Here is a 56,607-nt window from a genome sequence, read left to right as displayed (position 1 = left end):
CTGCTGACCAAATCGGCTTCCATCATTCTGTAAGGAACGCCGCCCATGCAGACCATTCATTTTTTACCCGATCGCCTTAACGTGGAGCCGGCCGTGTTCCGGGGCTTCACCACGCCGGAACTTGGACTGGCCGCACTGACCGGTGCCGGTCTCGGCCTGCTCTGGCCGTTACCGCTGCTTCCGCTGACCGGCTGGGTGATTATCCCGACCGGGATGATGGTCACGCCGCTGCTGCTGATCTGGTTCGGTGGAAGCTGGATCACCCGGATGAAGCGTGGCAAGCCGGATAACTGGCTCTGGCAGCGGCTGGAGGAGAAAAAGTGTCGTGCCGGTATGGGCCGTTCATCGCTGATTATGGCGGCGCAGGGCTGGTCCCTGCGCCGTACCCGGCCGGTAAGGAGAGTATCATGAGTCGTTTTCGTCACGCCCTTCAGGACAGGGACCAGCATATCCGCAGCCTGCGCATTATCAGTACCGTGCTGGCAGGATTTCTGTTACTGGCCTGTATTGGCTGGATGACAGCCCCCAGTCGCCTGACCATTCATAACCCGCCTGATTTGCGTTCCGGCAGTACCCGTCCGTGGTGGGAAGTGCCCCCGTCGACGGTCTACTCTTTCGCCTTTTATATCTTCCAGCAGTTAAATGCCTGGCCGAAGAACGGTGAGGTGGATTACCCGGCTAAAATTCATGCCCTGTCGGCCTATCTGACGCCGTCATGCCGTGAACTGATGGAGAACGATGCCCGCCGCCGTAAGGATGCAGGGGAACTGCTTGACCGTGTGCGCGTGGTGTATGAAATCCCTGAGCACGGGTACGGAGGGCGCTACAACAAAAATCCGGTCACCGTACAGGGCCGGGATAACTGGCTGGTACGTCTGGACCTGGTGGCGGATGAGTATTTTCATGCCGAGCCGGTCAAACGTGCGCTGGTGCGTTATCCCCTGAAAGTGGTGCGTTGGGAGGGGGACCCGGAGCATAACCCCTTCGGGCTGGCGCTTGACTGCTACAGCAGCACACCACAACGGCTGGAAGCCGCGCCGGTGGCTTCAGGCCCGGGAGGTGCGCAGTGATGGCAGTCACCGTCCGTCATTTCCTCCGGAATAGCCTGATGGCGCTTCCGTTACTGATACCCCCGTTTGTGCTGCATGCTGACGAACTGATGAAGTGGGAGCGTATTCCGTTATCCGTACCTCTGAAGGTGGGGCAGGAGCGGGTGATTTTTGCGGACAAAAATGTGCGGGTGGGATTCCCGCCGGCACTGAACGGTAAGCTGCGGGTGCAGAGTACCGGTGGTGCCGTGTACCTGAAGGCGGACAGTGCCTTTCCACAGACACGGCTGCAGTTGCAGGATGTGGAGACCGGGGAAATGATTCTGCTCGATGTCACCGCCGGTGAACAGGGACCTTCTGAGCCGGTACGTATTGTGTATGACGGTGAGGTCAGCACGGTCAGTCAGGCGACTGACCTGATGAAACCGGCGTCCTCATCCGGTAAAACCTCCGCCGGTCAGTCGCGGGCACCGGGACAGGATGACGGTACGCAGGCCCGTCGTCAGCCGGTTCGTTACAGCGCGCCCCTGCCGGTGTTACTGACCCGTTACGCTGCCCAGTCCCTGTATGCCCCGCTCAGGACTCTGGAGGCGATGCCTGGTATTCACCCGGTCAGTCATCACCTGCCCGGACGCATCACCACCCTGTATCCGTCAGAGCCCCTGACCGTCACGCCACTGGCGGCATGGGGCGCTGGCGGACGCACTGTGGTGGCGCTGAAGCTCATCAACACGGTCAGCCGTAAGGTGGTGCTGGACCCCAGGGCACTGCAGGGAAACTTTGTGACCGCCACGTTCCAGCATCGCTGGCTGGGACCTGCCGGTACACCGGAGGACACCACAACACTGTATCTGGTGACAGAGGGCAGACCGGACAGGGCGTTTATCGCAGAGCCAGTCCGCCGTAAAGTCACCACAGCCCGTAAGACAGGGGGCAGCGCCCGCGGGGAGGTGAATCGTGCAGATTAAATCCAACACGCTGGTCAAATTTGTGGTGCCCGTTGTGGTTGTGGGCGGGGTATTCATCGGGCTTAAAAGCTGTGGTGATCCCGCGTCGTCATCAGATCCGTCAGCACAGCAGACACAGGTCCTGGGGACTCTGTCTCAGGAGGAACTGAAGGCGCTGGGTGTTGAGGGTGACACGCCGGAAGATACCCTGCGCACGCTTATCGGGCGTCTCAATCAGGTACGTGAACGTCAGCAGACGCTGGACGAACAGAACAGCAGACTGCTGAAGGAGAATGAACAACTGCGCAAACGCGGAACGGATGTGTCCGGTCAGCTGAACGATGCCGTGGCAGGACTGCAGAAAAGTTATGAGGAGAAGCAGCGCCAGTTACAGAACGAGCAGAACGCCCTGATGGCAAAGGTGCAGTCCCTGACGGAGCAGCTGGCGCAGCAGGGTGGCAGCAGTAAGGCAAATACTGACAGCGATATTCCCCTCGGGCTGGGGCTTGACGGACTGAGTAGTTCTCCGGGAAGCGCGGTGTCACAGGGGGCCGATGGCCTGATGTGGGTGACGCCGGCTGACCAGTCACAGCCTGACCCACGGGATGTGGCAGGGGGCAAAAGTGGTCCCCGTTTCCCCACCTCCTTTCTGGATGATAACCCGCTGACCCGTCAGAAGGCGGCGTATGAACAGCAGGTGAAGGGATACAGTAACGAAAAACAACAGGCCACCACACAGGCCGTCTACACCCTGCCGGAGAATGCCACCCTGGTCGGGAGCCGGGCAATGACGGCCCTGCTGGGGCGGGTGCCGGTCAACGGCACGGTGACAGACCCTTATCCGTTCAAGGTGCTTATCGGTAAGGACAACCTGACCGCCAACGGCATTGAACTGCCGGATGTGGAAGGGGCCGTGGTGTCCGGTACCGCCAGTGGTGACTGGACGCTTTCCTGTGTGCGGGGCCAGGTGAACAGTATCACCTTTGTGTTTGCTGACGGGCGGGTTCGCACGCTGCCGGCACCGGATGTGAACGGCACCACCAACAGCAATCAGCAGACGAAGAACGGGAATAACACCGGCGGCATTGGCTGGATTTCGGATGAGGATGGCATTCCGTGTATCAGTGGCACCCGTAAGTCCAATGCTGCCACATACCTGCCCACCATTTTCGGTCTGTCTGCCGCGGGGGCGGCCGGTGAGGCCCTGAGCCAGGGGCAGTACACCACGCAGAATAACGTCAACGGCCTTTCTTCTGCGCTGACCGGCAGTGCCGGGGAGGCGGCACTGGGTAAGGCGATTTCCGGCGGAATGAATGAGACAGCAGAGTGGGTGAAGCAGCGTTACGGGCAGACGTTTGATGCCATTTATGTGCCACCGGGAAAAAGGCTGGCCGTTCACATCACCCGCCAGCTGGCGATTGATTACGAAGACCTGGGCCGTAAGGTGCGTTATGACTTCACCCTGCCGGGAGAGGCGGACACACAGGGTGGTCTGGACTGAAGGAGAATGAGATGAAACCAGATTGTTCACGCCTGCGTGTTTCAGGCAGAACGCTGTTACCGTTACTGGTACTGACAGGGGCTGTGCTGGCCAGCGGTTGTTCCACGTCAAAAGAGGAACTGCTGCCCGCCGGGGAGCAGACGATGCTGGAAATCTGGCAGGGGCAGGCGGGCGGCGGAAGCGCCCGTTCTGCTGCGACAGCCCGTGACACACTGCGGCGTCCGCTGACAGAAACGGAACAGCAGGACGCTGCGCAGACGGACCGCAGTTACAGCCGGACACAGGAGAGTGAAATCAGCCAGCAGTTTCCACGACTGCCCAACCCGGACATGGTGATGTATGTCTTTCCGCACCTTGCAGAGGGGAACTCACCGGTACCGGGCTACAGCACGGTGTTTTCATTTTACAGCCAGACGCAGTATGCGATGCCCGGTGAACGCACGGCAGCGTTCTGACGAGGCGGATGAGCTGAGTGATGGTGCCGGCATGATGCCGGCGGTTTATCAACGCATTTTCGGGAGGAACGCTGAAAGGCTGTTGTATCAGGCAGACGGGATGCGTTCATGTCAGTCAGATGGTTTTTCCTTTGTTTAAAAAGAAAGTAAAGACGGAGGTGCCTGCACAGGCAGTGGCATCAGCAGCGTGTGCGCATGAAACCGGTGCCGGTGACGCCGGTATTCCCCGTAACCTGACCCGCCCCGGGCGAATGACCCGCCAGGAGGAGGCGAAAATTTACCATGCGGGCCCGTCCATTATTGATTTTCTGCCCTGGGTGGAATACCTGGATGAAGAGCAGTGCCTGCTGCTGGATGACGGGGTGTCGGTCGGGGCTGTGTATGAGGTGACACCGGCAGCCACGGAAGGGCGCACGGCAGAGCGTCTTGAGCAAATCCGCGACACGGTGGAGGATGCCCTGCAGGACAGCTTTGATGAATACGACACTCACCCCTGGGTGGTGCAGTTCTTCTGTCAGGATGAAAATGATGTGGATGCATATCTTGACCATCTGAGGGGGTATGTGAAGCCCCATGCGCAGCGCACCGCTTTTACAGAGGCCTGGCTGGGCGAGATGGAACGGCATCTGCGGGGAATTGCCCGTCCGGAAGGGCTTTTCACGGACACACTGGTGACCGGGCAGCCCTGGCGTGGTCAGCAGCGACGGACCCGGATGGTGGTGTACCGCCGTATCGGGAAAAACAGCCATGACCCGATGCCGCCGGTGGCGATGCTGAACCAGGTTTGTGAACGCGTGGTGGGGGCGCTGGGCGGGGCGGGGGTGCGCTGTACCCGTATGAACGGTCTGCAGGTACATGGCTGGCTGCTCAGGCTGTTCAATCCCCGGCCGGCGTGGGTGGACAGGGACACTCTGTATCGTCTGGCCACTCGCGCGGCACCGCAGGAGACCCCGGAGGGCATGATGCCTGTGATGACCGACTTTGCGGAAAGTCTCTGGTTCACGCCGCCGGTGTCGGATCCGGAAAACGGCGTGTGGTGGCTGGACAGGCTTCCGCATGCCGCCGTGGTGGTGGAGAAATTGCGTACACCCCCGGAGGCAGGGACGCTGACCGGTGAGAAGGCCCGGGGCGAAAAGACGGTGAATGCCCTGATGGATACGTTCCCTGAAGGCACCATGCTGTGCATGACCATTGTGGTACAGCCGCAGGACACACTCGAGGAGCGTTTCACCCGGCTGTCAAAAAATGCAGTCGGGGAGAACACAGAGTCCATCCGTGCCCGTCAGGATGTGGCCACCGTGAAGGAATATCTGGGGAACCGCCATAAACTTTACCGGGCGGGGATCAGTTTTCTGTTACGGGCAGAGGATATGGACAGCCTGAAGCGTAAGCGGGTGGCCCTGACTACAGCACTACTGGGCGCCGGTCTGCAGCCGGTACGTCCGGAGTTTGATGTGGGGCCACTGAACAGCTGGCTGCGTGCGCTGCCCATGTGTTTTGATCCGGATACGGACAGGAAGCAGTGGTACACGCGTCTGATGTGGGTGCAGCATCTGGCTGGGCTCCTGCCGGTGACCGGGCGGGAGACGGGCACCGGTCATCCCGGATTCAGTTTCTTTAACCGGGGTGGGGATGTGCTGACCTTTGATCCGCTGAATAAACTGGATCGCACCCAGAATGCGCACCTGCTGCTGTTTGGTCCGACCGGCGCCGGGAAATCCGCCACACTGTGCTCCTCGCTGTCGCAGATCATGGCCGTACATCGCCCCCGTCTTTTTATTGCTGAGGCTGGTAACTCGTTCGGACTGCTGGCCGATTATTTTGAGAGCCTCGGGCTGAGCGTCAACAAAATCAGCGTGAAACCGGGCACCGGTGTCAGCCTGCCACCGTTTGCGGATGCACATCACCTGGTGGCACAGGGACAGACCCTGCAGGATGTGGATGAACAGACACTGCCGGATATTGATGATGACACGCAGGACGAGAGCGAGGAGCAGCGCGATATCCTGGGAGAAATGGAGATCTCTGCCCGCATGATGATCACCGGGGGGGATCCGAAGGAAGAGGCGGCACTCAAACGGGCGGACAGGGCGGTGATCCGTGAAGCCCTGCTGATGGCCACGCACACCACATACCGGGAGGAACGCCAGATGCTGCCGGCGGATTTGCAGTCGGCACTGTGGGAAATCTCCCGGGACAGTCAGCGAAATGAACTCCGGCGGACGAAAGCGGCAGAGATGGCGGAAGCGCTGGGGATGTTCACTCAGCCGGGCAGTTTTGAGGCGGAGCTGTTTAACCGGGAGGGGGCGCTGTGGCCGGAGGCGGATGTGACGCTGATTGACCTGGGGCATCTGGCCCGTGAGGGGTATGAAGCCCAGATGGCGCTGACCATGGTGTCGATGACCAACATGATTAACAACATCGCGGAGCGTGACCAGTATCTGGGGCGGGATATTCTGTTTGCGGTGGATGAGGCACACATTGTGACGGTGAATCCGTTGCTGTCCCCGTACATGACCAAGGTGGTGAAAATGTGGCGCAAGCTGGGCGCCTGGCTGTGGCTGGCCACGCAGAACCTGAAGGACTACCCGGATGCTGCCGAGAAGATGCTGAATATGGCTGAGTGGTGGGTGTGTCTGACCATGCCGCCGGAGGAGGTGAACAACATTGCCCGCTTTAAGGCGCTGACAGAGGAGCAGAAGGCGGTGCTGCTGTCAGCCGGCAAACTGTCGGGGTGTTACACGGAAGGGGTGGTACTGGCGAAGAAGGTGGAGGCACTGTTCCGCGTGGTGCCCCCGAGTATTTACCTCGCGCTGGGGATGACGGAGAAGGAGGAGAAGGCGGAGCGCCGGGCGTTAATGAAAGCGCATCAGTGCAGCGAACTGGAAGCCGCATTTCATGTGGCCCGGAAGCTGGACAGACTGCGTGGGCTGACTGACGGGGAGTAAGACGATGCTGTGTCTGAAATATCCGGAGCCGGAAGAGGTTTCACAGGGGCATCCTGCCGGAAGTGTGTTTGTGCTGCCGCCACAGGGACAGCCCGGTGCCAGTAGTGCCACCCGGGATAATCTTGAGCGTCTGCGCGGGCATCTGCAGAAGCAGCTGGGGCCGGTGACGCGTATCTGTTGCCAGCCTCAGCGTGTGGGGGTGAACAGCAGCGTGGCGGTGGCACTGGAAGGGCGGTCGGGTCAGCAGGTGAATCTCCTGCTGACGGTGAGTGGCCATGAGGGCTGGCCGTCGGAGGAGGAATATGCGCATCCCCGCTGGTATATCCCGGTGACCGATGCTGCTGATTTGTGTTATCTGCTGCTGTGGCTGGCAGAGCTAAAGTGAGGGGGAGGTGTACCATTTCCGGGCATCCGCTGAGGTGCGGGGGATGAAAAAGTCTGAAAAATAAATCAGGCTATTACAAAAGGTGGCATGTTTTTATTACTATTGTCGGGCAGACACTTTTATTTTGTATGCAGCCTTATAATACACTTTCCAGCATTTTCCATTTGCCGCACTCCGGTGCGGTTTTTTATTTCTGACGCTGGCAGAGAAAGGAAAAATCTCAAAATATCATTCAGGGGTTGAAACCAGCGGAAGCCAACGGGCAGAATTTACGGGATTGTGTTGTTTCATTGTTTATCATTACTCACAGGACGATTTGCCCGCAGGAGAGGCGGGCTTTTTTTAGTATATCTTCGCATGAGCCATTGCCATACTGCTGACTTTTTTTCGCGCTTACGTCACAGGTGATGGCTCAGTCGAAGATATACTGATTGCAGAGATGAGGTATGGCGGCTCGTTATAAAATCACGGCAACGATAATGAAGCCTGGCAATCCGCCGGTACTCTGGACCCGTTACTCCGGAAATAAAATGACCCGGGCAGAGTGTGAGAATATGTTTTCCATTCCAAAAGAGCCCGGTCGCTCTTTTGGCGATAAGGTCAAAGTGCAGGATTTTCGGTGTGTGGCGGTTGAGCACGAAAAAGTCTGAAAATATCACGCTGTAATAAAAATGAATGTTATATGGTGATAACATTCTGCCCGGTCGGTTAGCCGGCTCGTTATGATATGAAACATGAATGATAACCTCCTTGTATTGAGACGTAATTTTTCCGGGCCTGGTTGCCCGGTTTTTTTATACATCAGCAGAGCGAATGTGTAAGAATATTCCACTGATCTACTACTTGCCGTTGACATAAAAAGATACCGTTCCGGGAAGATCAGATTCTTCAGCGGGCTTTCGACTTTATTCATTACTTGGACTGATGTTTATTGATAAACTGGTCTGGTATCGACTTTCTGGTGCGATGTTATTGCGTTTCGTCCTCCGCCCCAAAAGCGATTGAGCGCGAAATCTTTGGCCTGCATTATCAACACAGAAGGAGCAGTGATGAAACAAAAACATTTATCGGATTTTCTCAGTAAGCTTGAGTTACTTCAGGACGATACGGCATTACGCTGGGTCGCTGAACAAAATAACATTACTATGACGAAGTTTGCCCGAAGTGGACGTTTTCAGGATATGCAGCAGACCATTCTGAGATCATTAAATGATCAGGAAAATATTCCTTGGGGTGAGCATTATCATGATATGGTTTATAACTTTTGGCAGGATGATAATCATCCTCGTGGTATTTGGCGACGAACTCATCAAACATCATATATGACAGCAGACCCTCAATGGGAAATTGTGCTGGATATTGATTACATTAATGAAGAGGAAGGTGCAAACTGGAGTTTCTGCGGTGCAGAACTGCTCTATCCTGATTTTGTTCGTGCTTTAATTTTTTTATCGAGAGGAGGGGATGCCTGCGAAATTCGTGAATTCGATCTGATCAATAAAACTTTTATCAGAGATGGTTTTTTTCTGCCAGAAAGTAAAAGTTCAGTTGCCTGGTTTGATGAAAATACCCTGTTGCTGGCACTTGATGATGGCGAGGATACTGTCACGACATCAGGTTATCCGCGTTGTGTCAGTCGCTGGCAGCGAGGCACTTTACCACAAGAGGCTACCTTGATTTATGCCGGGGAAACAACAGATATGATGGTTTCCGCCTGGCATGACTTTACTCAGGGATTTGAGAAAACGTTGGTGCAATGCGAGCGGGATTTTTTCCACAGGCAGACATATCTACTCACTGCGCAGGGGAAGTTGCTCTCCATAGATATTCCGGATGATGCATCCTGTGGTTTTTTTAATGCCTGGTTGCTTGTCTTGCTTACCACATCTTGGCGAATAGCGGATAAAACCTATCCGGCAGGGGCTTTGCTGACAATGGATTTTACATCTTTTCAGCAGGGTGAACGTAATTTCACTATACTGTTCACGCCGGATGAACATACTGTGCTACAGAATTATTGTTCGACCCGTGATTATTTAATCCTCAATTTGAACCGGGACATGGTCGGGAGAGTTGAAATATTAAAAGAAGAGAATGGGATGTGGTGCAATGTTGAAACGTTAATATTACCAGATTTTGTGACGGTTTCGGCCTCAGGTGTTGATACAAAGAGTAACCGCTATCAGGTGGTGAGCGAGGGTTTTTTGCAGCCTTGTAGCATAAGTTATGGCGATCTGGATAACAAAACCCTTCATCAGTTGAAGCATGAACCTGCATGTTTTGATAAGGCTGATTTTGAGGTCACTCAGCATTTTGTCCAGTCATTGGACGGTACATATATCCCGTATTTTCAGATAGCGACCAAAGGTCTGGAGCTCACCGGTAATCACCCTACTCTGCTGTATGGCTATGGAGGTTTCGGGGTCTCTTTAATTCCCGAATACATGGGGGCTAAAGGTGCAACATGGTTGCAAAAAGGTGGTGTCTATGTCGTGGCAAATATTCGTGGTGGCGGCGAATATGGCCCTGAATGGCATCAGGCAGCGTTGCAACAACACCGGCACCGCGCTTATGAAGATTTTGCTGCTGTGGCAAGGGATCTGGTAACCCGCGGTGTGACCTGTGCAGCCCGACTTGCGGCACAAGGAGGAAGCAATGGCGGTCTGCTGATTGGTAATATGCTGACAGACTATCCAGCCCTGTTTGGCGCACTGTTATGCGAAGTACCTCTTCTGGATATGGCTAACTATCATCGCTGGCTGGCCGGTGCTTCATGGATTGCCGAATACGGAGACCCGGACATCGCAGAAGAATGGCAATGGCTGCAAACATATTCACCATTCGATAAAGTCTCTTCAGATGTAATCTATCCGCCGGTACTGTTTACCACTGGTACGCATGACGATCGTGTCAGTCCGGCACATGCACGTAAAATGGTGGCCCGGATGAAACAGCAGGGCCATAACAATGTCTGGCTGTATGAAGAAACCAATGCAGGTCACGGTGGTGCTCAGGATAATAGTCAGTTGGCATTTTATCATGCCATGACAGAAGAGTTTCTGTGGCAAATGCTGACAGAATGGCAACAAGGATAATTGTGTTGTTTCATTGTTTATCATTATCTGGAATAGTTCTTCTGCAGGAGCGGCGGAATTTTCGTATGAATCATTGCTATACTGTTCACTTTTTTCGCGTTTTTGTCATGGGGATGGTTCAGATGAAGTTATTAATGAGGGAGAGGCATCTTTCTGATGGCGAGCGGATATAAAATCACAGCAATGATAATTAAACCAGGGGAGGTGCCGATTACCCGAACACGTTTTACCAGAGGAAAAATGACGAAATCTCAATGCGAAAAGATGTTTTCTCTTCCTGATATACCGGGTAGAGCCGCCAGGAAACGAGATATTGTTCTTGTGGAGGATTTCTGTTGCGAGCCTGTGGATTATTTTAAGCAGAAAGCTGAATGACGTTGTGTGCGTAAGTGACCAATGAAAAGTCTGAAAATGCCACTCTGCAATAACAAGGTGCGTTATATGGTGATAATATATCCTTCGTCAGTTGACTGGCTCATTATGACATGAAACACAAATGATGGCCTCCTTACATTGAAACGTTAGATTTCCGGGCATGACTGCCCGGTTTTTTTATTACGGAATACAAAAATCCGAAAATTTCATCTGGCGCGGAGAGCGCGGGCACACGGGTATAGTGTTACGATATCATCAGATGCATAATTACACCTTCCTGCATTTGTTGAGTTTTTGGCTTTAGTGCATTTGTACCCCACCTCTGTATGAGGTGGTTTTTTTATTCCAGTAAACACTGGTCGCCGGATGAGTCTGCTATTACGATACAGGAACGGGACGTACGGGCAGTAAAATTCGGTGAGTTTTAGGATAAGGCGTTATCACAGGGGATGTCAGCTTCATAATTAAGGTTAATCAGAAACGTGATAACGCCTTATCCGAAAAGAAGAGAGTGTTCCCTCAGGTGTCAGATTTCCAGGTCGTCAAGAAGAGGGAACACTCTCAGTTTTCCAGATGGCATACCTATGCTATGAGCATCTTATTTTGATGCCTTATGGCCTGACAGGCAATAAAAATATAGTGTGAAAAATTCCTAATTTCAGTGTGCCGTGATTCTTCCGGGTAACATACTATTGAATTATTTTCTGAAAGCTTTTCTGAGCAGAGCGCCCGCGGTTAATAAGCCACTGCATATCAGTATGAGCAGAATTGAGATGCCAAAAGCGGGAGGTGGGCATTCCCATTCATTCGGGCATTCCCCGTTCAGATAAACAATGTATGTGCTGGTCGCGATATAACCCGCAATCAGTATTATCAGCACCAGTATGGTGTTAAATATTTTATACATCGACATACTCCGTGATTGTCCTGTGTCCTCTCCGGAATTCTGACAGCGCTTTGAGCTGATTGTTCATGAATTTTACCTGTTGCTCTTCCCGTTAATTTTCAGTATCCGGTTTTGAATTAATTGATGACCCTGCTTCCGGTTCTGCGCACGCTGTCAGGTATGTATTGTCTGACGGAGTCATTCCATGTACCGGAAGCTGTTGTATTCCTTTCTTGCCCTGCCGGTGATATCAGTTGCCGGCACTACTGTTTATACCGACTCGGCACATCTGCCGGTTAATCCGCCCCCTGATGTACAGGTTGTGTTGCTCGACGGGCCACAGCAACTGCAGGATGCTTTTTTTGGCCCGTTGCCGGCTGACCCTGAAGCCGCTGAGGTGGCCGTTCGTGAGCACATGCAGTCTCCTGAATGGCAGTCTGCACAGGCTGACCTTGCAGAACGTTACCGCCAGGTGACCCACGCCTGGTCGCTGGGGCTTAAAAAATACCCTGCGGTGGTGTTCGATGACCGGGAAGCGGTGTACGGCACCACCGATGTGGCACAGGCTGAACGACTCAGGAGTCAGGGAGGCCAGCCATGACGGGTCTGCGAACACGACGTTATGCTGGCGCATTTTTGTTGTGGACAGCGACTGTTTCTGTGGCCGGTGCTTCCCTGAATACGGCACAGATAGCGGCCGGTGCTATTTCTCAGAGCTGCATCAGCTGGCGGGTCAGCGGTATCTGTTACTGGCTGCACTGCTCCTGGTCGGGGTGTCGGGTCAGAACGTCCGTGAAGGTCTCACATTTTATCCCTGAAGCAGTGGTGTCCACCTATACCGCACCGGGCGGTAATCCCTGGCGGGAAATTGCTCTGGTCAGTCAGACATCCGGCGGTGTGGAGAACGCCATCAGCAGCGGGATTGCCGGGCTGTCTGCTGGCGGGGGAAACCCGGCAGATATGAAATCGCCGGGGCGGCGTAAATCTGCCATCCGTTTCAAATACGCGGATGCGCTGGGGCATCCGGCCACGTTGCTTATCGGGGGCAGCATTCCCGGGTATTCGTGTGAGTCTGCTGCCACACCACTGAGGCCTTATTTTCTCAGCACGCTGGACAGTCTTGCCTGGCGCACCGGCATGCCTGAATCCCTGTATCCCGAAGCCATGATACCCGGCAGACGGGAACTGGGGAGTCAACGTAATGCAGACATGTGGGGAAATATCTACCCCCGTTCCGGTTTTGTCAGCCAGACCGATGATGACAAAGCGGCAGCCCTGGTGGCCCAGCGGGTGGCGGATATTATCACCCGCACCGGTGAGCCCCACGTCTATCAGTCGCTGAAAGGCCGAAAAAAGGATGGCTACTGGCCACCGGATGCGGTGGAAGAAAACACCGGCACCCGTAATCACAAGTGGCAGCGACTGACCCCTTCCGTTTCTTCATCCTGCGCCGTGTTTCCGGATGGCAGTCATGCCGCGCCGGAGGACGGTAATGCCGCGTTTGCCCTGTGGCGTCCCTACAGTTGCTGCAAAAAGCGGGGCCAGAAATTCTTGGGCAGTACGAATTTTTAGAGGAAAGCAAATCATGAAGCATAAACCTAAACCACAACTGATAAATGTCGTGGCACTGGCCGTCATGCTGGCCTGCAGCACAATGGCCGACGCGGCGGAGAATGAACGCAGTACGTTCGGTCTCTCCCTGCCACAGGTGAATGACAGTGCCATCGGGTACGGGAAATCCATTGATGGTGCCATTTCGGACAAACTGTTTTACACCCTGGGAGGCGGGTCAGTGATATCGCAGCCGGCGACCCGGAGCAACATGAAGAAGCTCGGGGTGGATATTGGCTGGAGCAGCAACCTGATGTGCGGCAACTTTGACCTGAAAACCACGGTGAGCAATCAGCTGAACGGGGTGACGGACGGTTTTAAAAACCTGATGGGGGATGTGATACAAGGAGCGACGGGGGCGGTGGCCAGTCTGCCGGCGATGGTTATCCAGCGGGCTAATCCGGGGCTGTATGACGCACTGACTAACGGGGTGCTTCAGGCTAATGTGGCGTTCGACAAGGCACAGCTGAACTGTCAGAACATGGCGAAGCGCATGATGGAGTTCTCGGACAGCAGCAAGTGGACACAGGCTGCGATGCTGGATGAGTACAAGAAAATCGTGAATTCAGGGGATGGTGACGCCATCCGGGGAGATGATGCCGGTCGTAAGGCTACCGGGAAAGAAGGCCGGAAATGGATTGGTGGCCAGGATCGTGGCGGGGCAGGGCAGGCGGCTATTCGCCCCACGCATGATCTGGCTGCAGCGGGTTTTAACATGATGAATAACCTGCCTGTTACCAGTACATCAACGGTCGGGAGCACCAGTTGTACCGGAAGTGTGTGCAGTAAGTTCAGTAATGCTGAAGAGGCAGCAAAGGCGGTGGTGAGGGTGCTGGGCGATCGTTCCATGCGGACCTGCGGCAATGCAGCGGAATGTACCAGCGGGGATGAAGACCAACAGCCGGGAGTGGCGGTTGCCGGAACCGGGTTCACGCCGATGCTGGAAGAAGCGGTGAAAGTGAATACGGAGCAACTGGTGAAGTTGGTGAATGGTACTGAAAAGCCGACAGCAGCAAATCTGGCCAGACTCCGGTCAGGCAGTCTGACAGTAACGGCCGGAGTGATTAAGGCGCTGCAACGGGATCCGGATAATGCTGCACTGACCGGGCGTCTGGCCGGTGAACTGGCAATGGCAGATACGGTGGAGACGGCGCTATTGATGCGCAGAATGATTATGACGGGGATGTCTGAGCCGTATGCTGCAGCGCAGGATGCCGCGATTGAAGAAGGAAGCCGCCGTATTGAGGCGCTGGACCGGGAGATTGCAGCGCTGAAAAACGAGATGGAGCTGAAGCGTGAACTGGCCCGCAACAGCGTGCTGACCATTATTGAACGGGAGAATGAACGGGTTGGGAACAATCCGATGATTCAGCAGACGGATAATGCTGACAGCCGGATGCATACGCTGGAGGCCCCTGATGAGGAATAAGGTTATGAAGGTGAATACGGGAGCAGGAATGCGCGGCCGGCTAAAAAGGAAGGGAAAGATGCTTATTTTGTATCTGCTGCTACTGGCAGGTATCACCGTGTTTTCTTTGTGGCTGGCAAATACCGGTATTCGCCATGCAGAGGGTTTTGCTGCCCTGCGTGAATGGATGTATGAGACGCGTTATGGCTGGCTGATCTGGCGTCTGTGTGTCTACTGCGCGCTCGGATGGTGGGGGTGGAAAATCTGGCATGCATCGGGCTTCAGACAGGAATACAGGGCACCTTTTCTTCGTATGGCCACAGTCAGTGTTTTGTTTGTTCTGCTGTGTGAATACTCTGTTTTTGCCGGACCGGGGCGTTGATGCGTTATGACCACAAATAATTATCTGGAATATTTTCTGACCCTGTTGGGCTGGGTGGTGAATAATGGCCTGTGGGATGTGCTAATCAGCACCGGATTGTTTGCACTGCCGCTGGTATTTAAGGTGATTGGGATCTGGCTGAAAGTCCGGGAAGAGGGGGAAGATGAAGGTAACAAGGGATTACTTTCGCTGCCCCGTATTGAGAATGTGCTCTACGGTGCTTTCTTCGTCATGATTGTCTGTTGCGTTCCTCTGATTCAGATCAGTCTTGACAGTATTAAGTTTGATAAAACGCGGGCAAGAACATGCGGAACCTGGACACCGAAAGATCCCGGAGATACCGGTTACAGTGGAGTTATTTCCAGTCTTGGTGATCGGACCGCTGCTGCGCCACTCTGGTGGGTGATGGTGCATAAATTATCCAAGGGGGTGACACAGGCTGCGGTTGCGTCGATCCCCTGTCGGCCAGATTTACGTCAGTTACGTTTTGAGGTTCAGCGGACGTTTATTGAAAACCGTGCGCTGGCAGATGAATTGCAGGATTTTACCAATGACTGCTATTCGCTGGCCCTGTATATGTGGAAACAAAGGGATCAGGGGCAGACGAAGGATAAAAAACTCCTTTCAGATATTGCGTGGATAGGGAGTACCACGTTTATGAAAGGCGATTACATGACGCTGCAGTCAAAACTCCCCCGTGCAGCTTTTCCCTGGAATGAATCGCGGGACAGCGGGCGTCCGAATACGGGACGTGGAGGATATCCGACATGTAATGAGTGGTGGCTGGCAGCAGATAACGGCCTGAGGGCGCGGGTGATTGCGGAGGTCAGCGACAGTTACTGGTTGCGGTTGTCAGCGGCAATGAAAATGATTGGCAGCAGCCAGGTCGATTATAAGGAAGAAGTTGTCCGACGGCTGGTGAGTCCGAAGAGTCTGACAGTCTCTCAGGACGGTGAGGTTTACCGTGGATATGGTGGTAATGCGGATATGACGACCTATAATGCGGTGGCCAGGATTGCGGGAACGGCTGGCAGTGCGGTGGCAGCACTGGGGGCATTCCCGGCGCTTGATGCAATGCGACAGGCGCTGCCAATGGTGCAGGCCATTCTGCTGATGGCAATTTATATCATGTTGCCGCTGATTCTGGCGTTTGCAGCATATGAGTTGTCAACCCTGATCACACTGACGTTTGTGGTATTTGCGCTGAATTTTCTGACGTTCTGGTGGGAGCTTGCACGATGGCTTGACAGCTGGATGCTGACGGCACTGTACAGTTCGGACACGCATACCCGGTTCAATATGATGGGATTCCAGAACACGTCGGACGATCTGATAATGAATCTGGTAATGGGGACGATGTTTATGGTGTTGCCGGCAGTCTGGCTTGGGGCGTTGTCATGGGCGGGAGTACATATCGGAGTCGCGATTAGTACAGCAGCTAAAGATGGAACTAGTGGTACATATCAGGCAGCGCAGAAAGCAGGTAATTTAGCAGGGGCAGGTGGTAATAGTTTCTCTAAGGGACTGGATAAGGGAATGAATAAATAATCTTTTGGCACTGCCAACGTTGGCAGTGCTAGTTATTTTGATTTTCCCATTGCTCATATTCCCAATATGAATGGGAATCTAGAAAGGAAGGTAATTCTTCTTGTGGATTTTCTTCTACTAGATAATTCGTTGAGTTTTTGGGGACATCGGGAACCGGATCTGGCAGGAGTGCACAAAGGAGCTTTTTCAGCAACATATTCATAATATTAACTTCCCTCCCAATTCATCCATCATACTAATAACCCAATGTTATCATACTACCTGTATGATAAATGCGCAAGTGTAAAATTTTACCTTAATCAATTGGTTGTCATGAAAAAACTCCTAATTTTTAGTTCTGTGATATGAATTTGATGTTCAAATTATGCCCTGTTTTTGTATAAATACAGGGGAAAAACCATACAGAATCTATTGATAAATGACTCAAAAAGAGGTGTTAATGTTGAGTAAAAAGTTGTTGCTTGTTTGTGTGTCATGTCTGGTGCTGAGCGCCTGTTCTGTTGATGAAATTGCTGCGGTTAACAAGCAAATCAGTGATGGTGCCTTTGCTTTGACTGGTGCATTACGCGGTAATAATTCATCAACTGCTGATAATGGTATGCCGTTGCTGTCACAGAAAGCGCCGACCAAAAGGGAAAAACGGGAAAATGTAACGGAAATCCCCGTTGATGTTGATACGGCTGCAGGAAGATTAAAGCGGTACTATAAATTTTATTCGAATGAGGAAGTTGACGCTATTCGTAATAATGGAACTACTGATGGGAAATGGCAGGCTTCGGCAATAAAAGATCATGGACATATATGGGACGCGATGCCTGGTAGCTATTACAAAATGGGGAGTGACTGGGATGGCGGTCAGTTTGATGATCATCTTACCATTGAAGTTGAAAAAAATGGTAAAGGGAGTCATCTCTATATAACGTACGCATCACCGGCTCCAGGGCATCTGAAAGAAGCAACGCTTGCGCCGTTATTTAAACACGTAAAAGATGTGGCAGAAGGAAGAGTCAGATAAATTATGGACAGGAGTAATTATTTGAGCGTGGAGTATGATTATGAGAAATAAAATTCTTTTCGCTTTATTAATTATAGTGGTGGCTGCTTTGTCATTCTATTTCGGCCGAAGCTGGGAATTATCAAAAACAGCAGAATACTGTTCTTCAATTGGTAAGCAATTGTCTGATTCTGGTCCTGCGTATTGTGTGGAAAAATAATTTATTAATGATGGGAGGAGAGAAACTGTTTTTACTTAAGGTTGTATTGTTTTGTTGAAATAATTGGTTTTATGTGCGTGGGCGATATATGAATAATACTTTGCGGCAGTGGCTTGAATTTGATGAGATGATTACGCCAAAGATAATAAAAGTTATCTACTGGATTTTTCTTGTTATCACAATCGTTGGTGGCGTCACAGGAATGTTCGCCAATTTTTTTGCAGGATGTATTGGTCTTGTATTTGGTGTTATAGGTCTGAGAGTTGGGTGTGAGATGGTTATTCTGATGTTTAATATCTATAAGCAACTTAAAAAAATTGCAGATGCAGTTCCTGAAAAAACAAGTGATGTGTCTGAGGCTGAAATGCCTTCACCTTCAGATAATCATATCTGATATAACAGCTCAGGCCGGTGTTAACCGGCCTTTTTTATAAATAAAAATCCTCCTGTGAGGGTGTTGACATATAAAAGCCCGCCTTGCTAATCTTTCTCCGCTGTAATTGTCGCTATGCGACCACCAATGTTCCGTATAGCCTGTGAGGAACGCCTTCGGGTGGCTAGCTAAACACCTCCTGAACCTGAAAGGACGGTGCATTCCACGTGAATGAGGTAAATCTGCGCGCTCTTGAGAGCAGAATGTCGTCACAAAAAGCGCATTATGACGCGACGATGAGGGCTTTTTTTACTTCCATCCAGTACCGCTATGATCGGTCTGTAGTCATCCGTAAACCACGGACTGACGTCTTTAATCTGTTCGGGCATTCGCCCCGGGCTTCTTACGACTGTACGCACGGCATAAGGCCATCTGAAATCTGGCCGCTTGCGTGCGTATGTGGAGTTTGAAGCTGCGCGGCGTCACTTGCGTGCGACCGAAGGGAACACCAAGTGACGCCGCGAAAAAACGTCCTGAAAGCCGCGTCATTTACGGCCTGACAGAAAATCGTCGCTCGTGATCAGCTTTTTGTTGAAAATTTAGGCGATTTCAGGTCCGTTTTCTGCGACGTATTCACGTCCTTTCCGGAGCGTCCGTTTTCACGGACGGCCGCCCCGGACGACTGTCTTAACTTCGTTAATACATAAAGATATGTATCAACCATCTGATATTAAGAGGAAAAATGTAAATTCGTTCTGATGTCTGGAGGCGTCAGCGCTGGCTGACGGGGAGTAAAACATCGCCCTGGTGCACAGGTAGCGAACTCCTGTAAAAACTCAACACGTGCACGCTCTGCTACATAGACATCATACGAGCCAGGAAGGCGAGCAACCGCGTTACAGAGCCGTCCGAAACGACGTAAAACTAACAATATCAATGTATTAGTCTGTTTATCCGGGAAGACTGTTTGTGCAGTTGTTCAGTATAAGCGGATGGATTTCTGTATCCGTATGTCACCAGGAGAAGCATGTATGAGTAGAAAATCGCAGCGTTCCAGAGTTGAGATGTTTCGCAAGGATTTCATTACTCTTGCCCGTGAGTGTGGCGGCAGTTATGCGACAAAAGCCGACAGGGTTCGTATTGCAAAATATTTTCTGAATTATTTACGGGAAAACGGAATAAAGCTGCGGGACACCCACAGTATCAATACGAGGCATTTTCAGGGGTATCTTCTGAGCAGAAAAGCGCAGGGGATTTCTCACCGGACTATTCAGAATGAAAGGGCGGTGATGAGAGCTATTTTACAGAAGGACGGTCGTTATAAATTAGCCGCTCCTGATAACCCTTTACTGAGTAATGAGACGCTCGGCCTGACAAATACATGCCGGGATGGAAAAAAAATACCGTTGCCACCGGAGGAATTCCGGAAAGCATTTACAGAGGTGGAAAAAAAGAATCCCGGTGTTGCAGCGGCAATGCAACTTTCTTATGTACTGGGTTTGCGAACGAAGGAAGCAGTCCAGTCATGTAAATCAGTTAAGTCGTGGATGCAGGCTCTGGAATCGGGGCACAATTCTCTGTTGATTGTATTTGGCACAAAAGGTGGGCGCCCCCGGGATACTATTATTACCGATCGTGATGTTGTCAGACAGGCCCTGAGTTATGCTGAGAAAATAATGAATGAACAGAGTGGAAAGCTTATCGAACGTCCGAATATAAAACAGGCAATAGATGTTTATCGCTATCATGTTCGTAAGGCTGGATTAACCGGAGAGAAATCACCTCACAGTATGCGTTACCATTTTTCTCAGGAGGCCAGACGTTTTTATCGAAAAGATGGGGTGGGTGATAAAGAGATATATGCACGGGTTTCTATGGATTTAGGTCATGGGGACGGTCGGGGGCGTTATGTGAAACAGGTTTACTTTAAAAACGGTGATATTCAGGAATAATACAGGAGGATGTGTGATGTATCATATATTGATGGAAATAAAAGCGGTTCGTTATATCAGGGATATCGTACTGGATAGTGAGAACGATTATACAGATATTATGGTGCATTACCGTTGTAAAACGCCACTGAGTGAATCTGATACATGTGCCATGATTTGCCGCTATTTTGAGTCAGTATATTTTGATGATGAAGCTGGCGGTGATTATTTTATTCCAAAAACAACGGCGGTTGAATTGTGGTCGGAAATGGGTGGTGTTCTCAGATGTAAACCGGATCACCGGAGCCTTTCGCTGAAAGTGGATAATACGGTTATTATTCCGGTGATTCCGGAAATTGTTTATGCCCTGCAAAATGGGACATATGATCCAGACTCATCTGATATTACATCATCTGTAAATACATGGTTTGGTGATCTGTTTGATGATAATGGAGATCTGATCATACATAAACAGAATTGCTGATAACGTAATCTTGACAGGATAAACAGAGCAACGGAAAATGAGCATGCTAATTCTGTCACCTTTGGGTGACCACCAATGTTCCGGCAGTCTGTGAGGAACGCTTTCGGGTGGCTGCATTCAACACCTCCTGAGCCTGAAAGGACGGTGCATTCCACGTGAATGGGGCAAATCTGCGCGCTCTTGAGAGCAGAATGTCGTCACAAAAAGCGCATTATGACGCGACGATGAGGGCTTTTTATACTTAATCTGTGCGGGGGTGTTCCGCATGGCAGTTATGCACCCTGTCTGATGGCAGTGGCGCATGGCATTTTATCTTCGACTGTGCTGGCGATAAAAGCATAGTGCAGCCCTGCTGTTTTGTCGTTTATTACCCTGTCGGGAACATGCTTCCCGCAGGGCAGATGTGTTCCCGTGATGTTTTGTATCAGAGGAGAACACATGAACATTCTGTTAACACTTCTTTATTCTGTCGTATGGCTTGTCTGCACCATTCTTGGGAGGGTTGCACCAGAGTCGGTGGCCCGTGCGTGGTGTGAGTATCATCTGGAAGGTATGTCGATCCTTCGTTATACGTACCGCTCACTGGCAAAGGCGGCAGAAATGCGTGAAGGAAAAGAACCTCTTTATCGGCTGTTCAGCTATCTCGAAGGCCTCGCACATTATCTGGGGTACAGAAGCGGCGATGAAAAGCTGGAATCAGGATTTCTCCGGCTGTTTCTGTGGCATATATGTGCGAAAGGCCATGCGCTGGGTGCTCTTATAGAGATGGAGGCACGTGTGTGCAAGTACAATCCATGGGAGTACGGCTGGCGCGATGGCTGGATTCAGTGTGTCTATATTGACAGAAATGAATATTTCGAATGCGATTTCGAATGAGTTCTACTGAGCTGAAGCATTAATCCCGTATTGATGTTTCTGTCCCCTGACGGGTGTTTTTGTCCGTCGGGGCGAAGACTCCCGTTTCTTTTTACAGGAGTCTTTATGTCAACGTTTATTTTGTGCCCTGAACAGGGCATCTCTTCTTTTTTCCGGCGAATGACGGCCCAGTTGCGGGTGTTTTTTTCCCGTAACAACCTGTCATATTACAGTCGCTGGTACACCAATCCGGCCGGCAATCTGAGTGTGCGGGTCTGTATGTTCCGTCGTGGCGGTGTCTGGACACCCTGTCTGTACTACCGGCAGGGAATGCACCGCAACGCGTACACAGGCTGGTATCAGCCGTTACCGCGTGAGGTCATTTATCTGAACCGGTTTACCGGGCGGATATCCCGTCGCAGGACCTGGCATGCCGCCTGTCGTATGGCGGAACAGCTGACCACCCTGCGTTACCGCTTTGGTCTGCAGGCTGGTGAAAGCGTCGTACAGCCCTGCTGATTTATCATTTATTACCCTGTCGGGAACACGCTTCCCGCAGGGGAGATGTGTTCCCGTGATTTTTTGTCTCTGAGGTGAACACATGAATAGTCTGTTAATACTCCTTTACGTTGTTGTATGGCGTGTCTGCACCATTCTTCGGGTAATCACACCAGTGTCGACTGTCCGTGCGTGGTGTGAGTATCAACTGGAAGGTATGACGATACTTCGTGATGCGTACAGCTCGCTGGCAAAGGCGGCTGGAATGCAGAATGAAGCATTTGAATATCTTAAAGGTATTGCACGTCATCTGGGCTACGAAAGCGGTGGTGACCAACTGAAATCAGGACTTTTCCGGCCGTTTCTGTGGCATATACGTGCGAAAGGCCACAGGCTGGGGGCTGTCATGGAGATGGAGGTATGGAAGACATGGAAGAACGGCTGTAACGATGTCTGCAATCCATGGGAGGATATCTACAATCCATGGGAGCGTGGATGGAACGATGGCTGGACTGAATGTCTGAATCAACGTGTAGCCGGCATCCTGAAGCAGGCCTGTGTTGACTTTTCCGACGCAGACTGAAGGGTTTTTCTTTTACTTACTGCACCGTGTGTCTGCGCCGGTGTTTTCCCTGACGGGAGTTTTGTTCCGTCAGGGGCAGGACTTCCTGAACAGACGGAGGTCATTATGTACTCACCCTTACTTGTTCATTATTCAGCAGAGCAGACGCAGTCTGCTCTGCTGGCGCATATCAGCCAGCTGGAAGGTGAGCTGATGCGGTTACGCGCCTGGCAACGGCTGGGGATTACCCCGGAGCCGGATGATGAGACGGAGCCTTCACTGGTATACGTGCAACTGTGGGATACCGGTGAGGCGCTGGGCTGGCTGCTGTATGACCTGGAGCAGGAGAACATTCCTGCTCCGGGAGTTCAGGCCCGTCAGGCACTTGACAGTCTGATGGCGCTGGGGCGTGAAATTAATCATGAAATCTGGACTGACAGTATCAGTACCGGAAAGCTGACGGCCGGGGCGGATGCCTGTTTTGCCCGGCACGACATGATGTAGTTCATGACCTGACCCTGACGGGGCGTGCTCTCCGTCAGGAAGGCATTCCCCGTAGTTTATTTTTAATCTGACCATGAGGAATGTTCCATGTCTGAATTATCTTCACGTCCGGCCCGTGAGCCGGTGGTATATACCCTTGAGCAGGTTGCCACAATACCGGAAAAACAGTGGCATGCTTTTGTTCTGGCCGTAACAGAAACCTTCTGGCAGTTGCCGGAGGCGTTACGGCCGCAGAATGCGTATTTCGGCTCCCTGACCCGGGCATCTGAGTTGTTTCCGGTAACGGACACACTGGCGTTTTACAGCCGGTCTGCAGACGGGCTGTGGTCGGTGAATGTCACCATTGAACGGGAACATCGTCAGAACATCCTGGTGCTTAAGGAGCTGAATTTCGGGCGCCAGCCGGGGGATTTCTTTGCCCGTGCGGTGTTTGTGCTGCTGCACAATCTGTGTCCGGATTGTTTCCGCATTCATTCCACTGCCGGTGGGGCCAGCTGGTCACTGCCGCTGAAATGGATAAAACGGTACCTGGGGCATGAGAATTTTTCTGCTCCGGAGTCTGTATTAACCACCCCGGTAAGGGGAGATGCGTTTGACCGTTTACTGCTGCAGTTTCTGTCCGGTCAGGGGCGACAGTTATCCCCGGATGACTGGTCAGCACTGGAAGAGGCTGAACATCAGCTTTACTGGCTGCGTGCACTTGCCGGTGGACACTGACAGAACACCGTTGTTTCTTTTCATTTACCCGGAATAACGCCATCGCGTATTCCGTCATTCATATAACCCGGCAGGGACATATCCCTGTGGGGAGAGTCCCTGCGTTATTCAGGAGAATTGTTATGGGACTTGATATTTACTTTATGGCTCGTGATAACCATCAGAATGGTGCCGTTGTGGAAACACAGGAACATCAGGAAGTGGGGACCTTCCGTAAGGTGATGCCGCTTCTGACATGGTTCCGTAACCATACTGATGCTTCAGATGAGCAGCATACTTTCCCGGTAACACGCCGGTCACTGACTGTATTATTGCGTGACCTCAGTATGCTGACGCCGGGAAACTGCCACAGCCTGTTTCCTTATGTCAGAAACTCGCGTTTACGGGGGGAAGACTATGCTGATGACTACTGGTATGACGTGGATGACGTAAAAGCGTGGGTCAGCGATACGCTGAAGACGTTTGATTTTGAGCGTCGTTCACTGGTGATGTTGGCGTTGTGGTAAGTCTGAGACCGCATAATCTGAACCGCTGGCGGAGGGGGTAACCTGACCGCCATTCATCCCGTGAGGGCATTGTTCCTCACGGGACAGTGCCCTCTTTTTACATCTGATACAAAAAGAGGAGCGTAAACCATGTCTGAATGGTGCCAGAATCGTTTTGAAATTACCGGTAAGTCAGTCTGTCTGGATGTGCTGACGCAGTGGATTGAAGGATGTGAGACACCGCGTTACCGCCATGCCATACAGCAGAGTATACAGCTGTTTCTGGCCGGTTGTGCAGGGCTGGTGAAGCCCACCCGGACGACGCAGTATCCGCCATATCCGGCGCTGGTTCGTCACGGTACAGGGTTGTCATCTCCGGCTAACCAGGCATTTGAACAGTGGCTGGGGCTGCTGGTAAAAGATGCCGTACTGGATGAAGAGACGATAAAGACCATTGACCGCCTTTATCACCAGTCATGTATTGGCGCTGTCCGCTGGGGGAACCTGCCGGATAATGCCCGGGAGATAATCACCGCGTTAATGCACTGCCAGTATTCTGACTGGTTTGGCCTGGTCGGACTGAGTGAACACATTGATGCCGAGGCCTGCTGGAGCCGGCTGTCGGATTACCCGGAGCAGGCGCAGCCCTGTGACATGCTGATGGTCATACCCTCCCGTCTGGCCACAGAGCTGAACGGTTCAGGTGGACTGCTGCAGGGCATTTCCACCACGACCAGCCTTTACAGCCGGATATACGGTGTGGAGTGGCCATCAGGTCACAATGTTCGCTGGGTGCGTGATGAGATGAGCAGTCTGGTGCTGCTGACTGACACACCCTGGTATCCGCCTTCAGGTGAGCTGGTTGGTGAAATCTCGAAGGTGTTCGACTGTGAGATACGGCACTGGTACAGCGAACCAGTCCGGGGCATACAGGGTTACAACTGTTATGACGGTGGTGAACATACGGACAGTGACCCGCAGGCCGAATGGCCAGGCAGGGAAACACTTCCTCAGCCCCGGCTGTATCTGGTGGAGGAGCGCGCTGAAGAACAGACAGAAGCCGCGCCTTTACCGGTTCCGCTGGCTTCAGGCCAGTAATTAACCTCAGGGTGCCACATTCGTGGCACCCGTTTTTTCCTGTCATCTTTCATTTCAGCCCGAAGGGGAACACCTGTTCCTCCCCGGGGCCATGTGTTCCCTGTTTTTTACGGAGATTCACATGGCCACCTTTATCGACCATCAGAAAGCCTTCATTTCGCTGTTTAATCAGACCGCCCGTTATCACAAACGCCATAAGGTGTTTGAAGACTTTGTCAGCTGCAGTGTGATTGCCCTGGAGAACCGGCTTCAGTTCAGTGAGGCACGGGAGCAGAAGTACCTGCGAATCGTCAGTGGTTATGAAAAGCAGGATGTTATCAACATGGCGCATTTGCTTGCCCATGTCATTGAGGGACTGGAGCAGGGATTCTGTGACTTTCTGGGCAGCGTGTTCATGCAACTGGAGCTGGGGGACACATACCGGGGCCAGTTTTTCACGCCCTGGAGTGTGGCCAGCATGATGGCACAGATGCAACTGGGGAATGTGAAGGTGTTGTTTGAGAACAAACCCTTTATCACGCTCAGTGAACCTGCCTGTGGTGCCGGCAGTATGGTTCTGGCTGTGGCTGACACCCTGAACCGTTCGGGGTATCCGGCATACCGCAGGATGTGGGTGTCGGCAACGGACATTGACCCGCTGGCAGCCGGCATGGCGTATATACAACTGTCGCTGTGTGGTGTGGCCGGAGAAGTGGTGATTGGTAACGCGCTGTGTAATGAGCGACGCCGGGTGCTGCTGACGCCCGGGCATTACCTCGGAAACTGGTCATATCGTCTGCGTCATTCTCAGGAGCAGATTGTCGCCTGATACTGAACACTTTTCTGCCTGTGCCGGCCTTCGGGCTGGCATTTTTTCGACATACGTATGGCAGCAGGAGAAGTGTTGTTTTGGATAATTATAGAAGAGTATTAATTGCACGCGAAAGAAAACAAAACTAATGTGAGTTATATATTGTATTTTTTTTGTTAATGTTTTGTTTGTTCTGTTTTATTTTTGTTTCGATATCTTCTTTCATTTTACTCTGTTTCTGTGAATGGTTTTCTCAGTTACTATATTCCATGTTGTGTTTGTTTTTTGTTTTAGAGTAATTAAATTTATGTTGTTTCTATTTCTGCCACAAAAATAAAAAAAGATATCTTTCCTGTGAATTGTTTATAATTCGATCTTTTTTGCTGTTTATGTTGTGTTTTTTGGTGTCTTTGCCTTTATTTTTATTTTTTGTTGGTTGATTGCATTGGTCTTTTTGTGTGTTGTAGCATAAAAGATCAAATTTTTGTCTTTTTGTGGTTTTAAATATCGGTTAATATTGTTTTCGAGAATTTCTTTTGAGGGGCCTTTAATATTGGTTTGATGCGTTCTTTTGCTAAAAGAAAGAAATAAAACTCTTATGGATTATATATATATTGCCAATAATGGCGATTGCTACGGTCATATTTTGTTTTCTTAGTATGACTGTACCAGTCGCTATGTACTGGATAATGTTTTTATCGTCTTTTATAAAACAAAGGAATTTTTTAATGAAAATGATTAAAACTGTTATGGCTGGCGCAGTTGCAATGGCTCTGGTTTCTTTTGGTGCTAATGCTGCAAATCAGGGACAGGGCGTTGTTAACTTTAAAGGTTCTGTAATCAGTGCACCGTGCGGTATTGCACCGGAATCTGCAGATCAGTCCATTGATTTTGGTCAGATCTCAAAAGCGCATCTGAATGCTGATGGTATTTCTGTAAAGAAAAATTTGGATATTAAGTTGGTTAACTGTGATGCCACTGAACTGGCTACTACTGGTAGTGTAAAAGTATCATTTACTGGCACCTCCGTTAATGGCCAGGTAAAAGAACTGGGCACTGCTGGCGATACCGGTACTGCTGTTGTTGTTTCTGAAGCTGGTGGCAATCTGGTTTCCTTTGATGGTACTGCTGGCGCTGCAACCAAGCTGCAGGCTGGTGACAATACTTTGCGTTACAGCACTTGGGTTAAAAAAGCCACCGGCGGTGCTCTGAAAGAAGGTGACTTCACTGCCGTTGCTAATTTCAATCTGACTTACGAGTAATCACTCCTCTCCGGTTTTTAACTGTCAGATAAGCAGGGGCGCCAGCCCCTGCGATTACCGGTAAAGAATAAGGAATACTGCATGTTCTGGCGTATGATCCTTTCGGTAACATTTTTCTTGAGTGCAGCGGTTCAGGCTGCGCCATCGCCCTCTTTTCCGCCGCCGGGGATGACCCTGCCGGAGTACTGGGGAGAGGAGCATGTCTGGTGGCATGGTCGGGCGAGTTTTAAGGGGCAGGTGATTGCTCCGGCCTGCACGCTGGCCATGGAAGATACCTGGCAGGCGATTGATATGGGGGAGACCCCGGTTCGTGATTTACAGGACAGTTTCGCCGGTCCTGAAAAGAAATTCCGTCTGCGGTTGCGTAACTGTGAGCTGGCGGGAACAGGTAAACGGGTTTATACGGCGAGCCGTGTCCGGGTGACCTTTGATGGTCTGCAGGGCGAAACGCCTGACAAATTCTCGCTGACCGGTCAGGCAGAAGGTATCAATCTGCAGATACTGGATAACCAGGGCTATCCGGCCCGTGTCGGTAAAGTGATGCCGCCGTTATTGCTGAACGGAAATGAAGAGGGGCTGGATTATACCCTACGTGTTGTCCGTAATGGTCAGCCGTTAAAGGCAGGGAATTATTATGCCGCATTGCGTTTTAAGGTGGATTACGAATAACAGGGTGAACAGAAATAACAACTGGTAACAGACGGAAGCTTCCCGGTATTTAATTAACTATTCCGACAGAGGAACTGAAATTAAATCCTGCATGCAGGAGGGGATGTTTTGTCTCTATTTCCGGGAGCAGTCTGTATTAAAGGTGATGGCTGATAATGAAAAATAATATCTCTTTTGCTGTTAACAGCATTACATATGCGCTGATGCTTTCCCTTGCAGGCGCACCGGCTTATGCCGTCGACTTTAATACAGATGTTCTGGATGCAGCAGACAGACAGAATATAGACTTTTCCCGTTTCTCTCAGGCCGGGTATATTCTTCCGGGTCAGTACCAGATGGAAATAATGGTGAATGACCAGGGGATTTCACCGTCGGCATTTCCGGTGACGTTTCTGGAGCCGCCGGTTTCCGGTCAGGACGGAAAGAAGCCGTTACCGCAGGCCTGTCTGACGCCGGAGATGGTCAGCCGGATGGGGCTGACGGCGGCTTCTCAGGAGAAGGTCACATACTGGAATAACGGGCAGTGTGCGGATCTCAGCCAGTTGCCGGGGGTGGAGATACGCCCGAATCCGGCAGAAGGGATGCTGTACATCAATATGCCGCAGGCCTGGCTGGAATATTCCGACGCCTCCTGGCTGCCGCCGTCACGCTGGGATAATGGTATTCCGGGACTGTTGTTTGACTACAACATCAACGGGACGGTGAACAAGCCGCACAAGGGAAAACAGTCACAGTCACTGAGCTATAACGGGACCGCAGGTGCCAACTTTGGTGCCTGGCGTCTGCGTGCGGACTATCAGGGCAACCTGAATCATACCACCGGCAGCGGGCAGGGGACGGACAGTCAGTTCACCTGGAGCCGTTTCTACATGTACCGCGCCATCCCGCGCTGGCGCGCCAACCTCACTCTGGGTGAGAACTACATCAATTCTGAGATTTTCAGCTCCTGGCGCTATACCGGTGCCAGCCTGGAAAGTGATGACCGCATGCTGCCGCCAAAACTGCGCGGTTATGCACCGCAGGTCTCAGGGATTGCGGATACGAATGCGCGCGTCGTGATTTCGCAGCAGGGACGCATCCTCTATGACTCCACCGTGCCGGCAGGTCCGTTCACCATTCAGGACCTGGACAGCTCCGTGCGTGGTCGTCTGGATGTTGAGGTTATCGAGCAGGACGGGCGGAAAAAAACGTTCCAGGTGGACACAGCATATGTGCCGTATCTGACCCGTCCGGGCCAGATTCGTTACAAGCTGATTTCCGGTCGTTCGCGTAATTATGAGCACACCACGGAAGGTCCGGTCTTTGCTGCCGGTGAGGCGTCCTGGGGTATCAGTAACAAGTGGTCACTTTACGGTGGCGGTATCGTTGCCGGGGATTACAACGCCCTGGCAGTGGGTCTGGGCCGTGACCTGAATGAGTTCGGTACGGTATCTGCTGACGTGACTCAGTCCGTGGCCCGCATTCCGGGAGAAGATACAAAGCAGGGTAAATCCTGGCGTCTGAGCTACTCCAAACGTTTTGATGACGTGAATGCGGATATCACCTTTGCGGGTTACCGCTTCTCTGAACGCAATTACATGACGATGGACCAGTACCTCAATGCCCGTTACCGGAATGACTTCACGGGACGTGAGAAGGAACTGTACACCGTCACGCTCAACAAGAACTTCGAGGACTGGAAGACCTCGGTCAACCTGCAGTACAGCCATCAGACCTACTGGGACCGCCGGACATCTGACTATTACACGCTGTCGGTGAACCGTTACTTCGATGCCTTCGGGTTTAAGAACATTTCCCTGGGGCTGTCCGCATCCCGTTCGAAATACCAGAACCGGGATAACGATTCGGCATTTGTACGTTTGTCCGTGCCGTGGGGAACCGGTACGGCCAGCTACAGCGGCAGCATGAGCAATGACCGTTACACCAACACCGTGGGGTACAGCGACACGCTGAACAAAGGGTTGAGCAGTTACAGCCTGAACGCCGGTGTGAGCAGTGGCGGTGGTCAGCCATCGCAGAGTCAGATGAGCGCGTACTACAACCACAGCAGTCCGCTGGCCAACCTGTCAGCGAACTTCTCTGCCGTGGAGAACGGTTACACGTCATTCGGTATGAGCGCATCCGGTGGTGCAACGATAACCGCGAAAGGCGCGGCCCTGCATGCAGGGGGCATGAACGGAGGAACCCGGCTGTTGGTGGACACCGATGGTGTCGGAGGCGTGCCTGTCGACGGCGGCCGGGTCTCCACCAACCGGTGGGGCATTGGTGTGGTGACGGATGTGAGCAGCTATTACCGCAACACCACCTCAGTGGACCTGAACAAGCTGCCGGAAGACATGGAAGCCACCCGCTCGGTGGTGGAGTCGGTCCTGACGGAAGGGGCCATTGGTTACAGGGAGTTTGAAGTCCTGAAAGGAAGTCGTCTGTTTGCCGTGCTGCGTCTGGCAGACAACAGCCATCCGCCGTTTGGTGCCAGCGTGACAAACGCAAAAGGCCGTGAGCTGGGGATGGTGGCAGACAGTGGTCTGGCCTGGCTGAGCGGGGTGAATCCGGGTGAAACCCTGAATGTCGGCTGGGACGGCCGGACACAGTGTGTGGTGGATATCCCGGCAAAACTGGACCCGGCACAGCAACTGCTGCTGCCCTGCCGTAAGGCGAACTGACGGAACGAGGGGCTGACTGCCGGTCATCTTCACTGGCCGGCAGTCAGTAACCCCGTACAGGCATGAATCGATAAGCGGACGGTGTTGCACCACAGGCGACACCGGAACCAGAACTGAGAGAAGAAAAGATGCTGAAAATGAAACCGGCGCTGAAAAAAACGCTGATGGCGGTAGCGTGCCTGAGCGCAGTACCGGCAGCCCAGGCTGCCATCTCCCTGGACCGTACGCGTGCGATTTTTAACGGTGGTGAGAAATCGATGACACTGAATATCGCCAATGATAACAAACAGCTCCCCTACCTGGCGCAGGCCTGGATAGAGAATGAGAAGCAGGAAAAAATCACCACCGGACCGATTGTGGTCACGCCGCCGGTGCAGCGTCTTGAGCCGGGGGCGAAAAGTATGGTCCGTCTGGCCAGCACCCCGGATATCAGCAAACTGCCACAGGACCGGGAATCCCTGTTCTACTTCAACCTTCGTGAAATTCCTCCGAAGAGTGATAAGGCGAATGTGCTGCAGATAGCCCTGCAGACCAAAATCAAGCTGTTTTACCGCCCGAAAGCCATTGAGGCGAAACCCAATGCAGTCTGGCAGGACCAGCTGGTGCTGAACAAAACCAGCGGAGGCTACCGGATTGAAAACCCGACGCCGTATTACGTGACGGTGATAGGCCTTGGCGGCAGTGAAAAACAGGCGAAGGAAGGCGAGTTTGAGGCCGTGATGCTGGCACCGAAGTCCACGCAGACGGTGAAATCCGGAACATACAGCACGCCGTACCTGAGCTACATCAACGACTACGGCGGACGTCCGGTTCTGCAGTTCAGCTGCAGCGGAGACCGTTGTACGGCAGTGAAGAAATAAACGCGCAGTGACAGGATTAACCGGAGGTGCCGGAGATGAACAGGACAACAACAGGGCTCTGTCTGGCTGCGCTGCTGGTGAGCTGCAGCATGAACAGTGTGCTGCGGGCAGACGAGCTGGTCATGCGGGATAACTTCTTTGTCGCAGATGAGACCCGTCACCAGTGGGTGAATGAGCACAATGGCCGTACCGGGATGCTGACAGTCAGTGGTGCGCTGCTGTCATCCCCGTGCACGCTGGAGACGAATGAGGTGGATCTGCCATTACAAAAAAGCACGGAAGGCATCATGACGCGTTATGTGCTGAAGCTGAATCTGCTGGGATGTGGTGACGGTGGTGCGGTGACCTCTGCCACTTCAGTGGCGGGGCGTGACAGCATGATGGTGATGCAGAGTGCCCTGCTGACGGGAGTGGAGGACGGCGTGCTGCAGCCGGAACAGCGGATGGTCAGCACGGGGCGTGCTGTTGTGTACGGTGGTGCAAATCAGTTCACCTACTGGCTGAGTGAGGCACAGCAGCAGGCACTGGCGGGTCAGCAGGCGACAGACCGTGCGCAGGGGAAACCGTATATGAATCCGCGGGACAACTCGGCTCTGTTGCGTCTGCGGCTGGATTATGAATAAGAACGGAGGAGAGCAGAATGAAAGGCATTATTTCCGGAACGGGTATAGCCCGACTGGCGGGCTGTCTGCCTCTGTTGCTGACGCTGTCTGCAGGTGCGGTGAATGTCACTTTTGATGGGGAGTTACTTGACCGCCCCTGCCAGATTGACTCTGCCAGTCTGAATCAGACAGTCCAGTTTCTGGAACGACCTGTAAAGGATTTTCAGGTGTCACCGGGTAAGGGGCCGGCTGAAAAATTCAGTATTCGTCTGGTTGACTGTGACACATCCTCCATCTGGAAAACAGTGAAGCTGAAATTCAGCGGTAATCCTGAGCCAGGAATGAAGGAAAAGTCGGACTGGTTTTTACGTGTTTCCGGAGAGAACCAGGGAAAACTTGCTGTTGGTCTGCTGGATACGGATGGTGTCACACCGCTGAAACTGGGGGACGCGCACAATAACAGACAGGGAACGCAGATTGAGGGCAATACGGTAACGCTGAATTTTAAGGCTTTTGTGCAGGCAACACCTGATGCCATTGCACAGAAAAGCGTACAGCCTGGAGAGTATGAGTCAGTAGCGAATTTTGAGTTGTTCTATGAATGACGGACTGAAAATATGCCGCCGGATACTGCAAACGACGGGAGGTGTTGCACTGTTATTGTGGGGTGGCTGTGCCGGAGCCGGAGACAATTCAGGAGGTGTTCCGGGCATACTGAAGTTTGCACAGCAGTATCAGCAGCAGGAAGCCTCTGCCATAAAAGAGGGAGGTTCAGGTGGAAAAACGGACAGTGTCGCCAGGTCTGTCGGAAAAGGTGAAGCAGGGGCGGGCAGCACTACCGAACTGCGACGCCGGCTGACGCTGAGGGAACAGGAGGTTCGACAGCTTAAAAAGGAAAACCGGGGACTGCGTGAACGACTGAAAGTGCTGCCTGACACTGCACAGGATAATGCAGAAAAAGACAAGGTGGTGGCTTCCCTGAAAGCGGAACTTGATGAAAGCAGGAAACAGCTTGAGACCATCACCAGAAAGGGAGAGCAGGCTCAGGAAACGCTGAATGCGCAGGTTATTGAGCTGAAACAGCAACTGTCCCGTATGGAAACGGAAAGTAAGACTGCTGCTGAACAGGCCGGAAAAGAAAAGACTGAGCTGCAGGCCACGCTGAATACCCTGAAAGCTGAAATGGCGGATATGCCGGTAGTGACAGCGGAAATGCTGAAACCTGACGATATGCAGCAGACTTATGCCGCCGGTGTGATGCTGGGACGCGATATGCTGAATCTTCAGGCTGCACAACAACAACTTGGTCTGAAAACAGATAACCGAATTCTGATGGCAGGAATACGCGATGCGCTGAACAGGAAAGTTCTGCTGAATGAATCTGTTCTGGATGTCGCTCTGCAGCGGGCGGAAGAGCTGGCACAGAAAGCCCGTCTGGCTGTGATTCGCGAACAGAAGAAGGCGGGAGCAGCCTGGCTTGAGAAGTTCAGAAAACAGAAAGGCGTGAAACAGGCGGAAGGGGGATTCTGGTACAGGAGTGAGTATGCCGGCGATGGTGAGTTTATCCGTGGTGATGACACCTTGGTGGATGTTGTGGTGACAGAAAAACTGACGGATGGCACGGTTGTTGAAGATATGGATGCAAGAGGTCGGGTGATATCTCAGGTCCTGGGTGAATATCCGCCGGTGTTCCGCGAAGCACTGATGTTGATGAAGAATCACGGAACAATGGAGCTTGTTGTCCCTCCGGAACTGGCTTACGGTGATGAGGGATATCCACCAAAAGTTCCTCCTGGAGCAACCATGGTTTACACGCTCAGGGTTGAAGAAGTGAAGCCTGTTACAGAACCCGCGTCCGGTGAAAGCGCCGGGAAAAAAGCGTTATCTCTGGCCGGAAGGAATGACAAAGCAGGCCGGACAGAAGGAGTGAAAAAATGAAAAACAGAATGAAGCTGATATTATCAGCACTGACGGGCGGAGTTATGTTGTTATCGGCACCAGCCATGGCAGTGGATGTCCCCATAAAAATAACCGGAACCGTTTATATCCCACCCTGTAAAATAAAAAATGATACTGACTTTAAAGTCTCTTTCGGAAAGATTGCGCTTCAGAAAGTGGATGGACGGAATTATGCACAACCCACAACCGTGGAAGTCAGTTGTGAGTATTTCCAGGGAAAACCATATATCCGTCTGTCCGGGGGAACAGGTCAGCTTTCCGGTGCACCCGATAATGTGCTGAAAACCACGGGTGCTAATTCTTCGGCACTGGGTATTGCATTATATCAGGGTGGTTCTGTGGATCCTCAGAATCCGCTCAGGCTGGGTGCCGGAGCACAGGGACAATTTGGATATGAAATCACAAAAGGCCTTTCAGCCGTTAATGTTCAGAACAGTCAGTTTACGTTCACGGCAGTGCCTTATAAACATGGCAATACAGATTTGAATGCCGGAACCTTCAGTGCTTCGGTCACAATGAGTATCAGTTACCTGTAACAGAAAATTCTGTAATAAGGTGGAGAAATATATGCGGCACAGCGCGCTAAACCCTGACTCAGTCCATGCTGCGAAATATTTATGTCCCGGAAAGGTTATGCCGGAACATTTTGAACAGTTGATGCTGCTGTCTAAAATAAGAGGGAGAAAAATTAATGCTGCACTGAAGGATTTTCTTGTTAACGGAAAAACCCGGAAAGAGATATTCTGTATCTATGGTATCAGTCCAGGGTATTTTTCTCATAAACTTAATCAGTTAAGGCATTGTAGTCGAATGATTATGGATTTACTCCCTTTCTACGTGTGTGACGATGCGGATAATATTCAAAATGAAAGAATACATTAAACCAGTGTTCCTGGTTCTGCTTACTGGTATATTGCTTGGTGGATGCGAAAGCAGACCAGACAAACCTTTACTGCAGACGACAGGAATAAAACCAGTGAGTAGTTCAGGAGATCGTCTGGATGATGTTGAAAAAATGGAGCGCTGTCGGCGGGAACTGGAGGCGCTGAAGAAAATAGATTCGGCGGTATATAACAAACGTAAAGCGGAATTTGACAGACTGGTCTCAGGCGCATCGCTTTATAACGGAGTAAGAAGTGATGTCGGAAATTATACTCAGAGTGCAGTTGATGCATTGTACCGGTTCAGGTCAGATAAACTGTGTGCCGATATAGCCAGTGATGTGTTAAAGGGACTGGCTAAATAAAAACATTATGCCGTGGAGTGTTCTATGAGTTGCTTTAAAATAAAGTGTTTTTATTTTTATTTTTTCATTTCCAACGAGGTGCTTTCTGCAGTAAGTAATTACCAGAACTTTTTATGGGCTCCAGCCTCTCCATCTTCTGTATCTAATGCAATCGCAGTAACTATGGATGATAGTGCTGTATCACAAGCATTAATCACATTTCCACAGATAAACTCCTGGAAAGTGTTAGCCACATCCTGTAGCGGACATTGGGATGGATTGCAAAGAGGAAACTATAGATATTGGCTGCAATATAAGACTGGGTGGCAGAAGGCCTCTGGAGGTTTAGTATATAGATTTAGTGATATCAGCAACTGGGATATGGCTCTCTCAACACCAGTGCCAGGTGTTAATACTATGGTGAGTACAAACCATTACGATGAGCAAGGAATGTCTGGTTGTTGGCAGTTAGGAAAGATTGTGGGCTTTACTCCATCACTAACTATTCCGGTATTTCGAGTGAATATCGAACTTCAAAGGAGTTCTGCTTTTCCTGGTAAATATACTGTTCGTGTACCATATTGGTGGGGGTATGAGGAAAATAAAGCATCTGGATACGATGAGGCTATAGCATGGCGTAGGTTTGGTATAATTATGCAGAATGAAGCACCATCTTACATTGATATCCCTGTTGTTGTTACGTCAAAATGTAATTTCAATACATCGCCAATAAATTTATCTCATGGTTCATTGTCTGGGCGAGCTGCTGATGGCAATCAGACAACACCTTACAATCTCAATGTTACCTGTGCGTCAGGAACTTCATTGTCGGTGAAACTTATTGGTTCGCAAAAAGTATCAGGTAAAACAGATAACTATACACTGTGCGGAAGCGGTGGAATGTGTGAGCTGACATTTGATAATGGTAAATATAATGAAACCATGACAATCTATAACAGCAAGACGCTATCCATTAAATCCACTTATCGCCTGAATGATATTACTAAACCGGTGGCAGAATCTTTTGAAGGAAGTGGTGTGTTGCAGGTGCTGGTAAATTAAAACGTTATTGTCCGTATTGTTTTTATTTTTACACCGCATCGGATCTGAGTTAATGGGGGCGGAGTGAGTATATACACTGGGCTTCCGGAGTAGGCATGAATATGCGTTCACAACCTGACTGTTATGAAAAAATCATCCGTTTTATGGAAGGGCGAAATGCATCCGTATCACCGCTGAAAACACGTGAAATTGCGGATGGTTGCGAAATGTCTGTTTACCTTGCGCTTTATTATCTCCGGGAACTGCACCGACAGCATATAGTGGAGCCTGACCGCAGTGGTAAGGGAAGCACCATCTACTGGCATCTTGTGAATTAACTATCTGAATCTGATAACTGAATTATGGAATCTGCAGAATGCGTAAAAGCAGACTGATATCTCTTTTTTTGTGTCTGGTATTGTCAGGCACAGTATATGCAGAGGAAAACGCAACCTATTCGGTACTGGATAAGCCGGTGGCGAGTGCTGTTCAGGATAATGAAACGGTGGTTGAGTTTTTTTCTTTTTATTGCCCACCCTGTTATGCCTTTTCTCAGGATTACGGCATTGATAAAGCCATCCGCGAAAGCCTTCCTCCGGGGAAAAAACTGGTCAAGTATCATGCCGGTTTTCTGGGAGAGCTGGGAGAGGAGCTGACCCGGGCATGGTCAGTGGCAATGGTGCTGGGTGTGGAAGATAAGGTGGAGCCGCTGTTATTTGATGCCGTGCAGAAAACGCGGAGACTGAAATCAGCAGAGGATATTCCGGGGATTTTTATCCGTGCGGGTGTTTATCCGGGAGAATATATGCAGGCGCTTGCCAGTAAGGAAGTGGCTGAGATGACAGAGAAGCAGAAACGTCTGTTCAGGGAGTATGGTGTGACCAGCACCCCGTCCGTGTATGTCAACGGCAGATACCGTATTGAGAACAGTGCATTTCAGGCAGACAGTGTGGAGGCTTTCCGTAAAAGCTACGTTGCTGCGGTGAACGCACTGACTGACCGGACAGATAAATAAGTTGCTGTAATCATGGAGGCCGTATGGGTTGCCGGATGCAGCAGTTATGAAACAACCGGCGTAATACATCTGTTAAGTGGGTGTGGTATCAGTGCGGAGCTTTTCAGACCGGGAGAGCAACTCCGGACCAGAGACACGCTGATACTCTGTTTCAGCAGTGCACCTTTTCTGGGGTGGTGGCGGTATCTGAAGATAACACAATGGGTGATGCATCGTTATGATATCCAGTTGATTGTTCTGTGTCCTGATGAGGTACACCGGGCTGGTATTGTATGTGGCAGAAATACCGTGGTAGTGAACGGAGAACGCAGTTGTATTCATTTGTCCCGGTCATTACAGCAGGCAGTACAGCGTCGTCTGCCGGAGGCGATACTGGCTCCTTATCGGGAATGTGTCAGGTTGTTTTTTCTGGAAAGAGCTGTTCAGACCCTGCGGATTCATCCCGCCGGGGAGTCTGACTGCCCGGCCGCACGAAGAGCATACTACCGGCGTTATCGGATTGTTCAGCGCCTGGGATTTATTTCACTGCTGAAGCTGAAAGTATTCATGGCCGGCTTTGTCGGATAACCGACCCTCATTCATACCTGAAGAAGGAATTGTTTCCTGGCGTGGAGGACCGGATGGAGAGGGGGATTATGTGTTGTCGGTGCAGAAGAGGACAGTTTGGGATATATGACTGCCGTGAGCGTCCTGTCGGAGGAAGGCTGTTACTTGCGTTTCTGGCTGGTTTTATTTTCGGAGTATCTGTTGTTATTTATGCGCTGAGCTATATAAGTGCACCGTAAAATACGGGGCGTATTACTTCAGAGAAGCAGGAATGAGGTCTGGTATTTCGGTAATGCTGTCATTTATAAATTTTGTCGTAATGACAGGACTCTGGTTTATTGTATGGTTTGGTACTGACTGGTTGCATCATTATTACTGAACATATTGCAGACTGAATATTTCACGCCAGAGTATATGCTTGGAACCATAATAAAAATCAGAACGGGTGAAGATGTTCTGTCCGCAGCCATTCATCGCATTGAATGGCTGTTTGATACATTCTCTTCGGTTTGCCTGTCTTTTTCCGGAGGAAAGGATTCTACTGTACTCTTTCACCTTGTGGCCGGTGTGGCACGCAGGAAAAAACGTCGTTTCTCTGTACTGTTCATTGACTGGGAAGCCCAGTATCAGTGCACCATTGAACATATTCAGAAAATACGGGAAATGTACCGGGATGTGACGGATACCTTTTACTGGGTGGCTCTTCCCCTGACCACGGTTAACGGTGTCTCGCAGTTTCAGCCGGAGTGGATATGCTGGGAGTCTGGTGTGACCTGGGTTCGCCAGCCACCGGAAGAGGCCATTACAGACATAACGTATTTTCCCTTTTACCGGTATGCCATGACGTTTGAAGAATTTGTTCCGGCATTTTCTTCCTGGTTTGCCGGTAACCGGTGTGGAGTGGCAATACTGACTGGTGTCCGTGCTGATGAATCGCTCAATCGCTTTATGGGACTGGTATCTCAGCGCAAACTGAGATATGCAGATGATAAACCCTGGACCACAGCGTCGCCTGAAGGGTTTTATTACACCATGTATCCGTTATATGACTGGAAAGCCCGCGATATCTGGATATATAACGCCAGAACCTGTGCCATCTACAATCCTCTGTATGACCTGATGTACCGTGCCGGCGTGCCGTTACGCAACATGCGTGTCTGTGAACCTTTTGGTCCTGAACAGCGTAAGGGACTGTGGCTTTACCATGTTCTGGAGCCGGAAACCTGGGCCAGGATGTGTGAACGGGTGTCAGGGGCTGCCAGCGGGGCACTTTATGCTAATGAAAGTGGTGCTTATTTTGCCCTGCGTAAGCGTATTTCAAAACCAGCCCATCATACCTGGCGCAGCTATGCGATGTTCCTGCTGGATGTGATGCCGGAAAGAACGGCAGAACATTACCGTAACAAAATAGCTGTCTATCTGCGCTGGTATCAGACACGGGGCTTCCCGGATGACATTCCTGATGAACAGGAGAATGACCTGGGGTGTCGGGATATTCCGTCCTGGCGACGTATCTGTAAGACACTCATAAAGAATGATTTCTGGTGCCGGACCCTCTCCTTCAGCCCGAACAAACCCCGGCACTATGAACGTTATCTGCAGCGTATGAAAGAAAGGAGGAAGGAATGGGGGATTCTGTGACACCGGACGTGCTGGGCAACATGATTCGTCAGTACTTCAGCCAGACGCAATCTGAAGAAGAGACCATACAGGCTCTGAATCACCTGCGCAGGGTGCTTCATGAGGTCAGCCCTTTTGCGCAGGAGCCTGTGGACTGTGTGCTGTGGGTGAAAGCGGATAAAGTGGTGGCCAACGATTACAATCCCAATGTCATGGCGCCGGGTGAGAAGAAACTGCTGAAGCAGTCACTGGAGAAAGATGGTTTCACACAACCGGTGGTGGTGTCTGAGGAAAAGAACCATTACCTGGTGGTGGATGGTTTTCATCGCCAGGTGCTGGGCAGGGAGGCAGGCACAGGTAAACGCCTGAAGGGCTGGCTGCCGGTGGCTTGTATTAATCCTGAGAGAAAGGGACAGGCTGAACGCATTGCCGCGACCATACGACATAACCGGGCCAGAGGAAAACATCAGATAACCTCAATGTCTGATATTGTCAGGGATCTTTCGCGTCTGGGCTGGACAGATGAGCGTATTGGCACAGAGTTGGGCATGGATCAGGATGAAGTGCTGAGATTGAAACAGATAAGTGGGCTGACGGAGCTGTTTCTGGAAGAGGATTTCAGTCCGGCATGGACGGTTAGTTAATTGTTAATATATCCGTACTAATATGTTCGTTGTCCTGTCCGGGGAATGTGGGTTGTGATATCCGTGCTCGATAGAGTTAACAGACGAGTATATATTAAAAATTTCACAAGAAATTAATACTCATGATAGTAAGGGACTGGGAGTAATAATTGTTCTTAATTTAACAGGTGAAAGATGAGAAAATTTATTGATTTTAATGATAAGAGAGAATCAACTAATACTGATGTGTGTCAGTGTAATAGTGGTGGGGTTAATATTCAGAATACGCATATTTCAAATAATAATATAGTCAATAAGAATTACACCGGTGCCAGTGAGAATAGTGATGGTGTTGTATATATATTGATGGTTGGGGGCGTTTTGTCTGCACTGGCGTGGATTTTTTTTAGTTATTATGATGAGATTTATCTTATGATAAGTGTTGGAGTGATAACCAGTTCAGTTTTGTCTGTTATTGCTTTAAGTATCTTGTTCGTCAGAAATGAAATTGATATGGGGGATTTTTCAAGAGTTGCCTGGATTATATTTTTAGGTGTTGGGGTGTTTGGTCTGAATACATACCTGAGTATCCAGATTCCTCAGGATATTATTAATATTTCAAAGGCGAGCGATTCTTTTATTGAGTTCTTCAAGGCAGTTCACAGAGGCTCTTATGATAATTATATGAATTATGTGGGTTCTGGCTTGCTTATCTGTGCTTTAGTTATTGGTTTGTGTTTGTCTGGTTTCAGAGAGTTAGCGTATGTGCTGGCCAGTGAATATCGAACCGGACTGTGGTTTGGTTTATATAAATTGACCAACTGTTTCAGAATGAAATTGGCTGGTTTTGGAGGGGTTATTATTATTGTTATGGCAATTGTTATTGTTCTGATAAGCGGAGTCGATTTTTCTTCCATTTGGTGATTTATGACTGGAAATTTACATCGCATGGCATCATAAGCATTCCTTCATCCCGGTAATCTCAGACCATAACTGGATGTTTCTGGCGAAATAATCCTGTGAATATTATTTATAGCAGTTTTGTCATTGTGTGATTATCCTGGTTTATCAGAATCTATTTGGGTAAAGAGAGTTAATGATTAAGTGGGGCAGAGATCGTTTTTCATGGTGGGCATATGAATTTAGCTCTGTTTTTTGTTGTTAAATAATGGATAAGAGATATGTTTTCAGTATGGACTGAGTTGATAGCTCTCGTTTTAATCTTTGCTTTTATGCTTCTTCCATTTCTTCCGGCATTGCTGGAATTATATTCTCCCCGGGATCCTGAGGCGCTTTGTCTTGATGAAAATGAACGGTTGTCTCCTCCTGATACAGAATCCGAAGAAGAAAAAAATGAGGGCGAAGGTAGTGGGATGTTTTTACAGGCAGATGATGAATGCGTTGTTTTTCCTGGCGCTTTGTTTAAACATCTCACCGCCTCATGTATTCGTATTGCAGGATATAGTGGTAGTTATCCTTCGCTCTCAGAAAAGTATTCTATGGAGCAGTATGCTCCGGAAGAAGCTCAATGGTATCCGGAACAACGTTACTGGTACAGTAAAAAAGATATTATTATTCCTCCAGGGGTATGTGTTGACGGAGATATGGTTTCTGAAGGAAATATTATACTGGGTGAATCGTCCGTTATTTCTGGAGCAGTAAAAGCCGGGTGTGATATTGAATTACGTGCTCAGGCAAGAGTGAAAGGGTGCTGTACGGCAAATAATATCAGATTATTTTATGCAGCAGGAATATCCGGTTGTGTTGTTGCCAGTCAGCGTATTCATATGATGGAACTGTCATGGGCCGGTGACCAGGAGTCACCTGTCAGCGTGGTGGCAAATGAAGTGTTATTGCTGCCAGGCGTTCGGATATATGGCGGGATTAATGCACATAAACATGTGAAAGTTTCTGACGCAGATGAGGAGTATATTTTGTGAGGAAAAATAAAATATTGCTGGTTTGTGGAACCAGACCAGAAATTATTAAGATGGCTCCGGTTTTTCAGGTATTACAGAACAGTGAATATTTTTTACCTGTTGTGATACATACGGGGCAGCATACTGATATGGCATCACCGCTATATCAGTTTTTTCGGATGATGCCCAGGCACTCACTGAGTTTACACAGACGTTCAGGTGATCTTGCTCATTTAACGGAAATATTGCTGGCGGAACTTGCTCCGGTTTTATCCTGTGAGCAGCCTGCGGCATTGCTCGTTCATGGTGATACGACGAGCGCAATGACCGCTGCACTTGCCGCATATTATGCGCGTGTGCCGATCGGGCATGTCGAGGCCGGACTCAGGACATACAATAAATATTCTCCTTTTCCTGAGGAAATGAACCGGAGTCTTATCGGGCGTCTGGCTGACTGGCATTATGCACCCACACCATGCGCCCGGAAGGCCTTGCTGAATGAAGGTGTTGATAGCTCCCGCATTGTGGTGACGGGAAATACAGTGGTGGATGCGGCCTTGCAGACGGCGGAATTAATAACGGTATCAGAAAATTTACCTTCGGTTGTGAGACAACATCGTCTTGATAAACGTCTGGTTGGTCGACGGCTGATACTGGTCACTGCACACAGGAGAGAAAACTGGGGGAGCGGATTGCAGCGTATTGCACAGGCGGTTGATCAACTCTTGTCTCAGTATGATGATGTTTTTGTTATCTGGCCCCTGCATGCAAATCCTGATGTATCCTGTTGCATTAAAGAAGCGTTATCTCACTATTCAGGAAATAACAGTTCTTTAATTTTGTGCCCACCTCTGGATTACCCTTCTCTTATATGGTTACAGAATCATGCATGGGTCGTACTGACTGATTCCGGAGGCATTCAGGAGGAATCTGCTGCGCTGGGAACTCCGGTATTAATATTGCGGGATGCAACGGAACGGCCTGAACTTGTTAACGCCGGGGGAGGTGTTCTGGTTGGAACGGACACTTCTGTAATATATGAAACGGTGAGTAATTTGTACAAAAATGCTGATATATGGCGTGGAATGAAAAATATAAAAAACCCATTTGGGAGCGGGGAGGCTGCAAAAAATATTGTCAGTCATCTGACGGGGGTATTTTATGACAATATTCAGAGTGGCAGAGGGTAAAATGAATAAATATAAATTCAGCATGCTGACATTATTACTGGTCGGTGTAAATCTGTCGGTTCAGGCTGCAGAGTCAGGGCGTTTCGAAAGTAGTATAGCCGGTGCTCATGTGACAGGACCATATGAAGGTGGTAAATCATTCAAATCATCTTTATTACTTAATCTTGAGGGAAAAAATAAGCTTGGTTTCAGCTATCTGGCTCTTGATGCCTGGGGAGAGTCAACCAATTATTTTAATGTACGCTATGTGTCTTATCTGACACCAGATATCTGGATTGACAGTAACTTCAGTGCGTCAGATAAAAATTCCATTACAGCAAAGGCCCGTGGGAATGCCATGATAAACAGGGGATTTCCGGATAAGGGACTGATACTTGCTGGCGGATTTGATCGCTATACCATGCGTAGTGGAGGAGGTGCCAGTGCTGTTCGTTCCATGGTTGTAAAGTATCTGAAGAATTATCCCGTTGCACTACAACTTAATACATCATTTGTGCGCAGTGATATGAATAACCGGACAGGGGGAAATGTCGGTGTCAGTGTTCAGTATGGATTTGAACGCCGTTGGACTGTTGCTGCTGGAGGAAATTACGGAAGAGTTCATTACGAGTTAGTGAAACAACCGGGAACGGTGGCTGATTACCGGAGCACATCATATTTTACATCTGGTCGTTACTGGCTTGGAAATGACTGGGGGGTAAGTGCCCGTTATTCTGGAGTTTCGAATCGCCATTATACACGTAATGAAGCAGAGCTCGGAATATTTGTTGATTTTTAACGTTATGTTGATAACTGATATTTTTCCATGGTTGATGATAATTATTCCTCTTTGAGAGGACTGCGTCATTATGACGCACGTAACCTTCCGGTTGTACTCAGTGGCATTATTTTAATGGCTGGATTATGTGCCTGGCTCCAGTGGCAGGATATCTGGATATTCTATAGCTGGCATCTGATATTTAGTGGGCTTGGAGAATGGACCGGAAGTGTTCTGGGTGTGGTGATATCCAGGGATAATGCCCTGAATGTCTCTGTTAGCTCTCCTTTACTGTCAGTTACTCCTGCGGAAAGCATGTTACGGATTTTTACAGGTGCCCTGATATTATCTGGATTATCTTTTTTTGTGCCTTCCCGTTACCTTCCTTTCAGATATTTTCTGAGAATATCTGGTGTTCTTCTTTTTTTGTCTCTTGGAGGGTATCAGTTAATGAGAGAACCTGAATATCCTGATATGAATGCATATCTGGCCACAATTTTTCATGCCGGATACTGGTTCGTTGTTCTTGGTCCATTATTTTTTGCAATCATGGCATTTACCCTCCCTGGGAATCTGGTATTGCGTCTGGGGTGGGTGTTACTGGCAGAACTTTATCTTATATTGATCGTACCTGTGATTGCTTTGTGGCACTGGTTAATTCTGTTATGGGCAGGGCCACTGATACTTCCTGTAACTGGAAGCCTGGGAACTGTCTTTTTGCTCTCCTGCTATCTGATAGCATTTTACGGAATGGCCGCTTCTGTGGAGGTTTTGTGAAAGAGACTCACCGATTTGATACACTGGATGGAATGCGGGGAATTTGTGCATTACTGATTGCCTGTTCACATTTTCCGGCCCCTTTTCTTGGCGATCAATGGGTATTGTTCCGTCATGCTTTTGTATTCACGAATCTTTTTTTTGGCCTAAGTGGGTTTATTTTATTATCAGTATATCGTGAACGACTGACAACGTTTCGTCATTATTTACTTTTTAGTGGGAAAAGAATAAAACGATTATTGCCAGTGCATCTGGTAACAACGCTTCTTATTATGATTGTGCCAGTTGTTTCATGGTGGCTGCAGTGCCTGACGACCCGATTTATTCTGGGAGAGACGCCGGGAGGTATGCCAGCACTACCATGGGATGGTTATGCTTTTCTTGTTCATCTTTTCTTGCTGCAGGGGGGAGGACTGTTACCAAACCTGGTCTATAATTTCCCGGCATGGTCGCTGGGGGCTATCCTTTACTGTTCGTTACTGATGGGGGGGATTCTTGTTTTTGCCAGAAGACTCAGGATTATATTATTTACACTGATTTGTTCTGTATCTGTATATATATTGATTAAATATGCACCTCATTATATGACCAGCAGTCAGGATTATGGCATTTTCAGGGCACTGTCCTGTTTCTTCCTTGGTGCGCTTGCAGCAGAGATTCGTTGCCATTACTGTGTTCTTTCGTCGAAGGTTTTGCGCTGGTTACCTTTGTTACAGACATTAATGCTGATGGTCGTACTGGCTTTTATGACAGTTGTGAAGGCTGATACCAGGCAGACATTTTTGTTATTACCAATGTTGACGTTATTTTTATTTGTCTTCAGTTATGATGGGGGCGATTACACCAGGGCGCTGAAATTACCTGTATTCAGATGGTTGTCTGAGCGTGCTTACTCTGTTTTTATGAATCAGGCTTTATTGTTATTCCTGGGGGCTGAAGTTCAACGGTGCAGTGAACTTCTGGGTCTGTCGCCGTTTAATACCCGGGTGAGCGGAACGTTAGTATTGGTGTTGTATTTATTTTTGTTACTATTGATTTCTGACTGGACATGGCGGCATATCGAATGTCGTTTTAATAAAAAACATTCTGCAGTGATGGCGTCTACAGTGAGAGAATAATATATGCTGAGTTATTTAATGTTTTTTCGGTTTTTTGTTTTTTTATCCCTTTTGTTTTTTTTGTCCGGAAACGTAGCTTTCGCAGAGGATAATCTTATTTCTTCAGTTAAGAATGAGTCTGGCTCAAGTTCGCTGGATCTGAGAAAATATCAGACCAGAGATGGGTTGTTAATTACATTCAAAAATGGTGATGTAGCTGATCCTTATTTTGGTTTATATTCTCTGGAGCTGGCACGACGAGCGGGAATGGATATCCGGAAGACATCTCTCGAATTTATTCGATGGGGGATTCTGAATCAGCGAAGCGATGGTCGCTTTGGGCGTTATTGTAAGCTGGAGGGGAGCTGGAAATACTGTGGGAGAGCTGATTCTGATGATGCAACACTGGCCAGGTGGTTACAGTTGCTTGTAAATATGAGTGATAATAAGCCTCTGCCATCTGTCTGGCAATCAAGTTTTGATCGTGCACTGAAGGCATTAATGTCATTACGCATGGATAATGGTATCTACAGCGTTTTTCCTCATGACACGCGCGGATATGCTGGTTATGCATTGTTTAAAGATAATGTTGAAGTTCTTAATGCTCTGGAGAATCTGGCTAATTACTTTCGGCAGACTGGTGATGAAATACAGGCCCGGCGTTTTGAACAGGATGTCAGCGATCTGCGGAAAGCAATGGAAAAGGCGTTCGGACAGGATATCTTTGCCTTAAAAAAACTGGCTCTGAATGCAAATTATGACAAACCGCGTTTTTATCCTCATGCAGTGGCTGTTCCTTTTGCATGGATGGAGGGATATGGTCCTCGCCCAACCCGTGCAGATGCCATCCGCTGGCTTGACAAATATGAAAATGACTGGAAAGAAATGGCCAGAACTAATTATCCATGGGGATTAATGGCGCTGGCTCTTATGGATGCCGGAATGAATGAACGTGCTGTTCGTTGGTTTGAAGACAATCAACACTGGCGTCAAAAAGGAGAACACTGGAATATTCTGGAAGAAACCAGTGCCCAGATTATCCATTACCGTCTTATGACGCAAAATGGAGGGAAAGAGAATGGTTGAAGTAACAGGAGGATTCCTGCTTGTTATCTCTCTGATAATGTTTTTATATAGTATCCGTCATTTTATATTTGGTATGAACCGGCTTTTTAGTCGGCAAAAAACAGGCTTTGAAGGCATACAGGATGCACCATGGCCGACGCTCACTGTTTTTATTGCAGCTCATAATGAAGAAGCCGTTGTCGGTCATTGTATTGAATCTCTGTTGAAAACGAATTATCCACATGACAGGTTATGTATTATCCCGGTAAATGATCGCTCAACCGATGGAACACGCATTGTCTGTGATGACTGGGCTGCGCGTTATCCCCATCTTATAAAACCTTTCCATCGTCGTGATGGGCGGGCAGGAAAGCCAGCCGCTCTTATGGATGCTGTCCGACAGGCTCCTGAAAGCGAAGTTTATGTTATTTTTGATGCGGATTATTTGCCCGCACCGGGATTACTGAAACAAATAGTTGCGCCGTTATTTGACCCTCAGATTGGCGTGACCATGGGCAGAGTTGTGCCTCAAAATACGGGGAGAAACCTTCTGACCCGTTTGCTGGATATGGAACGTTCGGCGGGATATCAGGGTGATCAGCAGGCAAGACAAAATACAGGTTTACTGCCCCAGTTTGGTGGAACTGTAGGAGCAATTAAAGTTCATGCTCTGGAAGCTGTGGGCGGGTTTCGTGAGGATGTGCTGGCTGAAGATACTGATCTGACTTTCAGAATGTTGGAGAAGGGATGGAGGGTGCAGTATGTGAATACTGCTGAGTGCTATGAGGAGGTACCGGAAACCTGGGAAGTGCGTGTCCGACAGCTTCAGCGGTGGGCAAAGGGACATAACCAGGTTATGGTTCGCTATTTATTTAGTAGTTTATATAACAGTCATCTGAATATTATGCAAAAAATGGATGCTTTAATGTTGCTTGGATGTTATGCAATTGCTCCGCTAACGCTTGTCGGGTGGGGGATTGTTCTTTTTACATGGTATATCCAGCCAGCATGGATTTTGCAGTTATCAATAACAGCTATGACGCTGGTTATGTTTGGTGGGTTTGGCAATCTGGCGGCATTTTTTCAGATGGCTGTGGCCGTGCGGCTTGACGGGCATGGGCGACGTTTGAGGCTTCTGCCTCTGAGTCTTGCGGGATATCTGGTGAGTGCCGTGACAATAAGCCGGGGAGCCGTTAACCTGATTCTGGATAAACTTCTGGAAAGAGAGGTTCGCTGGGATAAGACAGTCCGATTCAGACATTATAATAAAGAAAGAGAATAGTTTTGCTGACAGAGTGTGTGAAACACATAAAAATCTTCGTTGTGGTTATTATCATTCAACCAGGAAATGAAGTTTTTGTCAGCGTTAAAATTAAATAATAGTGGAGCCAGTACAGACTGGTTCCATGGTATATGAAGTCTGAATACCTTTGCTTTTGTGTATTCTTTTAATATGCGGGAGAAGGTATATATGCATCATGATGCTGTTAATAAATATGCCTGCTGTAATGTGTCTTTTATTTTTGTAGAAATGTCAGGAGAGCGGCAGAGTGATAACGGACTTGGGTGAGGCATGTTCAGCAATACTATATGAGGATATTCTTTTTCAAAAAATATTCTGGTTTTTGATGCGACTGAGCCAGCTAGGAGTATCACTCTTACGTTTTTCAGTAAAGGCATCAGAGATTTTATTATATTAAGACCTTTGTTTATATTTTCTCTGGTCGGAATAATCTTTGTGTTGGTCGGCATCAGCCATGGAATAGTATTCCAGATAATGATGTTTTGTCTTTTTATTTTAGCCTGTTTAAGAAAGCGGTTGAGATTCTGCTGCGATGGGCCAGGGTTATCTTGTGACACAAAACGAGGAGAAAGTTCACTTTTTGCAGGAGATTGTAATAATATTAGTATTCGGGCGTTAATTCCACCATCAGCGGGATCAAACCATGGCATGTCTGTACCATTTTTTTTATAACTCTGTACTCATCTGGTCAGAGGTGCGATGTGGGGAAGGTATAAAGATTCATATCGTTGTCTGGTTATTTCTTTGTTTTTTAGTGTGAAGTTGATATCTCTTTTCATATATCTGTCTGTATGTTAATTTTTTCAGTATATATGGTAATGTAAATGGTGTGTCTTTAAAGTGAAACGTGAAGAGATGTGTGCTGTTAAGTTATTACTTCATATTATACCCTGGTGGCAATTATACCACCAGGCAATTATTGTCGGTCGCCGGAATTACAAAACTTGTATTTCCAGAATGCCGCTTCCTTCAAACGATTCGGCGACAGGAGATGATGGATTTTTAAGGTGGTACGTGGATGTTATGGATAAGGCAAGATTGTTTCCAGTTACTGTCATTGTTTCATTATACTTGTTTCCGTTGAATGTCAGTTCGCACAGCCCCCCATTTCCGCATTGTGTAAAATTAGCTGTTTTACCTGATACAGGATGTGCCCCTTTTAGTTTTACGGAAACTGATGTTCCTGTGTCACATTTTATATTCAGATTATAAGGTTTTGTCTGATGCCCGTTTGCTTGTCTTCCGGACATTGTTCCGTGAGTTAAGTTGAGCGGTGCCACAGAGAAATCACATTTACTGGTGATGGTTACGGGGATGGATATCGTGCCTGGAATGCCATGATTCAGAGTCAATCTGGCTGCCTGTGCGGCCACATCTTTACCTTCTCTGCCGTCGTGTTTATTTTCTTCATATGATCAGTACCAGGGGATAGTTATATTGTACTTACCCGGATACATGCTTCCTCTGCGAAAGTAGATTTTCATTTTTGCTGATTTAGCTGCAGCTTCATAATCATCCCATTGAAATAAAGTACCAGTGGGAATACATTTTGCAAAATTTGTATCTGTCCATTTATGGTTTTTCTGGGATATACGGGTGATATAACCCGGAACATGGCTGCCGTTAGTTGGTGGTATTCAGCGGGGATCATCAAATTGTATATTATATTCCACACCTTCAGTTGTTTTTTTCCATCCCTCTGGTACGACAATCCAGGCAGTGACCTGGCCAGATGCCCCATATGGGCCCTTCTTTTCCCCAGCACTCGCTCAGTACCAGTCTGTTCTGATCTCCAACAGGATTGATGGTAACGGTAGAATAAGATGATTCACTGTAATCATCCACAACTACGGGGGAGCCTTCAGCATGTTTTAATGGATTTACCGGTACCCACAGAAAATTATACATATATGTAGCTGACAGAACTGGTTCTGAAACCAGTAATAAAATTGCGGTTAAAATATTCTTGTGCATTTCACTTATGCCTCAGGAATCATAATGTTTATCAGAAATAAAAAACAACCGCAAAATTAATATGTTACAATCTATTTTTTGAATTTAAAGGCTTGATGCACAGAAAGTTCTGATGCTTGTCAGCATAAAGTCATTAGGGATGTATTCAGAATCGCTATTTATGAAATAATTGTTCGGAACAAAAAGCGGTAGGATGTGGAAATGTTTCAGTGAGATATATTTAACATGTCGTGCATACGACGGAACAGCGATTTACACTTGGCGCCGCACAGGTGGCTTCATCTGACGCCCTTCAGAGTATTATCAGTGAATGGGGTGAACTGGAAACCTACGATGGATGGACAAAACTGAAAAACGACTGGTTGTATTCCTGTACAACAGTTGTCAGTGGGAACGGCGTGAAAAGCACCATTGCGTATTACTTCCCCGGCGGTAAGAAAGGCCAGTTTTCCGGTATCCGTGGTTATTACGCCTGCCGCTAATCAGTCCGCTCTGGTACTCGCCGGACAGAATAATTTCCTGATATCGGTAAAGAGTTAATGATGGTGTGCACGTTCTGCAGTGATACAGAGTGTGCGCACCATTTTTTCTTTACAGGGGCCTGTATGTCACTGATACCCACCGATGAACAGTCTGCTATTATCCACTGGCAGGGGCAGAAACTGGTTGTGAACGCCTTTGCTGGTACAGGAAAGACCAGTACCCTGGTTCAGTATGCACTGGCAAACCCCGACAGCAGAATACTGTATCTGGCTTATAACCGCGCTGTACGCGATGAGGCTGAGCGTAAATTTCCGTTTAATGTGGAGTGCAAAACCTCCCACCAACTGGCCTGGTCGCGCTTCGGCAGACATTACCGGAATCGTCTGATTGCCAGTCTGCGCATCACGGATGTGGCCAGAAAGCTGAACACCCGTCACTGGCTGCTGGTTCGTCTTGCACTCAGCAGCCTGAATCAGTTTCTGTGTAGTGCTGACAAGGAACCGGGGCTGCAGCATTTACCGGATGAGGACGCACGGGCCGGTACGGATGTCTCAGCCATTCTGCAGGCGGTACAGGTACTCTGGCATGAGATGAGTTGCCCTGATGGCTCATTCCCTGTCACGCATGATACCTACCTGAAGCTGTTCCAGTTGTCATTCCCGGACCTGTCCCGGCGCTGGGATACCATTCTGTTTGATGAGGCACAGGACGCCAATCCGGTGACGTCTGCGCTGGTACTCAGTCAGTCCTGCCGGGTAATCCTGGTGGGTGACCGTTACCAGCAGATTTACCGCTTTCGTGGTGCCGATGATGCGCTTTCTCATCCTGTTCTGAACGATGCAGACCGTCTGTGGCTGACGCAGAGTTTTCGTTTTGGTCCGTCAGTGGCCCGGATGGCGAATCTGCTTTTGCAGCGTGCCGGTGAGACACGACAGGTGACCGGCAGTGGCGGGGAAGATGAAGTACTGATGAGCCGTACCGGAGCGGATAAACCGGAAGGGCCCCGGACGGTACTGAGCCGGACGGTGGCAGGAGTGATATGCACGGCGCTGATGGCCAGTCTGAGTGGCAGGAAGGTGTACTGGGTGGGCGGTATTGAAGGCTACCGGACTGAGGCACTGGAGGACCTGTACTGGTTTTCTGCTGATATGCCGGAAAAGATGCAGTCTGATGCACTGCGGCGGGATTACCGCGATTTTGATGAATACTGCCGGATAGCCAAATCCACCCGGGATGTGGAGATGAATCAGGCCATTCGCCTGCTGGATATCTGTTTCCCGTTGCCGGTGAAACTGAAGCTTCTGCGGGAGCACACCGTCACGAGTGAGAAGGATGCGGATATTACCGTGTCAACGGCCCACCGCAGTAAGGGGCTGGAATGGCCGGTGGTGATACTGGATGAGGATTTTGCGGATATCACCGACCCGCTGATGCCGGAAGATGAACGGAGGGACGAAACTAACCTGTTTTACGTTGCGGTCACCCGGGCCCGTAAAACCCTGGTACTGAACAGTCTGATGCGTCAGCTGGTAAGTGAACAAAGCCAGAAGGCTGCTGATACATCCCCGTCAGAAGAAGATACGGTATGCGGGCAGGAGGGGGAAAATGTTTAATCGCCTGAAAAAACTGCTTCCCGGTAACAGCAATGCCAGCAGTGCTGAGACAACCGCCCCGGAAACCGCACGCCAGCCGGAACATCTGCCGGAAGGTTTTTATATGCCCGGGACTGCAGAGGAGCTGACGTCCACACCACGCAGGAAACAGTGTCTGAAGCAGTTATGGGAAAACAGCAGTATGCCATCTGACGTGTATCAGCAGTTCTGTCTTACTCCGGTACAAAAACTCCTGATGGCGGCGCAGAACGTTCCCGCAGCCGGAGACTCCCGGTGGGCAGATGCCAACGGTTTTGGCGACCTGACGCTGCAGTTCACCACCTATGCCGTTCGTCTGGCCAGAGGATATATGTTTCCGCCCGGTGCCACACCGGAAGAGCAGGCTGCGCAGTCCGGTGTATGGAATGTCGTGGTGTTCTGGTCGGCACTGTTTTATCACCTGCCACTTCTTGCACACCTGGAGGGGGAACTGGTCAGCGGAAAGTTATGGCAGCCGGGGATGTCATCACCGGATGAGGCATTTCGTTTCCGCTACCGACAGCCACGTCTGCAGGGCTCAGAGGCACAGCAACTGGCAGCGGTGATGGCCGGGCAGTTGTTGCCGGAGGGGGCGACAGCATGGCTGGCCACTGTGCCGGGGGCATTACAGAATCTGGCGGGAGCGGTCTGGCATCAGCATCCGGAGATGGCATTGATTCGCTCAGTCCTGAAAATAGCGGCAGAAGAGGTGGAGAGTCCGCTCCTCGCATTACAGGTGACGGAAGCCGTAACAGCACCTTTGCTCCCGGAAAACACTGTGCAGTCTGAAGACAATGTGCCATCTGACAGCCAGCCAGAAACATCAACTGAGGCCATTGCGCCGGAAATGTTGGTGACCGTCCCGGAGGTGGGTGAATTTACGCTGCAGCCCTCTGTTTCAGGAACCGATGAAACAGAAGCAGTCGTCCCGGATACGTTGCAGTCTGCAACAGGCGCAGAGGAAAAGCCACCGGAGGAGCAGAGTGTCCATGATGATACCGATATGCTGCTGAGCCTGTTTTCAGCAGTCAGTGATGACACAGATCTCCCTGAGGTTGATGTGGCAGAACCTGTTGAAAATAAAGAGACAGTTTCTGATGAATCAGGTTGTGCAAACAGTGAACAGGCTGGCGCGGAAAGTGATCCTGCGCAAGACACGGGGATTTTTGGCTCTGTTTTATGTATCAGTGAGCAGGCTCAGGAGATAAAAAAATCACCAGAGCACTCACAGGACCGGAACAGTACGGAAAATGTCAGGGCTCCGGGCAATGGTGGTGAATTTATTGAATGGCTCAGACATGGACTGGATTCGGGAGAGATCCCGGTGAATCAGCCTGATGCCAGAGTTCATCTGATTGCCGGATATGCTTTTCTGCGTGTACCGGATGTGTTTTACCTGTATCTGAAACAGACGGGGAGTAACCACGATCGCCGTTATATTCAGTCCGTATTTGAGCGTGCGGGGCTTCACCGGGTTCGTTCCGGAGAGCGTTTTGTTCAGGCCAGACTGTATGATTCGGCAGAACGAACAGGGCGCTATCAACCTGTCAGCGGTTACCTGGTGAAAAGCCGCAGTCTGTTCAGCGGGAATGAGAGCCCCGGAGACAGTCCGTTTATCACATTTCCGTGACGGCATGCTGCGGGGAAGGAATGATTTGTTATGGAGCTTTTATGGGATCAAAGAAGGCCGGGAAACTGACCTGGGATGAATTGCTTGATGAGTATTTTTTCTCGAGAAACCTGCGTCCGGATACGGAATGGAGTTACCGCAAGGTTGTCCGGGGATTTGTTGATTTTATGGGCGAGGGGGTATTTCCGGCGGATGTAACCCAGCGTGATATTCAGCACTGGCGACGTCAGGTTCTGAAAACGCAGTCACTTTCAACATACACGTGGAATAACAAGGTGGCGCATCTCCGGGCGATTTTTGGGTTCGGGATCAAAAAAGGGCTGTTGCCCCAGACAGAAAACCCGTTATGTGAGGCATCAGTGGCAAAGGAGGCGAAAAAGAAGAAGACGCTGAACAAAGATCAGATGATCCAGGTTTATCTGGTTGTTCAGAAGTTTGCTGAATATGAAACACAGCAGAGGGTACCCTGCGATCGGAGACGTAATGCTCTGTATCCGGCAAGATACTGGCTGACGGTTCTGGATGTGTTGCGTTATACCGGGATGCGCTTTAATCAGCTGCAGCATATCAGGCTGAAGGATGTTCGTCCCGGAGAAGGGGTGATTGAACTGCAACTGGAGGGGAGTAAAACACACCGGGAGTGGTGTGTGCCGATCGTGGCACCACTGAAAGCGCCCCTGGAACTCCTCCTGTCACGGGCCCGACGTATGGGTGCCGGTTCTGATGATTTTTTGTTTGATGTCTGCCGGTTTACAGACTGCATTGAACCTGATGATTATGAGTATTGCCCGGCGCGGGCCCATCAGGCGGTTAAGGGATTTTTCAGACGTCTGTCACGGGAGTGTGGTTTTCTGGTTTCTGCCCACCGTTTCAGGCACACACTGGCGACGATTCTGATGGAGTCACCGGAGCGAAACATGCATCTGGTTAAATCCATGCTGGGGCATCAGAGTATTGCGACGACTATGGAGTATGTGGATGTCAGTGCTGCATCCGCAGCCGGAACGCTGGAAACGGCACTGGGTCTGTATACCGATACACGAACGGTCAGTGAGGTTTGTAAAGAGGGAGAGAACAGGGAAGAAGAGACGGAAAATTAACACAGCTTGACAGGGATATTTCAGGTTGTAAGAATATGCAGCAACGAGAACAGGGCGTCTGCTGGAACAGACACCCTGTTTGAGGATACGATTCTGAATTCAACCAGTGTACCAGTGCTACGCTGATGGAGATTCCGTAATGACCGAATCCTGTATTAAACGCCCGTTAAGGATCTCATCCCTTAACCAACGTGCTTTGATGCGGTGGTGCCCGGACTCGGAATCGAACCAAGGACACGGGGATTTTCAATCCCCTGCTCTACCGACTGAGCTATCCGGGCAACGGGGCGCATTAAACCGTAATCGCCTCGCTTCGTCAACGAAATTTCTTCAAATCAACGCAGACTGCACAATCTATCACCACTTTGTTGTTATTGCACGCCGCGTCAGGCAAAAAATGCCGCCCATGCGGCGGAAATCGGCATTGCCAGCAACAGAGCCGGGAGCATATTCACCACCGGAAACATTTTGATCCCGCATACACGCAAGCCGGTTGCCACCAGCAGCAGTCCGCCCACTGCGCTAAAGTCGCCCATCATTGCCGGCGTGGTCAGCGGAAGAATGAGGGTGGCGCAGGCGGCAAGCGTTAACTGGATAATCAACATCGGTGCGCAAATCGCCGAAACGGCGATGCCAAGCGAACAGGCGAAAATCATGGCGGTGAAAAAATCCAGAAAAGATTTAGCGATCAAAATGTTCGGGTCGCCGGTCATCCCTTCATGCATTGCGCCGAAAATACCGGTGCCGCTGGCGCAAAACAGTACAATGATAGCGACATAACTTTGAATAAATGACTCATGTGTCGGTTTCTTACCCGATGCCATAAATAATTGTTGGATTTTCGCGACTGCGCCATTAATGCCTTTTTCCAGCAAACAAAACTCGCCGATAAGCGCGCCGACCAGTGTCGCCAGCACCATCACCGGAAGATTAGCGCACTTCATCACCAGCAGAATACCAATTCCCAGAGAACACAGGCCAAAAATAGACGTCATTGAGACGCGGATCCGTTCTGGCAGACGCTGACTTAACAGCGCGCCAAAAACGCCGCCGAATAAAATTGCGCCAGCGTTAATAAAAGGTCCAATTACCACACTAACTCCTGTTATTTATTTTTTAAATTGCCCTATTATCGCGCGATTAAGCTGTTGATAGCTTGATTATCTGTGACGTGTGGAGCGCTGATTTTACCTTGCGCCGTCTGGTGAAAGGTGCCATGATTGCGCGAAATTTCTCCTGCCAGCATGGGGCTCGCCGGGATGAACATAGCGCCTTTATATTGTCTTCACTGTCGCCTGACTGCGCGAGGTTTGCCCCTTTCTTTCCTTTTTTTTGTCGTCCCCGCTATGCGGTGAGGGCAGCGCACGCTCACTGCAGGACAACAGTAAAATCAGAAACAGTCTGTTTTTACTGATGTCTGGCGGTCGGAGCTGGTATCCAGTTTGACCCGGCATCTCGTTGGGCAAGGCATCGGGCCTTGTCCGGGGTTACTCTA

62 protein-coding genes and 1 tRNA gene (1 of these 63 running past the window's edge) are annotated in these 56,607 nt (G+C 49.8%); 57 read left to right on the top strand and 6 right to left on the bottom strand.

Annotated features, from left to right (window positions below):
- From ACE15A_RS20035 to ACE15A_RS19960, 16 genes are all read left to right on the top strand, one after another.
- On the top strand, window positions 1-33 hold the end of the coding sequence (locus tag ACE15A_RS20035) for a TIGR03745 family integrating conjugative element membrane protein (RefSeq protein ID WP_170916231.1). 366 nt of this gene lie to the left of the window's left edge; only the last 33 of its 399 coding nucleotides appear in the window; its start codon lies off the left edge, out of view; it ends in the stop codon at window positions 31-33.
- Window positions 34-45: 12 nt separating this feature from the next.
- Entirely contained in the window at window positions 46-411 is a 366-nt protein-coding gene (locus tag ACE15A_RS20030) for a TIGR03750 family conjugal transfer protein (protein ID WP_053507708.1), read from the top strand.
- Complete coding sequence (locus ACE15A_RS20025; RefSeq protein WP_000086090.1) at window positions 408-1,070, top strand: PFL_4703 family integrating conjugative element protein; 663 nt, start codon at window positions 408-410, stop codon at window positions 1,068-1,070. The genes ACE15A_RS20030 and ACE15A_RS20025 overlap by 4 nt, the downstream gene beginning before the upstream one ends.
- Window positions 1,070-2,017: a TIGR03749 family integrating conjugative element protein gene (locus tag ACE15A_RS20020; RefSeq protein ID WP_129382351.1), complete on the top strand. Its 948-nt coding sequence runs from the start codon at window positions 1,070-1,072 to the stop codon at window positions 2,015-2,017. The genes ACE15A_RS20025 and ACE15A_RS20020 overlap by 1 nt, the downstream gene beginning before the upstream one ends.
- The gene (locus tag ACE15A_RS20015; protein WP_001166088.1) at window positions 2,007-3,497 is read left to right on the top strand and encodes a TIGR03752 family integrating conjugative element protein; all 1,491 of its coding nucleotides are present in this window, start codon (window positions 2,007-2,009) and stop codon (window positions 3,495-3,497) included. Before ACE15A_RS20020 ends, ACE15A_RS20015 begins: the two co-directional genes overlap by 11 nt.
- Window positions 3,498-3,508: 11 nt before the next feature.
- Window positions 3,509-3,952: a TIGR03751 family conjugal transfer lipoprotein gene (locus ACE15A_RS20010; RefSeq protein WP_000801395.1), complete on the top strand. Its 444-nt coding sequence runs from the start codon at window positions 3,509-3,511 to the stop codon at window positions 3,950-3,952.
- Window positions 3,953-4,071: 119 nt separating this feature from the next.
- A complete protein-coding gene (locus ACE15A_RS20005; protein ID WP_077944392.1) occupies window positions 4,072-6,900 on the top strand; it encodes a conjugative transfer ATPase in 2,829 nt (942 codons plus the stop codon).
- 4 nt (window positions 6,901-6,904) lie between these two features.
- The gene (locus tag ACE15A_RS20000) at window positions 6,905-7,285 is read left to right on the top strand and encodes a hypothetical protein (protein WP_000882413.1); all 381 of its coding nucleotides are present in this window, start codon (window positions 6,905-6,907) and stop codon (window positions 7,283-7,285) included.
- A gap of 446 nt (window positions 7,286-7,731) precedes the next feature.
- Window positions 7,732-7,935, top strand: a complete 204-nt coding sequence (locus tag ACE15A_RS19995; protein WP_053507710.1) for a DUF1187 family protein — start codon at window positions 7,732-7,734, stop codon at window positions 7,933-7,935.
- A gap of 399 nt (window positions 7,936-8,334) precedes the next feature.
- Window positions 8,335-10,380, top strand: a complete 2,046-nt coding sequence (locus ACE15A_RS19990; RefSeq protein ID WP_053507711.1) for a prolyl oligopeptidase family protein — start codon at window positions 8,335-8,337, stop codon at window positions 10,378-10,380.
- Between the two features lie 156 nt (window positions 10,381-10,536).
- Window positions 10,537-10,755, top strand: a complete 219-nt coding sequence (locus tag ACE15A_RS19985; RefSeq protein ID WP_000146375.1) for a DUF1187 family protein — start codon at window positions 10,537-10,539, stop codon at window positions 10,753-10,755.
- A 1,091-nt stretch (window positions 10,756-11,846) separates the two neighbouring features.
- Window positions 11,847-12,242, top strand: a complete 396-nt coding sequence (locus ACE15A_RS19980; protein WP_000285951.1) for a TIGR03757 family integrating conjugative element protein — start codon at window positions 11,847-11,849, stop codon at window positions 12,240-12,242.
- Window positions 12,239-13,213 carry a TIGR03756 family integrating conjugative element protein gene (locus ACE15A_RS19975; RefSeq protein WP_000147256.1) on the top strand — a complete coding sequence of 325 codons (975 nt, stop codon included), beginning with the start codon at window positions 12,239-12,241 and terminating at the stop codon, window positions 13,211-13,213. The genes ACE15A_RS19980 and ACE15A_RS19975 overlap by 4 nt, the downstream gene beginning before the upstream one ends.
- Window positions 13,214-13,226: 13 nt before the next feature.
- Window positions 13,227-14,681, top strand: a complete 1,455-nt coding sequence (locus tag ACE15A_RS19970) for an integrating conjugative element protein (RefSeq protein WP_053507712.1) — start codon at window positions 13,227-13,229, stop codon at window positions 14,679-14,681.
- A 58-nt stretch (window positions 14,682-14,739) separates the two neighbouring features.
- Window positions 14,740-15,042 (top strand): hypothetical protein, encoded by a 303-nt coding sequence (locus tag ACE15A_RS19965; protein ID WP_000906500.1) that lies wholly within the window; start codon window positions 14,740-14,742, stop codon window positions 15,040-15,042.
- A 6-nt stretch (window positions 15,043-15,048) separates the two neighbouring features.
- Window positions 15,049-16,590: a conjugal transfer protein TraG N-terminal domain-containing protein gene (locus ACE15A_RS19960; RefSeq protein WP_053507713.1), complete on the top strand. Its 1,542-nt coding sequence runs from the start codon at window positions 15,049-15,051 to the stop codon at window positions 16,588-16,590.
- Window positions 16,591-16,618: 28 nt separating this feature from the next.
- On the opposite strand, the gene ACE15A_RS19955 is transcribed toward ACE15A_RS19960, so the two are convergent.
- Entirely contained in the window at window positions 16,619-16,792 is a 174-nt protein-coding gene (locus tag ACE15A_RS19955; protein ID WP_164984564.1) for a hypothetical protein, read from the bottom strand.
- 237 nt (window positions 16,793-17,029) lie between these two features.
- On the opposite strand from ACE15A_RS19955, the gene ACE15A_RS19950 reads away from it, so the two are divergent.
- The 37 genes from ACE15A_RS19950 (at window position 17,030) to ACE15A_RS19770 (ending at window position 48,273) form a co-directional block, all read left to right on the top strand.
- On the top strand, window positions 17,030-17,605 hold the full coding sequence (locus tag ACE15A_RS19950) for a hypothetical protein (RefSeq protein ID WP_053507743.1): 576 nt from the start codon (window positions 17,030-17,032) through the stop codon (window positions 17,603-17,605).
- Between the two features lie 40 nt (window positions 17,606-17,645).
- Window positions 17,646-17,804 (top strand): hypothetical protein, encoded by a 159-nt coding sequence (locus ACE15A_RS19945; protein WP_164984555.1) that lies wholly within the window; start codon window positions 17,646-17,648, stop codon window positions 17,802-17,804.
- A gap of 88 nt (window positions 17,805-17,892) precedes the next feature.
- The gene (locus ACE15A_RS19940; protein WP_053507714.1) at window positions 17,893-18,198 is read left to right on the top strand and encodes a DUF4282 domain-containing protein; all 306 of its coding nucleotides are present in this window, start codon (window positions 17,893-17,895) and stop codon (window positions 18,196-18,198) included.
- A 1,010-nt stretch (window positions 18,199-19,208) separates the two neighbouring features.
- A complete protein-coding gene (locus ACE15A_RS19935) occupies window positions 19,209-20,129 on the top strand; it encodes an integrase domain-containing protein (RefSeq protein ID WP_029403117.1) in 921 nt (306 codons plus the stop codon).
- Between the two features lie 13 nt (window positions 20,130-20,142).
- Window positions 20,143-20,592 carry a hypothetical protein gene (locus ACE15A_RS19930; protein WP_126722986.1) on the top strand — a complete coding sequence of 150 codons (450 nt, stop codon included), beginning with the start codon at window positions 20,143-20,145 and terminating at the stop codon, window positions 20,590-20,592.
- Between the two features lie 438 nt (window positions 20,593-21,030).
- Window positions 21,031-21,468 carry a hypothetical protein gene (locus ACE15A_RS19925; protein WP_053507716.1) on the top strand — a complete coding sequence of 146 codons (438 nt, stop codon included), beginning with the start codon at window positions 21,031-21,033 and terminating at the stop codon, window positions 21,466-21,468.
- A gap of 105 nt (window positions 21,469-21,573) precedes the next feature.
- Window positions 21,574-21,966: a hypothetical protein gene (locus ACE15A_RS19920; protein WP_053507717.1), complete on the top strand. Its 393-nt coding sequence runs from the start codon at window positions 21,574-21,576 to the stop codon at window positions 21,964-21,966.
- 82 nt (window positions 21,967-22,048) lie between these two features.
- Window positions 22,049-22,528, top strand: coding sequence for a hypothetical protein (locus ACE15A_RS19915; protein ID WP_021580285.1), 480 nt, complete (start codon window positions 22,049-22,051; stop codon window positions 22,526-22,528).
- Between the two features lie 105 nt (window positions 22,529-22,633).
- Complete coding sequence (locus ACE15A_RS19910) at window positions 22,634-23,011, top strand: hypothetical protein (protein WP_053507718.1); 378 nt, start codon at window positions 22,634-22,636, stop codon at window positions 23,009-23,011.
- An 87-nt stretch (window positions 23,012-23,098) separates the two neighbouring features.
- A complete protein-coding gene (locus tag ACE15A_RS19905; RefSeq protein ID WP_053507719.1) occupies window positions 23,099-23,728 on the top strand; it encodes a hypothetical protein in 630 nt (209 codons plus the stop codon).
- Window positions 23,729-23,850: 122 nt separating this feature from the next.
- Window positions 23,851-24,234 (top strand): hypothetical protein, encoded by a 384-nt coding sequence (locus ACE15A_RS19900; RefSeq protein ID WP_053507720.1) that lies wholly within the window; start codon window positions 23,851-23,853, stop codon window positions 24,232-24,234.
- Between the two features lie 129 nt (window positions 24,235-24,363).
- Window positions 24,364-25,311, top strand: a complete 948-nt coding sequence (locus tag ACE15A_RS19895) for a DUF1281 domain-containing protein (RefSeq protein ID WP_053507721.1) — start codon at window positions 24,364-24,366, stop codon at window positions 25,309-25,311.
- A gap of 121 nt (window positions 25,312-25,432) precedes the next feature.
- On the top strand, window positions 25,433-26,119 hold the full coding sequence (locus ACE15A_RS19890) for an N-6 DNA methylase (RefSeq protein WP_053507722.1): 687 nt from the start codon (window positions 25,433-25,435) through the stop codon (window positions 26,117-26,119).
- 716 nt (window positions 26,120-26,835) lie between these two features.
- On the top strand, window positions 26,836-27,363 hold the full coding sequence (locus tag ACE15A_RS19885) for a fimbrial protein (RefSeq protein ID WP_129382523.1): 528 nt from the start codon (window positions 26,836-26,838) through the stop codon (window positions 27,361-27,363).
- Window positions 27,364-27,444: 81 nt separating this feature from the next.
- The gene (locus tag ACE15A_RS19880; RefSeq protein ID WP_053507724.1) at window positions 27,445-28,032 is read left to right on the top strand and encodes a fimbrial protein; all 588 of its coding nucleotides are present in this window, start codon (window positions 27,445-27,447) and stop codon (window positions 28,030-28,032) included.
- A gap of 155 nt (window positions 28,033-28,187) precedes the next feature.
- On the top strand, window positions 28,188-30,695 hold the full coding sequence (locus ACE15A_RS19875) for a fimbria/pilus outer membrane usher protein (protein ID WP_053507725.1): 2,508 nt from the start codon (window positions 28,188-28,190) through the stop codon (window positions 30,693-30,695).
- A gap of 128 nt (window positions 30,696-30,823) precedes the next feature.
- Entirely contained in the window at window positions 30,824-31,555 is a 732-nt protein-coding gene (locus ACE15A_RS19870; RefSeq protein WP_047613201.1) for a molecular chaperone, read from the top strand.
- 35 nt (window positions 31,556-31,590) lie between these two features.
- Window positions 31,591-32,178: a pilus-assembly fibrillin subunit gene (locus ACE15A_RS19865; protein ID WP_032214826.1), complete on the top strand. Its 588-nt coding sequence runs from the start codon at window positions 31,591-31,593 to the stop codon at window positions 32,176-32,178.
- A 17-nt stretch (window positions 32,179-32,195) separates the two neighbouring features.
- Complete coding sequence (locus tag ACE15A_RS19860; protein WP_032214825.1) at window positions 32,196-32,762, top strand: fimbrial protein; 567 nt, start codon at window positions 32,196-32,198, stop codon at window positions 32,760-32,762.
- Window positions 32,755-34,095: an FKBP-type peptidyl-prolyl cis-trans isomerase gene (locus ACE15A_RS19855; RefSeq protein WP_053507726.1), complete on the top strand. Its 1,341-nt coding sequence runs from the start codon at window positions 32,755-32,757 to the stop codon at window positions 34,093-34,095. Before ACE15A_RS19860 ends, ACE15A_RS19855 begins: the two co-directional genes overlap by 8 nt.
- Window positions 34,092-34,652, top strand: coding sequence for a fimbrial protein (locus tag ACE15A_RS19850; protein ID WP_053507727.1), 561 nt, complete (start codon window positions 34,092-34,094; stop codon window positions 34,650-34,652). The genes ACE15A_RS19855 and ACE15A_RS19850 overlap by 4 nt, the downstream gene beginning before the upstream one ends.
- A 31-nt stretch (window positions 34,653-34,683) precedes the next feature.
- Window positions 34,684-34,998, top strand: a complete 315-nt coding sequence (locus tag ACE15A_RS19845; RefSeq protein ID WP_071997613.1) for a PapB/FocB family fimbrial expression transcriptional regulator — start codon at window positions 34,684-34,686, stop codon at window positions 34,996-34,998.
- A complete protein-coding gene (locus ACE15A_RS19840; RefSeq protein WP_042094145.1) occupies window positions 34,982-35,362 on the top strand; it encodes a hypothetical protein in 381 nt (126 codons plus the stop codon). Before ACE15A_RS19845 ends, ACE15A_RS19840 begins: the two co-directional genes overlap by 17 nt.
- A 24-nt stretch (window positions 35,363-35,386) precedes the next feature.
- A complete protein-coding gene (locus tag ACE15A_RS19835; RefSeq protein ID WP_129382352.1) occupies window positions 35,387-36,403 on the top strand; it encodes a PixG protein in 1,017 nt (338 codons plus the stop codon).
- A gap of 95 nt (window positions 36,404-36,498) precedes the next feature.
- A complete protein-coding gene (locus tag ACE15A_RS19830) occupies window positions 36,499-36,720 on the top strand; it encodes a FaeA/PapI family transcriptional regulator (RefSeq protein WP_226998533.1) in 222 nt (73 codons plus the stop codon).
- 38 nt (window positions 36,721-36,758) lie between these two features.
- On the top strand, window positions 36,759-37,397 hold the full coding sequence (locus tag ACE15A_RS19825) for a DsbA family protein (protein WP_042094146.1): 639 nt from the start codon (window positions 36,759-36,761) through the stop codon (window positions 37,395-37,397).
- Window positions 37,398-37,604: 207 nt separating this feature from the next.
- The gene (locus ACE15A_RS19820) at window positions 37,605-37,964 is read left to right on the top strand and encodes a hypothetical protein (protein ID WP_226998545.1); all 360 of its coding nucleotides are present in this window, start codon (window positions 37,605-37,607) and stop codon (window positions 37,962-37,964) included.
- Between the two features lie 393 nt (window positions 37,965-38,357).
- On the top strand, window positions 38,358-39,584 hold the full coding sequence (locus ACE15A_RS19815; protein WP_053507728.1) for a phosphoadenosine phosphosulfate reductase: 1,227 nt from the start codon (window positions 38,358-38,360) through the stop codon (window positions 39,582-39,584).
- Window positions 39,569-40,207 carry a ParB/RepB/Spo0J family partition protein gene (locus ACE15A_RS19810; RefSeq protein ID WP_064055793.1) on the top strand — a complete coding sequence of 213 codons (639 nt, stop codon included), beginning with the start codon at window positions 39,569-39,571 and terminating at the stop codon, window positions 40,205-40,207. Before ACE15A_RS19815 ends, ACE15A_RS19810 begins: the two co-directional genes overlap by 16 nt.
- A 174-nt stretch (window positions 40,208-40,381) precedes the next feature.
- The gene (locus tag ACE15A_RS19805; RefSeq protein ID WP_042094093.1) at window positions 40,382-41,110 is read left to right on the top strand and encodes a hypothetical protein; all 729 of its coding nucleotides are present in this window, start codon (window positions 40,382-40,384) and stop codon (window positions 41,108-41,110) included.
- 257 nt (window positions 41,111-41,367) lie between these two features.
- Complete coding sequence (locus ACE15A_RS19800) at window positions 41,368-42,126, top strand: hypothetical protein (RefSeq protein WP_080170516.1); 759 nt, start codon at window positions 41,368-41,370, stop codon at window positions 42,124-42,126.
- Complete coding sequence (wecB, locus tag ACE15A_RS19795; protein WP_052414398.1) at window positions 42,123-43,295, top strand: non-hydrolyzing UDP-N-acetylglucosamine 2-epimerase; 1,173 nt, start codon at window positions 42,123-42,125, stop codon at window positions 43,293-43,295. The genes ACE15A_RS19800 and wecB overlap by 4 nt, the downstream gene beginning before the upstream one ends.
- A 1-nt stretch (window position 43,296) precedes the next feature.
- A complete protein-coding gene (locus tag ACE15A_RS19790; protein ID WP_053507731.1) occupies window positions 43,297-44,073 on the top strand; it encodes a YaiO family outer membrane beta-barrel protein in 777 nt (258 codons plus the stop codon).
- 27 nt (window positions 44,074-44,100) lie between these two features.
- Window positions 44,101-44,829, top strand: coding sequence for a hypothetical protein (locus ACE15A_RS19785; RefSeq protein WP_128972545.1), 729 nt, complete (start codon window positions 44,101-44,103; stop codon window positions 44,827-44,829).
- A complete protein-coding gene (locus ACE15A_RS19780; RefSeq protein ID WP_001305675.1) occupies window positions 44,826-45,947 on the top strand; it encodes an acyltransferase in 1,122 nt (373 codons plus the stop codon). Before ACE15A_RS19785 ends, ACE15A_RS19780 begins: the two co-directional genes overlap by 4 nt.
- A gap of 3 nt (window positions 45,948-45,950) precedes the next feature.
- Window positions 45,951-47,012, top strand: a complete 1,062-nt coding sequence (locus ACE15A_RS19775) for a hypothetical protein (RefSeq protein ID WP_129382353.1) — start codon at window positions 45,951-45,953, stop codon at window positions 47,010-47,012.
- Window positions 47,005-48,273, top strand: coding sequence for a glycosyltransferase family 2 protein (locus tag ACE15A_RS19770; protein WP_053507734.1), 1,269 nt, complete (start codon window positions 47,005-47,007; stop codon window positions 48,271-48,273). The genes ACE15A_RS19775 and ACE15A_RS19770 overlap by 8 nt, the downstream gene beginning before the upstream one ends.
- Window positions 48,274-48,467: 194 nt before the next feature.
- Here the strand turns inward: ACE15A_RS19770 and ACE15A_RS19765 are convergent, their stop codons facing one another.
- From ACE15A_RS19765 to ACE15A_RS19755, 3 genes are all read right to left on the bottom strand, one after another.
- Window positions 48,468-48,944: a uracil-DNA glycosylase gene (locus tag ACE15A_RS19765; RefSeq protein ID WP_053507735.1), complete on the bottom strand. Its 477-nt coding sequence runs from the start codon at window positions 48,942-48,944 to the stop codon at window positions 48,468-48,470.
- A 285-nt stretch (window positions 48,945-49,229) separates the two neighbouring features.
- A complete protein-coding gene (locus ACE15A_RS19760) occupies window positions 49,230-49,667 on the bottom strand; it encodes a hypothetical protein (protein ID WP_129382354.1) in 438 nt (145 codons plus the stop codon).
- 304 nt (window positions 49,668-49,971) lie between these two features.
- Complete coding sequence (locus ACE15A_RS19755; protein WP_129382355.1) at window positions 49,972-50,268, bottom strand: hypothetical protein; 297 nt, start codon at window positions 50,266-50,268, stop codon at window positions 49,972-49,974.
- Window positions 50,269-50,540: 272 nt separating this feature from the next.
- Between ACE15A_RS19755 and ACE15A_RS19750 the strand changes: the two genes are divergently transcribed.
- The 4 genes from ACE15A_RS19750 (at window position 50,541) to ACE15A_RS19735 (ending at window position 55,112) form a co-directional block, all read left to right on the top strand.
- Entirely contained in the window at window positions 50,541-50,750 is a 210-nt protein-coding gene (locus ACE15A_RS19750; protein WP_226998535.1) for a hypothetical protein, read from the top strand.
- 123 nt (window positions 50,751-50,873) lie between these two features.
- Window positions 50,874-52,364, top strand: a complete 1,491-nt coding sequence (locus ACE15A_RS19745; RefSeq protein WP_053507738.1) for a UvrD-helicase domain-containing protein — start codon at window positions 50,874-50,876, stop codon at window positions 52,362-52,364.
- Window positions 52,357-54,012 carry a conjugal transfer nickase/helicase domain-containing protein gene (locus ACE15A_RS19740; protein ID WP_129382356.1) on the top strand — a complete coding sequence of 552 codons (1,656 nt, stop codon included), beginning with the start codon at window positions 52,357-52,359 and terminating at the stop codon, window positions 54,010-54,012. Before ACE15A_RS19745 ends, ACE15A_RS19740 begins: the two co-directional genes overlap by 8 nt.
- A gap of 41 nt (window positions 54,013-54,053) precedes the next feature.
- Window positions 54,054-55,112, top strand: a complete 1,059-nt coding sequence (locus ACE15A_RS19735; protein ID WP_064055798.1) for a site-specific integrase — start codon at window positions 54,054-54,056, stop codon at window positions 55,110-55,112.
- Between the two features lie 205 nt (window positions 55,113-55,317).
- Here the strand turns inward: ACE15A_RS19735 and ACE15A_RS19730 are convergent.
- Window positions 55,318-55,393 (bottom strand) — tRNA-Phe (locus tag ACE15A_RS19730).
- Between the two features lie 105 nt (window positions 55,394-55,498).
- Window positions 55,499-56,206, bottom strand: a complete 708-nt coding sequence (locus ACE15A_RS19725) for a DUF554 domain-containing protein (RefSeq protein ID WP_023247095.1) — start codon at window positions 56,204-56,206, stop codon at window positions 55,499-55,501.
- Window positions 56,207-56,607 lie beyond the last annotated feature (401 nt).

The organism is Salmonella sp. HY31 (assembly GCF_042604575.1).
GTDB classification, from domain to species: Bacteria; Pseudomonadota; Gammaproteobacteria; order Enterobacterales; family Enterobacteriaceae; genus Salmonella; species Salmonella diarizonae.
This window is presented reverse-complemented; position numbering and strand designations above follow the sequence as displayed.

Bases quoted from the DNA above. Each gene is read 5' to 3' on its own strand.
- ACE15A_RS20030 (WP_053507708.1), top strand. From the start codon at position 46: ATGCAGACCATTCATTTTTTACCCGATCGCCTTAACGTGGAGCCGGCC.
- ACE15A_RS20025 (WP_000086090.1), top strand. From the start codon at position 408: ATGAGTCGTTTTCGTCACGCCCTTCAGGACAGGGACCAGCATATCCGC.
- ACE15A_RS20020 (WP_129382351.1), top strand. From the start codon at position 1,070: ATGGCAGTCACCGTCCGTCATTTCCTCCGGAATAGCCTGATGGCGCTT.
- ACE15A_RS20010 (WP_000801395.1), top strand. From the start codon at position 3,509: ATGAAACCAGATTGTTCACGCCTGCGTGTTTCAGGCAGAACGCTGTTA.
- ACE15A_RS20005 (WP_077944392.1), top strand. From the start codon at position 4,072: ATGGTTTTTCCTTTGTTTAAAAAGAAAGTAAAGACGGAGGTGCCTGCA.
- ACE15A_RS20000 (WP_000882413.1), top strand. From the start codon at position 6,905: ATGCTGTGTCTGAAATATCCGGAGCCGGAAGAGGTTTCACAGGGGCAT.
- ACE15A_RS19995 (WP_053507710.1), top strand. From the start codon at position 7,732: ATGGCGGCTCGTTATAAAATCACGGCAACGATAATGAAGCCTGGCAAT.
- ACE15A_RS19990 (WP_053507711.1), top strand. From the start codon at position 8,335: ATGAAACAAAAACATTTATCGGATTTTCTCAGTAAGCTTGAGTTACTT.
- ACE15A_RS19985 (WP_000146375.1), top strand. From the start codon at position 10,537: ATGGCGAGCGGATATAAAATCACAGCAATGATAATTAAACCAGGGGAG.
- ACE15A_RS19980 (WP_000285951.1), top strand. From the start codon at position 11,847: ATGTACCGGAAGCTGTTGTATTCCTTTCTTGCCCTGCCGGTGATATCA.
- ACE15A_RS19975 (WP_000147256.1), top strand. From the start codon at position 12,239: ATGACGGGTCTGCGAACACGACGTTATGCTGGCGCATTTTTGTTGTGG.
- ACE15A_RS19970 (WP_053507712.1), top strand. From the start codon at position 13,227: ATGAAGCATAAACCTAAACCACAACTGATAAATGTCGTGGCACTGGCC.
- ACE15A_RS19965 (WP_000906500.1), top strand. From the start codon at position 14,740: ATGCTTATTTTGTATCTGCTGCTACTGGCAGGTATCACCGTGTTTTCT.
- ACE15A_RS19960 (WP_053507713.1), top strand. From the start codon at position 15,049: ATGACCACAAATAATTATCTGGAATATTTTCTGACCCTGTTGGGCTGG.
- ACE15A_RS19955 (WP_164984564.1), bottom strand. From the start codon at position 16,792: ATGAATATGTTGCTGAAAAAGCTCCTTTGTGCACTCCTGCCAGATCCG.
- ACE15A_RS19950 (WP_053507743.1), top strand. From the start codon at position 17,030: ATGTTGAGTAAAAAGTTGTTGCTTGTTTGTGTGTCATGTCTGGTGCTG.
- ACE15A_RS19945 (WP_164984555.1), top strand. From the start codon at position 17,646: ATGAGAAATAAAATTCTTTTCGCTTTATTAATTATAGTGGTGGCTGCT.
- ACE15A_RS19940 (WP_053507714.1), top strand. From the start codon at position 17,893: ATGAATAATACTTTGCGGCAGTGGCTTGAATTTGATGAGATGATTACG.
- ACE15A_RS19935 (WP_029403117.1), top strand. From the start codon at position 19,209: ATGAGTAGAAAATCGCAGCGTTCCAGAGTTGAGATGTTTCGCAAGGAT.
- ACE15A_RS19925 (WP_053507716.1), top strand. From the start codon at position 21,031: ATGAACATTCTGTTAACACTTCTTTATTCTGTCGTATGGCTTGTCTGC.
- ACE15A_RS19920 (WP_053507717.1), top strand. From the start codon at position 21,574: ATGTCAACGTTTATTTTGTGCCCTGAACAGGGCATCTCTTCTTTTTTC.
- ACE15A_RS19915 (WP_021580285.1), top strand. From the start codon at position 22,049: ATGAATAGTCTGTTAATACTCCTTTACGTTGTTGTATGGCGTGTCTGC.
- ACE15A_RS19910 (WP_053507718.1), top strand. From the start codon at position 22,634: ATGTACTCACCCTTACTTGTTCATTATTCAGCAGAGCAGACGCAGTCT.
- ACE15A_RS19905 (WP_053507719.1), top strand. From the start codon at position 23,099: ATGTCTGAATTATCTTCACGTCCGGCCCGTGAGCCGGTGGTATATACC.
- ACE15A_RS19900 (WP_053507720.1), top strand. From the start codon at position 23,851: ATGGGACTTGATATTTACTTTATGGCTCGTGATAACCATCAGAATGGT.
- ACE15A_RS19895 (WP_053507721.1), top strand. From the start codon at position 24,364: ATGTCTGAATGGTGCCAGAATCGTTTTGAAATTACCGGTAAGTCAGTC.
- ACE15A_RS19890 (WP_053507722.1), top strand. From the start codon at position 25,433: ATGGCCACCTTTATCGACCATCAGAAAGCCTTCATTTCGCTGTTTAAT.
- ACE15A_RS19885 (WP_129382523.1), top strand. From the start codon at position 26,836: ATGATTAAAACTGTTATGGCTGGCGCAGTTGCAATGGCTCTGGTTTCT.
- ACE15A_RS19880 (WP_053507724.1), top strand. From the start codon at position 27,445: ATGTTCTGGCGTATGATCCTTTCGGTAACATTTTTCTTGAGTGCAGCG.
- ACE15A_RS19875 (WP_053507725.1), top strand. From the start codon at position 28,188: ATGAAAAATAATATCTCTTTTGCTGTTAACAGCATTACATATGCGCTG.
- ACE15A_RS19870 (WP_047613201.1), top strand. From the start codon at position 30,824: ATGCTGAAAATGAAACCGGCGCTGAAAAAAACGCTGATGGCGGTAGCG.
- ACE15A_RS19865 (WP_032214826.1), top strand. From the start codon at position 31,591: ATGAACAGGACAACAACAGGGCTCTGTCTGGCTGCGCTGCTGGTGAGC.
- ACE15A_RS19860 (WP_032214825.1), top strand. From the start codon at position 32,196: ATGAAAGGCATTATTTCCGGAACGGGTATAGCCCGACTGGCGGGCTGT.
- ACE15A_RS19855 (WP_053507726.1), top strand. From the start codon at position 32,755: ATGAATGACGGACTGAAAATATGCCGCCGGATACTGCAAACGACGGGA.
- ACE15A_RS19850 (WP_053507727.1), top strand. From the start codon at position 34,092: ATGAAAAACAGAATGAAGCTGATATTATCAGCACTGACGGGCGGAGTT.
- ACE15A_RS19845 (WP_071997613.1), top strand. From the start codon at position 34,684: ATGCGGCACAGCGCGCTAAACCCTGACTCAGTCCATGCTGCGAAATAT.
- ACE15A_RS19840 (WP_042094145.1), top strand. From the start codon at position 34,982: ATGAAAGAATACATTAAACCAGTGTTCCTGGTTCTGCTTACTGGTATA.
- ACE15A_RS19835 (WP_129382352.1), top strand. From the start codon at position 35,387: ATGAGTTGCTTTAAAATAAAGTGTTTTTATTTTTATTTTTTCATTTCC.
- ACE15A_RS19830 (WP_226998533.1), top strand. From the start codon at position 36,499: ATGAATATGCGTTCACAACCTGACTGTTATGAAAAAATCATCCGTTTT.
- ACE15A_RS19825 (WP_042094146.1), top strand. From the start codon at position 36,759: ATGCGTAAAAGCAGACTGATATCTCTTTTTTTGTGTCTGGTATTGTCA.
- ACE15A_RS19820 (WP_226998545.1), top strand. From the start codon at position 37,605: ATGCATCGTTATGATATCCAGTTGATTGTTCTGTGTCCTGATGAGGTA.
- ACE15A_RS19815 (WP_053507728.1), top strand. From the start codon at position 38,358: ATGCTTGGAACCATAATAAAAATCAGAACGGGTGAAGATGTTCTGTCC.
- ACE15A_RS19810 (WP_064055793.1), top strand. From the start codon at position 39,569: ATGGGGGATTCTGTGACACCGGACGTGCTGGGCAACATGATTCGTCAG.
- ACE15A_RS19805 (WP_042094093.1), top strand. From the start codon at position 40,382: ATGAGAAAATTTATTGATTTTAATGATAAGAGAGAATCAACTAATACT.
- ACE15A_RS19800 (WP_080170516.1), top strand. From the start codon at position 41,368: ATGTTTTCAGTATGGACTGAGTTGATAGCTCTCGTTTTAATCTTTGCT.
- ACE15A_RS19790 (WP_053507731.1), top strand. From the start codon at position 43,297: ATGAATAAATATAAATTCAGCATGCTGACATTATTACTGGTCGGTGTA.
- ACE15A_RS19785 (WP_128972545.1), top strand. From the start codon at position 44,101: ATGGTTGATGATAATTATTCCTCTTTGAGAGGACTGCGTCATTATGAC.
- ACE15A_RS19775 (WP_129382353.1), top strand. From the start codon at position 45,951: ATGCTGAGTTATTTAATGTTTTTTCGGTTTTTTGTTTTTTTATCCCTT.
- ACE15A_RS19770 (WP_053507734.1), top strand. From the start codon at position 47,005: ATGGTTGAAGTAACAGGAGGATTCCTGCTTGTTATCTCTCTGATAATG.
- ACE15A_RS19765 (WP_053507735.1), bottom strand. From the start codon at position 48,944: ATGCCATGGTTTGATCCCGCTGATGGTGGAATTAACGCCCGAATACTA.
- ACE15A_RS19755 (WP_129382355.1), bottom strand. From the start codon at position 50,268: ATGCACAAGAATATTTTAACCGCAATTTTATTACTGGTTTCAGAACCA.
- ACE15A_RS19745 (WP_053507738.1), top strand. From the start codon at position 50,874: ATGTCACTGATACCCACCGATGAACAGTCTGCTATTATCCACTGGCAG.
- ACE15A_RS19740 (WP_129382356.1), top strand. From the start codon at position 52,357: ATGTTTAATCGCCTGAAAAAACTGCTTCCCGGTAACAGCAATGCCAGC.
- ACE15A_RS19735 (WP_064055798.1), top strand. From the start codon at position 54,054: ATGGGATCAAAGAAGGCCGGGAAACTGACCTGGGATGAATTGCTTGAT.